Annotated in this window: 50 protein-coding genes, 1 tRNA gene, 4 pseudogenes and 1 riboswitch (2 of these 56 running past the window's edge); of the genes and pseudogenes, 16 read left to right on the forward strand and 39 right to left on the reverse strand. The window is 59.0% G+C overall.

Annotation, left to right across the window (positions count from 1 at the left end):
- The 7 genes from FYJ43_RS06865 to FYJ43_RS06895 form a co-directional block, all read right to left on the reverse strand.
- Nucleotides 1-1151, reverse strand: partial view of a phosphoglycerate kinase gene (locus tag FYJ43_RS06865; RefSeq protein ID WP_154563136.1) — the 5' portion only. The gene continues 58 nt to the left of window position 1, outside the view; only the first 1151 of its 1209 coding nucleotides appear in the window; it begins with the start codon at nucleotides 1149-1151; its stop codon lies beyond the left edge, outside the window.
- A gap of 122 nt (nucleotides 1152-1273) precedes the next feature.
- On the reverse strand, nucleotides 1274-2281 hold the full coding sequence (gene gap, locus FYJ43_RS06870) for a type I glyceraldehyde-3-phosphate dehydrogenase (RefSeq protein ID WP_154563138.1): 1008 nt from the start codon (nucleotides 2279-2281) through the stop codon (nucleotides 1274-1276).
- A gap of 233 nt (nucleotides 2282-2514) precedes the next feature.
- Nucleotides 2515-3504 (reverse strand): DNA-binding protein WhiA, encoded by a 990-nt coding sequence (whiA, locus tag FYJ43_RS06875; protein WP_154563140.1) that lies wholly within the window; start codon nucleotides 3502-3504, stop codon nucleotides 2515-2517.
- Nucleotides 3505-3560: 56 nt separating this feature from the next.
- A complete protein-coding gene (locus FYJ43_RS06880; protein ID WP_154563142.1) occupies nucleotides 3561-4529 on the reverse strand; it encodes a gluconeogenesis factor YvcK family protein in 969 nt (322 codons plus the stop codon).
- Nucleotides 4526-5401: an RNase adapter RapZ gene (gene rapZ, locus FYJ43_RS06885; protein WP_326833413.1), complete on the reverse strand. Its 876-nt coding sequence runs from the start codon at nucleotides 5399-5401 to the stop codon at nucleotides 4526-4528. Before rapZ ends, FYJ43_RS06880 begins: the two co-directional genes overlap by 4 nt.
- 21 nt (nucleotides 5402-5422) lie before the next feature.
- Nucleotides 5423-7438, reverse strand: coding sequence for an excinuclease ABC subunit UvrC (uvrC, locus tag FYJ43_RS06890; RefSeq protein WP_154563144.1), 2016 nt, complete (start codon nucleotides 7436-7438; stop codon nucleotides 5423-5425).
- A gap of 72 nt (nucleotides 7439-7510) precedes the next feature.
- Nucleotides 7511-8428, reverse strand: a complete 918-nt coding sequence (locus tag FYJ43_RS06895; protein ID WP_154563146.1) for a pirin family protein — start codon at nucleotides 8426-8428, stop codon at nucleotides 7511-7513.
- Between the two features lie 483 nt (nucleotides 8429-8911).
- Between FYJ43_RS06895 and FYJ43_RS06900 the strand changes: the two genes are divergently transcribed.
- Nucleotides 8912-9658: a histidine phosphatase family protein gene (locus FYJ43_RS06900; protein WP_326833414.1), complete on the forward strand. Its 747-nt coding sequence runs from the start codon at nucleotides 8912-8914 to the stop codon at nucleotides 9656-9658.
- Between the two features lie 15 nt (nucleotides 9659-9673).
- Entirely contained in the window at nucleotides 9674-10078 is a 405-nt protein-coding gene (locus FYJ43_RS06905; RefSeq protein ID WP_154563148.1) for a Rieske (2Fe-2S) protein, read from the forward strand.
- Between the two features lie 18 nt (nucleotides 10079-10096).
- On the opposite strand, the gene uvrA is transcribed toward FYJ43_RS06905, so the two are convergent.
- The gene (gene uvrA / locus FYJ43_RS06910; RefSeq protein WP_154563150.1) at nucleotides 10097-13063 is read right to left on the reverse strand and encodes an excinuclease ABC subunit UvrA; all 2967 of its coding nucleotides are present in this window, start codon (nucleotides 13061-13063) and stop codon (nucleotides 10097-10099) included.
- Between the two features lie 242 nt (nucleotides 13064-13305).
- Between uvrA and FYJ43_RS06915 the strand changes: the two genes are divergently transcribed.
- Both FYJ43_RS06915 and FYJ43_RS06920 read left to right on the forward strand, forming a co-directional pair.
- Nucleotides 13306-13947, forward strand: coding sequence for a maleylpyruvate isomerase family mycothiol-dependent enzyme (locus FYJ43_RS06915; RefSeq protein ID WP_229771673.1), 642 nt, complete (start codon nucleotides 13306-13308; stop codon nucleotides 13945-13947).
- 35 nt (nucleotides 13948-13982) lie between these two features.
- Complete coding sequence (locus FYJ43_RS06920) at nucleotides 13983-14639, forward strand: MBL fold metallo-hydrolase (protein ID WP_154563154.1); 657 nt, start codon at nucleotides 13983-13985, stop codon at nucleotides 14637-14639.
- A 3-nt stretch (nucleotides 14640-14642) separates the two neighbouring features.
- On the opposite strand, the gene FYJ43_RS06925 is transcribed toward FYJ43_RS06920, so the two are convergent.
- Both FYJ43_RS06925 and uvrB read right to left on the reverse strand, forming a co-directional pair.
- Entirely contained in the window at nucleotides 14643-15626 is a 984-nt protein-coding gene (locus tag FYJ43_RS06925; protein WP_154563156.1) for a TerC family protein, read from the reverse strand.
- 185 nt (nucleotides 15627-15811) lie between these two features.
- Nucleotides 15812-17917: an excinuclease ABC subunit UvrB gene (gene uvrB / locus FYJ43_RS06930; protein WP_154563158.1), complete on the reverse strand. Its 2106-nt coding sequence runs from the start codon at nucleotides 17915-17917 to the stop codon at nucleotides 15812-15814.
- Between the two features lie 142 nt (nucleotides 17918-18059).
- Here uvrB and FYJ43_RS06935 point away from each other — a divergent pair.
- From FYJ43_RS06935 to FYJ43_RS12580, 5 genes and pseudogenes are all read left to right on the forward strand, one after another.
- A pseudogene (locus FYJ43_RS06935) lies at nucleotides 18060-18218 on the forward strand (lactococcin 972 family bacteriocin); the annotation flags it as partial.
- Nucleotides 18219-18302: 84 nt separating this feature from the next.
- Nucleotides 18303-18802: pseudogene (locus tag FYJ43_RS12470) on the forward strand (hypothetical protein).
- Between the two features lie 55 nt (nucleotides 18803-18857).
- Nucleotides 18858-19300: pseudogene (locus FYJ43_RS12040) on the forward strand (hypothetical protein); the annotation flags it as partial.
- Nucleotides 19248-19643: a hypothetical protein gene (locus FYJ43_RS12575; RefSeq protein ID WP_407643732.1), complete on the forward strand. Its 396-nt coding sequence runs from the start codon at nucleotides 19248-19250 to the stop codon at nucleotides 19641-19643. The pseudogene FYJ43_RS12040 and the gene FYJ43_RS12575, both read left to right, overlap by 53 nt.
- Nucleotides 19582-19830: pseudogene (locus FYJ43_RS12580) on the forward strand (ATP-binding cassette domain-containing protein); the annotation flags it as partial. The gene FYJ43_RS12575 and the pseudogene FYJ43_RS12580, both read left to right, overlap by 62 nt.
- 143 nt (nucleotides 19831-19973) lie before the next feature.
- Here the strand turns inward: FYJ43_RS12580 and FYJ43_RS12585 are convergent.
- The 3 genes from FYJ43_RS12585 to rpsA all read right to left on the reverse strand — a co-directional run bounded on the left by FYJ43_RS12585 (nucleotide 19974) and on the right by rpsA (nucleotide 22352).
- Nucleotides 19974-20048 carry a hypothetical protein gene (locus FYJ43_RS12585; protein WP_407643731.1) on the reverse strand — a complete coding sequence of 25 codons (75 nt, stop codon included), beginning with the start codon at nucleotides 20046-20048 and terminating at the stop codon, nucleotides 19974-19976.
- On the reverse strand, nucleotides 20045-20737 hold the full coding sequence (gene coaE / locus FYJ43_RS06955) for a dephospho-CoA kinase (protein WP_407643727.1): 693 nt from the start codon (nucleotides 20735-20737) through the stop codon (nucleotides 20045-20047). Before coaE ends, FYJ43_RS12585 begins: the two co-directional genes overlap by 4 nt.
- A gap of 118 nt (nucleotides 20738-20855) precedes the next feature.
- Nucleotides 20856-22352, reverse strand: coding sequence for a 30S ribosomal protein S1 (gene rpsA, locus FYJ43_RS06960; RefSeq protein WP_154563162.1), 1497 nt, complete (start codon nucleotides 22350-22352; stop codon nucleotides 20856-20858).
- A gap of 447 nt (nucleotides 22353-22799) precedes the next feature.
- Here rpsA and FYJ43_RS06965 point away from each other — a divergent pair, with 447 nt between their 5' ends.
- The 4 genes from FYJ43_RS06965 (at nucleotide 22800) to FYJ43_RS06985 (ending at nucleotide 29001) form a co-directional block, all read left to right on the forward strand.
- A complete protein-coding gene (locus FYJ43_RS06965) occupies nucleotides 22800-23444 on the forward strand; it encodes a class F sortase (RefSeq protein ID WP_326833456.1) in 645 nt (214 codons plus the stop codon).
- A gap of 79 nt (nucleotides 23445-23523) precedes the next feature.
- Entirely contained in the window at nucleotides 23524-26367 is a 2844-nt protein-coding gene (locus FYJ43_RS06970) for an FAD-binding and (Fe-S)-binding domain-containing protein (RefSeq protein WP_229771638.1), read from the forward strand.
- A 211-nt stretch (nucleotides 26368-26578) separates the two neighbouring features.
- On the forward strand, nucleotides 26579-27430 hold the full coding sequence (locus tag FYJ43_RS06980; RefSeq protein ID WP_195839920.1) for an alpha/beta fold hydrolase: 852 nt from the start codon (nucleotides 26579-26581) through the stop codon (nucleotides 27428-27430).
- A gap of 11 nt (nucleotides 27431-27441) precedes the next feature.
- Complete coding sequence (locus FYJ43_RS06985) at nucleotides 27442-29001, forward strand: flavin-containing monooxygenase (RefSeq protein ID WP_154563170.1); 1560 nt, start codon at nucleotides 27442-27444, stop codon at nucleotides 28999-29001.
- 53 nt (nucleotides 29002-29054) lie between these two features.
- On the opposite strand, the gene polA is transcribed toward FYJ43_RS06985, so the two are convergent.
- Nucleotides 29055-31730: a DNA polymerase I gene (polA, locus tag FYJ43_RS06990; protein ID WP_154563173.1), complete on the reverse strand. Its 2676-nt coding sequence runs from the start codon at nucleotides 31728-31730 to the stop codon at nucleotides 29055-29057.
- A gap of 72 nt (nucleotides 31731-31802) precedes the next feature.
- Here polA and FYJ43_RS06995 point away from each other — a divergent pair, with 72 nt between their 5' ends.
- Entirely contained in the window at nucleotides 31803-32216 is a 414-nt protein-coding gene (locus FYJ43_RS06995) for a PaaI family thioesterase (RefSeq protein ID WP_326833416.1), read from the forward strand.
- A 19-nt stretch (nucleotides 32217-32235) separates the two neighbouring features.
- Here FYJ43_RS06995 and FYJ43_RS07000 read toward each other — a convergent pair whose 3' ends face one another.
- On the reverse strand, nucleotides 32236-32883 hold the full coding sequence (locus FYJ43_RS07000; protein ID WP_154563548.1) for an ANTAR domain-containing response regulator: 648 nt from the start codon (nucleotides 32881-32883) through the stop codon (nucleotides 32236-32238).
- Between the two features lie 163 nt (nucleotides 32884-33046).
- On the opposite strand from FYJ43_RS07000, the gene FYJ43_RS07005 reads away from it, so the two are divergent.
- Nucleotides 33047-33129: transfer RNA gene (locus FYJ43_RS07005), tRNA-Leu, on the forward strand.
- A gap of 8 nt (nucleotides 33130-33137) precedes the next feature.
- Here the strand turns inward: FYJ43_RS07005 and FYJ43_RS07010 are convergent.
- The 24 genes from FYJ43_RS07010 to mraZ all read right to left on the reverse strand — a co-directional run bounded on the left by FYJ43_RS07010 (nucleotide 33138) and on the right by mraZ (nucleotide 56820).
- Nucleotides 33138-33509: a fluoride efflux transporter FluC gene (locus tag FYJ43_RS07010; RefSeq protein ID WP_154563175.1), complete on the reverse strand. Its 372-nt coding sequence runs from the start codon at nucleotides 33507-33509 to the stop codon at nucleotides 33138-33140.
- Nucleotides 33506-33937, reverse strand: coding sequence for a fluoride efflux transporter FluC (locus FYJ43_RS07015; protein WP_326833417.1), 432 nt, complete (start codon nucleotides 33935-33937; stop codon nucleotides 33506-33508). Before FYJ43_RS07015 ends, FYJ43_RS07010 begins: the two co-directional genes overlap by 4 nt.
- Complete coding sequence (locus FYJ43_RS07020) at nucleotides 33928-34428, reverse strand: universal stress protein (RefSeq protein WP_154563553.1); 501 nt, start codon at nucleotides 34426-34428, stop codon at nucleotides 33928-33930. The genes FYJ43_RS07015 and FYJ43_RS07020 overlap by 10 nt, the downstream gene beginning before the upstream one ends.
- A 124-nt stretch (nucleotides 34429-34552) precedes the next feature.
- Nucleotides 34553-34628: riboswitch (Fluoride riboswitch) on the reverse strand.
- Nucleotides 34629-34730: 102 nt separating this feature from the next.
- A complete protein-coding gene (pyk, locus tag FYJ43_RS07025) occupies nucleotides 34731-36107 on the reverse strand; it encodes a pyruvate kinase (RefSeq protein ID WP_154563555.1) in 1377 nt (458 codons plus the stop codon).
- A 174-nt stretch (nucleotides 36108-36281) separates the two neighbouring features.
- Entirely contained in the window at nucleotides 36282-37202 is a 921-nt protein-coding gene (locus FYJ43_RS07030; RefSeq protein WP_326833418.1) for an RluA family pseudouridine synthase, read from the reverse strand.
- A 24-nt stretch (nucleotides 37203-37226) separates the two neighbouring features.
- Nucleotides 37227-37775, reverse strand: a complete 549-nt coding sequence (locus FYJ43_RS07035) for a signal peptidase II (protein WP_154563177.1) — start codon at nucleotides 37773-37775, stop codon at nucleotides 37227-37229.
- On the reverse strand, nucleotides 37748-38227 hold the full coding sequence (locus tag FYJ43_RS07040) for a TraR/DksA family transcriptional regulator (protein ID WP_154563179.1): 480 nt from the start codon (nucleotides 38225-38227) through the stop codon (nucleotides 37748-37750). The genes FYJ43_RS07035 and FYJ43_RS07040 overlap by 28 nt, the downstream gene beginning before the upstream one ends.
- Before the next feature lie 162 nt (nucleotides 38228-38389).
- Nucleotides 38390-39475, reverse strand: a complete 1086-nt coding sequence (locus FYJ43_RS07045; RefSeq protein WP_154563181.1) for a DivIVA domain-containing protein — start codon at nucleotides 39473-39475, stop codon at nucleotides 38390-38392.
- A 148-nt stretch (nucleotides 39476-39623) separates the two neighbouring features.
- Nucleotides 39624-39917, reverse strand: a complete 294-nt coding sequence (locus tag FYJ43_RS07050; RefSeq protein WP_154563183.1) for a YggT family protein — start codon at nucleotides 39915-39917, stop codon at nucleotides 39624-39626.
- A 9-nt stretch (nucleotides 39918-39926) separates the two neighbouring features.
- Entirely contained in the window at nucleotides 39927-40442 is a 516-nt protein-coding gene (locus FYJ43_RS07055; RefSeq protein ID WP_154563559.1) for a cell division protein SepF, read from the reverse strand.
- Nucleotides 40443-40572: 130 nt separating this feature from the next.
- Nucleotides 40573-41355, reverse strand: a complete 783-nt coding sequence (locus FYJ43_RS07060) for a polyphenol oxidase family protein (RefSeq protein WP_326833419.1) — start codon at nucleotides 41353-41355, stop codon at nucleotides 40573-40575.
- A 1-nt stretch (nucleotide 41356) separates the two neighbouring features.
- On the reverse strand, nucleotides 41357-42607 hold the full coding sequence (gene ftsZ, locus FYJ43_RS07065) for a cell division protein FtsZ (RefSeq protein WP_326833420.1): 1251 nt from the start codon (nucleotides 42605-42607) through the stop codon (nucleotides 41357-41359).
- A gap of 122 nt (nucleotides 42608-42729) precedes the next feature.
- A complete protein-coding gene (locus FYJ43_RS07070) occupies nucleotides 42730-43443 on the reverse strand; it encodes a cell division protein FtsQ/DivIB (RefSeq protein WP_154563185.1) in 714 nt (237 codons plus the stop codon).
- Nucleotides 43443-44858, reverse strand: a complete 1416-nt coding sequence (gene murC / locus FYJ43_RS07075; protein ID WP_154563187.1) for a UDP-N-acetylmuramate--L-alanine ligase — start codon at nucleotides 44856-44858, stop codon at nucleotides 43443-43445. Before murC ends, FYJ43_RS07070 begins: the two co-directional genes overlap by 1 nt.
- A gap of 11 nt (nucleotides 44859-44869) precedes the next feature.
- Nucleotides 44870-45988, reverse strand: coding sequence for an undecaprenyldiphospho-muramoylpentapeptide beta-N-acetylglucosaminyltransferase (gene murG / locus FYJ43_RS07080; RefSeq protein WP_154563189.1), 1119 nt, complete (start codon nucleotides 45986-45988; stop codon nucleotides 44870-44872).
- 42 nt (nucleotides 45989-46030) lie between these two features.
- A complete protein-coding gene (gene ftsW / locus FYJ43_RS07085; protein WP_154563191.1) occupies nucleotides 46031-47326 on the reverse strand; it encodes a putative lipid II flippase FtsW in 1296 nt (431 codons plus the stop codon).
- Entirely contained in the window at nucleotides 47286-48782 is a 1497-nt protein-coding gene (gene murD / locus FYJ43_RS07090) for a UDP-N-acetylmuramoyl-L-alanine--D-glutamate ligase (RefSeq protein WP_154563193.1), read from the reverse strand. Before murD ends, ftsW begins: the two co-directional genes overlap by 41 nt.
- Nucleotides 48764-49834: a phospho-N-acetylmuramoyl-pentapeptide-transferase gene (gene mraY / locus FYJ43_RS07095; RefSeq protein WP_326833421.1), complete on the reverse strand. Its 1071-nt coding sequence runs from the start codon at nucleotides 49832-49834 to the stop codon at nucleotides 48764-48766. Before mraY ends, murD begins: the two co-directional genes overlap by 19 nt.
- Entirely contained in the window at nucleotides 49831-51288 is a 1458-nt protein-coding gene (locus FYJ43_RS07100) for a UDP-N-acetylmuramoyl-tripeptide--D-alanyl-D-alanine ligase (RefSeq protein WP_154563195.1), read from the reverse strand. Before FYJ43_RS07100 ends, mraY begins: the two co-directional genes overlap by 4 nt.
- Nucleotides 51285-52874 carry a UDP-N-acetylmuramoyl-L-alanyl-D-glutamate--2,6-diaminopimelate ligase gene (locus FYJ43_RS07105; RefSeq protein ID WP_456064350.1) on the reverse strand — a complete coding sequence of 530 codons (1590 nt, stop codon included), beginning with the start codon at nucleotides 52872-52874 and terminating at the stop codon, nucleotides 51285-51287. The genes FYJ43_RS07100 and FYJ43_RS07105 overlap by 4 nt, the downstream gene beginning before the upstream one ends.
- Nucleotides 52871-54658 (reverse strand): peptidoglycan D,D-transpeptidase FtsI family protein, encoded by a 1788-nt coding sequence (locus tag FYJ43_RS07110; protein ID WP_154563568.1) that lies wholly within the window; start codon nucleotides 54656-54658, stop codon nucleotides 52871-52873. The genes FYJ43_RS07105 and FYJ43_RS07110 overlap by 4 nt, the downstream gene beginning before the upstream one ends.
- A 122-nt stretch (nucleotides 54659-54780) precedes the next feature.
- Nucleotides 54781-55134, reverse strand: a complete 354-nt coding sequence (locus FYJ43_RS07115; protein WP_154563570.1) for a cell division protein FtsL — start codon at nucleotides 55132-55134, stop codon at nucleotides 54781-54783.
- A 101-nt stretch (nucleotides 55135-55235) separates the two neighbouring features.
- Nucleotides 55236-56249 carry a 16S rRNA (cytosine(1402)-N(4))-methyltransferase RsmH gene (gene rsmH / locus FYJ43_RS07120; RefSeq protein WP_326833458.1) on the reverse strand — a complete coding sequence of 338 codons (1014 nt, stop codon included), beginning with the start codon at nucleotides 56247-56249 and terminating at the stop codon, nucleotides 55236-55238.
- 142 nt (nucleotides 56250-56391) lie between these two features.
- Nucleotides 56392-56820, reverse strand: coding sequence for a division/cell wall cluster transcriptional repressor MraZ (gene mraZ / locus FYJ43_RS07125; RefSeq protein ID WP_326833422.1), 429 nt, complete (start codon nucleotides 56818-56820; stop codon nucleotides 56392-56394).
- A 305-nt stretch (nucleotides 56821-57125) separates the two neighbouring features.
- On the opposite strand from mraZ, the gene FYJ43_RS07130 reads away from it, so the two are divergent.
- A protein-coding gene (locus FYJ43_RS07130; RefSeq protein ID WP_154563572.1) for an AAA family ATPase crosses the window boundary here: on the forward strand, nucleotides 57126-57671 show its 5' portion. Its footprint extends 462 nt past the window's final position; only the first 546 of its 1008 coding nucleotides appear in the window; the start codon lies at nucleotides 57126-57128; the stop codon falls past the right edge of the window.

Below are 57671 nucleotides of genomic sequence, written 5' to 3' on the forward strand. Positions count from 1 at the left end.
AGAGAGGCGCCGCCACCAGTAGAAATGTGACCAAACTGGTCGTCAGCGAAGCCGAGGGCGCGCACAGCGGAGGCGGAGTCTCCACCGCCGACTACTGAGAGGCCTTCGACCTCGGTGAGGGCCTGGGCAACGGCCTTAGTACCGAGCTCAAGACCCTTGATCTCAAAGACGCCCATCGGACCGTTCCAGAACACCGACTTGGCACCCTTGATCGCCTCGGCGTAAGCCTTCTCCGTCTCCGGGCCAATGTCGAGGCCCATCTTGTCGGCCGGGATAGCGTCGACAGGGACGACGTCGACCTCACCGACAGTGTGAGCATCGAAGTCAACGTCGGAAGCGACGCGGACGTCGGTTGGCAGCAGGATCTGCTTGCCGGCGGCCTTGGCAGCCTCAAGGTACTTCTTGCACGCATCAATGGACTCGTCGTCGACCAGCGACGTGCCAACCTCCAGGCCCTGGGCCTTGAGGAAGGTGAAGAGCATGCCTCCACCAACTACCAGGGTGTCGGCGACCTTGAGCAGGTTATCAATGACGGCGAGTTTATCGGCAACCTTGGCCCCACCGAGGACAACGACGAACGGACGCTTCGGATCGGCCGTCAGGCCCTCAAGGACCTCGACCTCCTTGGCAACGAGAGAACCGGCAGCACTCGGCAGCAACCTGGCGACGTCATAGACGGACGCCTGCTTGCGGTGCACGACACCGAAACCATTGGAGACGTAATAGTCGCCAAACGAGGCGTACTTCTTGGCAAGCTCAGTGCGCTCGGCTTCGTCCTTGCTGGTCTCGCCCTTCTCGAAGCGAACGTTTTCAACCAAGGCGATGTCGCCGTCAGCCAGCGACTCAGACGTCTTCGTGGCAGAGGGGCCGACGACGTCCTCGGCAAGCTTGACGTCAAGGTTCATGAGTTCACCGAGGCGCTTGGCCACTGGAGCCAGCGAGTACTTGGGATCGACGGCCCCCTTCGGGCGACCAAGGTGAGCAAGCACGGTGATACGAGCGCCAGCCTCGTGCAACTGAGTCAAGGTAGGCAGGGCGGCCTTGATGCGGCCGTCATCGGTGATCTTGTCGCCGTCGAGCGGGACGTTGAAGTCGCAACGGATAACAACGCGCTTACCGCGCAGATCTCCGAGATCCTCAACAGATTTCATGTAGAAGCCCTTTCGTGAAGTAGTAGTCGTGAACGATATTTCGCAGCCATCACGGCCCGGGTATAGGTGACGGCCCCGCGCCCGCATGGGCACGGGGCCGTCATCAGCTCACGATGGTGAGATCAGGCAAGCTTGCTGGCGACGAGCTTGGTGAGGTCAACCAGACGGTTGGAGTAGCCCCACTCGTTGTCGTACCAGGAGAGAACCTTGACGAGGTTTCCGATGACCTTGGTCTCGGTGGCGTCGAAGATCGAAGAGTGCGGGTCACCCTCGATGTCCTTCGACACAATCGGATCCTCGGTGTAAGCCAGGATGCCCTTGAGCGGGCCCTCAGCAGCCTTCTTGACAGCAGCCTGGACCTCCTCGACGGTGGTTTCCTTGGAGGTCTGGAAGGTCAGGTCGGTCAGGGACCCGGTCGGGGTCGGGACGCGAACGGCGAGGCCATCGAACTTGCCCTTGAGCTCAGGAAGAACCAGAGCCACAGCCTGGGCAGCACCAGTCTTGGTGGGGATCATGTTGAGGGCAGCAGCGCGGGCACGACGCAGATCCTTGTGAGGAGCGTCCTGCAGGCGCTGGTCGCCGGTGTAGGCGTGAACGGTGGTCATGATGCCGCGCTCGATGCCGAAAGCGTCATTGAGGACCTTGGCCAGCGGGGCGAGGCAGTTAGTGGTGCAAGAAGCGTTCGAAATGATGTTGTGCTTCTCGTTGTCGTAGTCGCCATCATTGACGCCCATGACGAAGGTGCCGTCGACATTCTTGCCGGGGGCGGAGATGATGATCTTCTTGGCGCCAGCCTCAAAGTGGGCCTTGGCCTTCTCGCCATCGGTGAAGAGTCCGGTGGACTCGACGACGATCTCAGCGCCGAGGTCCTTCCAGGGCAGGTCAGCGGGATTGCGCTCGGCCAGGACCTTGATGGTCTTGCCGTCAACGGTGATGGAGTCATCGTCGTAGCTGACCTCACCGGGGAAACGGCCCATGATGGAGTCGTACTTCAGGAGGTGGGCCAGGGTCTTGGTGTCGGTGAGGTCGTTAACTGCGACGACCTCGAGGTCAGCACCCTGCTCAGCGAGGGCGCGGAAGAAGTTGCGGCCAATACGGCCAAAACCGTTGATACCAACCTTGACGGTCATTAAGGAATCTCCTCCAGACGAGGGTTGTGCGTTTAGCACTCGGACGCTTCTAAGCATAGCGACCGAGAGCAATGAACAAACCGGAGGGTGCGTTTTACGGCAATGCCACGGGCGAACGATCACCAACACCGATCAGGTCGACGCACAAATGACCAGAAGGTTGCGCTGATGACTTCCCAAGTGGGAATGGAATCGGTCTTAAATTGCACGGCACAACTGCGCTGTAACGCCTTTCAGGCGCGATCATCACGCATCTCTGGTGGAAGGCTCTCCAGAGTCGTCGGCTCCCCATTGCTTCGCGCCGTCTTGTCGGCAAGGGCCAACAAGCGGCGAATCCGCCCAGCAATCGCATCTTTCGTCAACGGAGGCTGGTGAACTTTACCCAATTCCTCCAAACTGGCATTTCGGTGCTCAAGTCGAAGTCGACCCGCCTCTCGCAGATGGTCTGGAACAGAATCCCCCAGAATTTCTAGCGCCCGTTCCACCCGCGCACTCGCAGTAACGGCGGCTCGCGCAGAGCGACGGAGATTAGCGTCGTCGAAATTAGCCAACCGATTAGCAGACGCCCGTACCTCTCGACGCAACCGACGGTCTTCCCAAGCCAGTACGGATTCGTGAGCCCCCATCTGGGTGAGCATCGCCGAGATAGCGTCCCCATCGCGGATCGTCACCCGGTAGACGTGGCGAGACTCACGCTGCTTCGCGACAATGTCCAGACGCCGAGCAGCTCCAGTGAGGGCCATAGCGGCTTCCTCACCGGGAGCGGTGATTTCCATCGCCATCGAACGTCCGGGTTCGGTGAGCGATCCGCGGGCTAAGAACGCTCCGCGCCATGCTGCCGCCTGACAGCATCGTCCGCCACCGACGACGGACACTGGAAGACCCCGCACCGGGCGCCCACGACGGTCAAGCAGCCCGGTGAGACGAGCCAAATCGGCGCCACCACGCACCATTCTCACGAGGTAGCGGGTGTTGTTGTGCAAGCCGGCACCATTGACGACCACGAGGTCAGTGTCGAGTCCGAAAACCTCCTGAATGGATTGACGCAATCGACGTGCGGCTCCTCCGGTATCGACCTCCGCCTCGATCGTGAGGTGGCGATGCTGCACCAGGTGAATGCCACCTGCGAATCGCAGGGTAGCCGCGATCTCCGCCCGACGGCAGCACAGTTTCTGTACCGGCACCGTCGCGAGTTCGTTCTTCACCTGCAGGGTGAGCGCCATGTGGGTCTAGCCTCCGGAAGGGTAAACGGGAATAACAAGGTGATCTTAGGCGACAATCAGCGGGGCTGAACTCCCATGATGTTGGCATACGCTGACGCCAACCTCAGCGGATCATGCCGAGCCGAACCATCACGCATAGCGAGATCGTCAACGACGATGTCTGCGCCGAGATTGCGCGCATACGCTTCCAGATGAGGGTCCTGTCCGGCAAACCCGCGATCGACGAGAATGACATCGAAACGCATCCGCGGCTCATGCTCCGCGATGACCTCCAAATGACGTGCTGGGCTAAACCCATCAGTTTCGTCAGCACCGGAGACGTTGAGAGTGAGGATCTTCCGTGCCTTCGATTCAAGAATTGCGTCGACGATCTGCGGGACGAGCAGGTGAGGCATGACAGATGTGAACCATGAGCCTGGACCAAGTACGAGGTTGTCAGACGCACGAATCGCCTCCAGTGCCTGCGGACACGCATCCGGTTCAGACGGTGCTAGCGCCACTTTCAGGACCTCTGCCCGGGTCTTCGCGACGGTGGCCTGACCAGTCAAGGTGTATTCCTCATCCGGCCGGTTCGGATCAAGACCGACGACCTGAGCGCTGATGTCCAGCGGTGTGAGGGACATCGGCAAGACGCGCCCACGAACGTCGAGGAGCTGACCCACCATGTCAAGACCGGAGACCGGGTCACCAAGTTCTTGCCACAATCCGGCAATCAGTAGGTTGCCAATGGCGTGACCGGCGAGTTCGCCGGTGCCATTAAATCGAGCCTGCAGAACTTCAGCCCATGTGCGACCTAACCGGTCGTCGGCACACAAGGCGGCGAGAGCCCGGCGCAGATCCCCGGGGGGCAAAATGTCGAACTCTTCGCGTAACCGGCCTGAAGACCCGCCGTTATCAGCGACGGTGACAACAGCGGTCAGATTGTCAGTAAGTCGGCGCAGTGCTCGCAGCGAAACGGCCAGCCCGTGTCCGCCGCCGAATGCAGTGACGACCGGCAGCGTGGAGGGGGTTGACACCATCGTCATTCCTTCCCGAGATCTCGATGCAGGACGGTGGTGCGGTGCCCGCGAGCCGCTAGTCGAGCGGACAACTCTTCGGACATGGCGGTACTGCGATGCTTTCCGCCCGTGCAACCAACGGCCACCGTGACCTGCTTCTTGCCTTCCCGAAGATACCCCGGAGCCATACCAATCAGGAGCTCTTCAACTCGGTCGATGAATTCTCTAGCGCCAGCTTGGGCCATGACATACGACGCAACGTCAGAGGACAGGCCCGTCTTAGGACGCAGCTCAGGAACCCAATACGGGTTCGGCAAAAAACGAACGTCAAAGACGAGGTCGGCGTCAATCGGGACACCGCGCTTGAACCCGAAAGACATCACCTGGAATGCCAGCCCTTCGTCAGTCCCCTCAGCGAAGGCGTGGTCGATGCGTTGGGCTAGCTGGCGGGCGGTAATCGAGGTGGTGTCGATGACGAGATCAGCTTCGGCCCGCAGGTCGGACAGCATTCTCCGTTCCAGGGCAACGGCGTCGAGTAGATGGCCACCTTGCTGTAGCGGCAATGGGCGACGACTGGACTCCTGACGGCGCACAATCGTTTCATCAGAGGCCTCCAAGAAGACAATGGCAGGCTCTATTTCGCGCTCGTCAAGGGCATCGACGGCCACTGTCAAGGTGTCGAACATGGTGCGGCTGCGCACATCGAGGACTACCGCCAGACGATCAATGTCATTGGCGGAGATTTCGTCAACAAGGGCACCCAGCATGGCGGGCGGAAGATTGTCGACGACGTACCAGCCGAGGTCCTCCATGGCGTGGGCCGCCGTACGACGACCAGCACCGGAAATACCGGTGATGATGACAACTCGTGGGGTCTTCGTCGTCTGCTCGGTGCTCACGGCTCAAGGGTAGTGCCGTTATCACCCCTCATCCGGGCCGTCAGCGTCAACAATTTCACCAGTAGCGGTATTAATGGCCTCAGCTGGCGTGTTCTGTGAGAGGGCCGCAATAACCTCGCCGGCTAATTTCGGCCCGAAGCCTGGCACTTCCGCGATGTCATCAACGGTGGCCTTTCGTAGCGCCCGCACCGATCCAAAGTGAGAGATAAGCGATTTGCGTCGAACCTCCCCTAACCCGGGCACGCCGTCGAGGACGGACTCCACCATGGCCTTAGACCGCTTCGAGCGGTGAAAGGTAATAGCAAAACGGTGCGCCTCGTCGCGTAAACGCTGTAACAGATAAAGCCCTTCGGAGGTTCGCGGCAAAATAACCGGCCATTCCTCACCAGGAAGCCACACTTCCTCCAGACGTTTAGCCAGGCCACATAACGCGATTTCATCGTCCAATCCGAACTCCTCAAGCACCTGTTGGGCAGCATGTACCTGAGGTTCACCACCATCGACAACGATGAGGTGCGGTGCGTAGGCGAATTTCCGAGGGGCGCCGGTGGTTGGATCAATGAGGGACCCGACGTCACCGTCAGGTGTTTGGGCAGCAGCCATAGCATCGCGATCCTCAACGAGACGACGCAACCGACGGGACAGCACCTCGTGCATTGCGGCGAAATCGTCAGACCCTTCAAAGCCCTTGATGATGAAACGACGGTATTCAGACTTGCGGGGCATGCCGTCTTCGAAAACGACCATGGACCCGACGACGTGCGTGCCCTGAATATGGGAGATGTCGTATGACTCCATCCGCAATGGGGCACGGTCCAAACCGAGTGCTTCCTGGATGTCCTCAAGAGCGCGGGTACGAGTGGCGAGGTCAGAGGCCCTCTTAAGCTTATGCTGAGCAAGGGTTTCCTGGGCATTGCGGGTGACGGTGTCCATGAGGGTCGCTTTGTCGCCGCGACGCGGGACGCGAATCTCGACGTGGGAGCCCCGCTCAGAGCTGAGGATCGTCGCCATGACGTCAGTGTTCGTGGGGGTGACCGAGACAAGCACCAGCGGCGGAATCGCATTTCCGCGCCCGTCGTCGCGGATCTGGCCGTCGCTGGCATTGACGCCGTACAACTGGGTAAGGAACGTCTCCATGAGTTCGGCCTCGCCGGCGTCATCGGCGCGATCGGCGACCCAACCACGTTCGCCACGAATGCGGCCACCTCGAACATGGAAGATTTTGACGCCGACCTCCAGCGGATCAAGGGCCATCGAGATCACGTCAGCGTCGGTGCCGTCACCAAGGACCACAGCATTGCGCTCTAAAGTTTTCGATAGCGCACCCAGGGAATCTCGGATGACCGCAGCGCGTTCGAATTCGAGATTTTCAGCCGCCTCCGCCATCTCAGATTCGAGCCGCTTGACGATTTTCGTCGTGCGCCCGGCCATAAAATCACAGAACTCATCAGCGATAGTGCGATGATCCTCGGGTGAAATCCGCCCCACACAGGGGGCCGAACACTTACCGATATATCCAAGCAGGCAGGGGCGACCCTGGTTTTTCGCACGATTGAAAACCCCCGTCGAGCATGACCGCATCGGAAACACCCGCAGCAAAGTCTCGACGGTGTCACGAATCGCCCAAGCCTGACCGAAGGGTCCAAAATAACGCCACCCTTTGTGGTGTGCACCACGTCCGACAAAGACACGCGGGTACTCATCGGTCCAGGTGAAGCACAACCACGGATACGACTTGTCGTCGCGGTACATGACATTGAACCGCGGATCGAACTCCTTGATCCAGGTGTACTCCAGCTGGAGCGACTCAACTTCATTCTGAACGACAGTCCACTGGACGTGGGCTGCGGTCGTCACCATCCGCTGTGTTCGAGGATGAAGAGCCGAAATATCCTGAAAATACGAGTTCAGCCGGTTACGCAAGTTCTTAGCCTTGCCAACATAAATCACCTGGCCATGCTCATCACTAAAGCGGTACACACCCGGCTGGGTAGGAATCGTTCCCGGGGCGGGGCGGTAACTCGACGGATCAGCCATAGGGTGAACTCTAGGCGCGGGCTGACGCCGAGGACGTACGCTTGAAGACGGCGCATGGTGATAGAGGTTGCCCTACCGACGATGGCGGGGGCGTAACCGACCGGGCGGCAGAGGCGGGGCGGGCAGGCGTTGCCCCGTTCCCTCGTACCCCACAACCTCGCCAAAGCGCTCATGCCCGGCCTCATACTGTCCGCGCGCCAGGGCTACATATTCATGATCGGGGCCAATGAAGTTCCACCACATCACAATCTCGTCATCGAAAGGTTCCCCGCCTAGCAGAATTGCTCGTGCTGGGTCGGGCCCAGCAACCATTGCAAGAGCCGTCATGCCGGTGTCGACGTACCCAAGCTCACCACGGTTCAAGTGCTGGCCCTCGAAAGTAATCTCCCCCGTGTCAACAAGGACGGCATGCTCGAAATCCTCCCTCACGTTCAGGGAAAGACGTTGACCCGGATCGATATTCAGCTCGACGCCTAGCAGCGGACTGTGGGTGACAATGGGGGAAGCATCAATTCCAAGCAACTCCCCGACGAATACCAAGGCGCTACCCCCATCAAGACGTTTGGGCGCCGGAACGTAATGCTGGAACGCACGGGCGGTGTCCCGGAAACGTTCCGGCAGCGCAATCCAAAGCTGGACTCCGTGCAGCACCTTTGAATCGGCAGTAGAGACCTCTGAGTGCATGATGCCGTGCCCAGAGGTCATGAGATTGATCTCACCAGGATGAATGGTGGAACTCACTCCCGCGGAATCGTGGTGGCTAATGTGCCCCTGAAACAACCAACTGACGGTCTGCAACCCCGTATGGGGATGGGGCGGTACATCCATCCTCGCCTCCGCTGAGGTCATGACGTCAGGGCCGTAATGATCAACGAAACACCACGCGCCAACGAAGGGGCGCCGCCGATGAGGAAGAGTACGACGCACTCGCGTACCCGTCTGCCTGCTGAGTTCTACAACACGTGGTGTGATTATCTGGACCTCAGTCATAGGAACATCGTGTCACCACAAACCATCGGTGTGTAATGTACCGCGAAAATCATGACGTCCAGCTACTGTGGTTGACCGAGCATCGGCGGAGCGCGTCACGGATTATCGTGGCCGTCTTCCTTACTCGCCGCTGTCCACACATCATCGAGTTGAAGATGGAGACATAGTACCCACACCGGTTACAGAGGTGAGACTTTCATCGCATTCTCAATACCCAGACCCCGCGTATTGAAGATTTGAGGGAATGTCGTATCTCTTGCCAGATCAAACCGACGCCCTCTTCGTTGCTGCATGTAATGTCGCTCCTCTCGGCGTCATAAAAAGCATGGCTGTCGCGTCTCGAATTCTCTTTAAATTAATATTTTGGCGTTCGTACGTTCGGTTCCAGGAAGATATCAGGACGCCGTCAATCCCAGAGACGAAAAAATGAGTATCTCCACCGATGCGTCGGCCTTCGTCAGACCCCGCCGGTAGGCTGGCGTCGTGCATCTTCTCCTCATTCGTCACGGCCAGTCAGAGAACAATGCCAACGCGGCAAAATCCGTCGAAGCCTACCGCGCAGGGCGCAAACCTGACCCCGAGCTAACCGACCTCGGGCGGCGTCAGGCAGAGGCTCTCGGGACATGGATCGGATCGGTCTCCCCACGGCCAACCACGCTGTATTCCTCCCCCATGATGCGCACTATCCAGACGGCCGCCCCAGTCGCGGATGCTCTCGACCTTCCTGTCATCGTCAATGACCTCATCTTCGAGCGGCCTGGACCAGTTCAGATCGTTGACGGCGTCGAAACCGGCCATCCCGGGTCGCCACTGTCGGCCCTGTCGGCCATCACCGACCGCGCCGTCTTCCCAGAGACGGTCACTGAGGAGGGCTGGCACGAGGCTCGGATCGAAACCGCAGCTGAGGCGGCGGATCGCGCCGGTCGTATCGCCACCTGGCTACGGGAAGCACACGACGACAATGAGTGCATCGCTCTGGTGGCCCACGGTGCCATCGGATCACTGCTCCTGTTGCATCTCATCGCCCCGCAGCTTGCCGCTGATCTGCGCAACTACCCGATCGGCAGCGAGCCACACTGGATCGGGCTTCACAACACCGCGACGTCCATGATCGAACTGCACCCACATGGATACGAGGTGCATTGGATCAATCGGGTGGACCACCTGATTGAGGCGGGAATGGTTCACGGCGCCGTCGCCACGTCTACCGGCAACCCCGGTACCCGCTGAGCCCAGAGGAGAAAAATGTCCCCCACTCGACGCGAGGTCCTGCGCACTGTTGGAAGTATCGCAGCCCTGGCCATGACCGGAACGGTCACCGGGTGCAACACGTTCCAGAACTCCAATGACGTTCACACCGGGCCGGCAACCGTGAGGACCGCAGACGTCCCGGTCGGCGGAGGACTCGTCATCGACAAGTCCAACTTCGTCGTCACCCAACCCACTAAGGGAACCTTTAAGGGATTTGTGCGGGTGTGCCCGCACGCTGGATGCCAAGTCGATGGCGTCCGTGACGGAGCGATCCTCTGCCCCTGTCACGGATCAAAGTTCGCCATCACTGATGGTCACGTCACCCAGGGCCCGGCTACTGCCGGTCTGGGTGAGGCCACGGTCACCGTGAAGGGTGACACCCTCACCATTAGCGGTTAGTGGTCATCCAGGCCCTTCTCAACGCGACCTCTTACCCGAGGCCTTTTTCTTGGTCTTCCTCTTGGCGGTGGTTTTCGTCGTCCCAGTGGTTGTTGGCTCCTCGATGAGTGCGGGCTCGTCTCGAACTGGCACCTCATGCCCGTCCAAGATTTCTGACAAGTACTGCCCCGTATAGGAACCCTCCACCGCGGCGACCTGCTCGGGAGACCCTTCGGCAACGACCGTACCGCCTCCGTTGCCCCCCTCAGGTCCCATATCAATGATCCAATCGGCAGTCTTAATGACATCCAGATTGTGCTCGATAACAAAGACCGAGTTGCCTTGGTCGACGAGACGTTGCAGCACTAAGAGCAGTTTGCGAATATCCTCGAAATGCAAACCAGTGGTCGGCTCGTCGAGGACGTAGAGCGTCCTACCCGTGGAACGTTTCTGCAGCTCGGAGGCCAACTTGATGCGCTGCGCCTCACCACCGGAAAGAGTCGTCGCAGGCTGGCCCAGCCTGACATACCCTAGACCGACCTCGACGAGGGTCTGGAAATGTCGATGGATCGAGGAAATCGGTTCGAAAAAGGTACAGGCCTCCTCGATAGGCATGTCGAGAACGTCAGCGATTGTCTTACCCTTGTAATGAACTTCCAAAGTCTCGCGGTTGTACCGGGCGCCATGACACACTTCACAAGGAACATAGACGTCAGGAAGGAAGTTCATCTCGATCTTGATGGTGCCGTCACCCTGACAGTTCTCACAGCGGCCACCTTTAATATTGAAAGAAAACCGCCCCTGCTGGTAACCGCGCACCTTAGCTTCGGGAGTCTGGGCAAAGAGGGCACGAATTTTGTCAAAGACACCGGTATAGGTAGCTGGATTTGACCTCGGCGTCCGCCCGATGGGCGACTGATCCACATGAATCACCTTGTCGATTTCCTCGACACCGGTGATCGTCTCATGCTTTCCCGGTATGGCCCTGGCGCCATGGATACGGTGCGCTAACGACGTGTAAAGGATCTGGTTGACCAATGTCGACTTGCCTGAACCACTCACCCCAGTGACGACGACGAGTTGCCCCAGCGGGAAAGTGACGTCCACTCCTTTGAGATTGTTCTCACGAGCCCCCTTGACGACGAGCTCGCGCCCAGTGCGGGGCCGTCGAGTCGCCGGCAACGGGATCGACCTCTTGCCCGACAAGTAGGCACCAGTGACGGACCTCTCGCTAGCCAGTAGGTCATCAACAGTGCCCGACACGACGACCTCGCCGCCATGTTCGCCGGCACCAGGGCCAACGTCGACAACCCAATCTGCGGTGCGAATAGTGTCCTCATCATGCTCAACAACGATGAGGGTGTTACCGAGATCTCGCAGTCTCACCAAGGTGTCAATGAGGCGTCGGTTATCGCGCTGATGCAACCCAATGGATGGCTCGTCAAGCACATACAGCACCCCGACTAGCCCCGAGCCGATTTGGGTGGCAAGCCGGATGCGTTGAGCCTCCCCACCTGACAACGACCCCGCAGACCGAGACAGGGTGAGGTAGTCCAGACCGACGTCGACAAGGAATCGCAGCCGGGCGCGGACCTCCTTGATAACCCGCTCTGCGATGGTGGCTTCCCGCTCGGTAAGGGACAATGCGTTGAGAAATTCCGATGCCTCCCCAATAGACATGTCCGAGACTTCGGCGATATTTCGTCCGCCGACCGTTACTGCCAGACTCGTCGGCTTGAGACGCTTACCGTGGCAATCCCGACACGGGACTTCACGCAGGTACTGGCCCCAGCGGGAGCGTGCGGCATCTGTCTCGGCCTCGTCGTAGCGTCGACGTACATAGTGCAGCACCCCCTCATAATTCTGAGAGTACGTGCGCACCCGCCCGAATCGGTTGCGGTACGAGACCATGACTGGATCGCCGTCCCCGTGCAACACCAATTTGCGTGCCTTAGCCGGCAGTTCGGACCACGGAAGAGCCGCGTCGAACCCATGATTCTCGCCCAACCCAGCAAAAACATGTTGATAGTGGTTAGCCACTCGCGGCCCAGACCACGGCGCAATGGCACCCTCGAGCAAACTAAGCCCAGAGTCGGGAACGACCAACTCCGGGTCGACCTCAAGGGTTGCGCCCAAACCAGAACACGTCGGGCAAGCGCCCCACGGTCCATTAAAGGAGAATTGACGCGGCTCCAGCTCCTCAATGTCGATGTCGTGCTGGTTAGGGCAGGCCATTGTTTCGGAGAAGCGGCGCTCTCGGTGCGGGTCTGACGGATCACGATCAACGAAATCGATTCCGACGATGCCGTGGGCTAGCCCCAGCGCTGTCTCCACTGACTCGGTAAGGCGCTGCTTGGCCGACGGTTTGATTGCGATTCGATCGACGACGACGTCGACGTCATGCTTGCGCTTCTTATCCAGCGGCGGCACTTGTCCAAGTCGATGAACGTCGCCATCAACGCGTACCCGGGTGAAACCGTCAGTTGTTAATTGTCGAAATAGCTCAACGTACTCGCCTTTACGTCCGCGAATGACCGGGGCGAGGACCTGAAACTTGGTGCCTTCATCGAGAGCCATGAGACGATCGACGATCTGTTGTGGAGTCTGACGACTGATGAGTTCACCACACACTGGACAATGCGGCTTGCCGATACGAGCCCACAGTAGACGCAAATAATCATGAATTTCTGTGATAGTACCGACGGTCGACCTCGGATTACGAGACGTTGACTTTTGGTCGATGGAAACTGCTGGACTGAGACCTTCAATGAAATCGACGTCGGGCTTATCCATCTGGCCAAGAAATTGGCGTGCATACGACGAAAGAGACTCGACGTATCGACGCTGCCCTTCAGCGAAGATCGTGTCAAACGCAAGAGAGGACTTACCCGATCCTGACAGACCGGTAAACACAATCATGGCGTCTCGGGGAAGGTCCAGATTGACATTGCGCAGGTTGTGTTCCCGGGCACCCCGGACGATGATGTGGTCACTCACAGAAGCCATCGTAGAGGCCAGCAAAGACAGATCCCGCCGTCTGCGCAGTTGGCAAAACGGAACACCCTGGCCTCTCCCACTGCTGTGAAACTGACTCTCTTGCGTCGCTCATCTGGCGTGTTCCATCCCATAGCATTAGGTTGGGTAGCATGAGCGCTGCCCCACGACCACCCGGTCTGTGCCCCAGCGCCTCCCTACACGAGATCCGAGCGGCCAAGAAAGAGGCCACTCAACGCCTTCTCGGCGCAACTATGGGGCTATCAGACGAGGAATGGCAAGCACCAAGTCGGCTTGCCGGATGGACTCGTGCTCACATCGCCACCCACCTGGCTCGCAATGCCGAAGCCTTCGAAGCCGTCACGAAAGCGGTCGTTGCCCACCTAGCAGTCCCTCCTCTCTATCCTTCTGACGACATCCGTGACCGTGATATCGAACGTGGTTCAGAGCGCACCGGATTGCAGTTGCAAATTGACCTCGACACCACGGCAGGATCTCTCAATACCGCTTTCGACGCACTCGACGACATGACGCCAGGCACTGTGGTGTCGCTGACCCATGACATCCGCGTCGACGTCACGGACCTCCCAGCGCTACGACTCGCAGAGATTGCCCTTCACCACGTCGATCTCGATCTTGGGATGACCGTCGATGACCTGCCCGATGTCGTTGCGCGAACACTCTTAGAGTGGGTCTGCTTCCGCCTTCGGGATCGCCCTGAAGTCCCGGCTATGCGTATTGTCTCTGATTCTGGCTTGACAGATCGCATTGGCGGGGTCGGATTCGCGACCACGATCCATGGGCCTGATGGCGCACTGGCAGGATGGCTATCGGGCAGGGGGGGAACTGAGCGGATCGCCGGAGCTGACCAACTCGCCGTCCCTATGCTCATCTGAGCATCGCCGGCTCACCGTCCTAGGAAGGAATCGTCATGCCGCTCTACCACGTTGATCCCGGTTCCGAAGCTGCCCTGGTGAGGGTCAACGATGACGTTGACCTCATCAAGATCTCGGTAGGAACTATGGATAATAACGCCTACCTCATCCACCCAGGAGCTGGGCCTGCCATCCTGGTAGATGCAGCTGCCGAGCCCGGTCGGCTCAAGGCCCTGATCGGTAACGACGAGGTAGGAGCCGTTATTACTACCCATCGACATCAGGACCATACTAGGGCTCTCGCGGACATCATCACCATAACGGGAGCCCAGCCATGGTGCGGAGAACCCGACGCCGAAGCTATTGAGGCCACCACAGGAGTAACCTGCCGCACTGTCTGGGACGGTGACCTCTTCCGTCTGGGCGATATCGAACTCGACGTCATCGGCCTAGTAGGCCACACCCGCGGATCTATTGCCTTGCGTCTGCATGGAAACCCGAGCGACCACGTCCTCACCGGTGACTCTCTGTTCCCCGGCGGGGTTGGCAAGACCAATGGAAGCCGCGAATTCGACAGCCTCTACAACGACGTATGCATGAAGATCTTCGCGCCCATGTCCGACATGACAGTCATTCATCCCGGGCATGGCGATGCCACAACAGTTGGTGAGGAGCGTCCCAACCTTCCGTTGTGGCGCGCCCGCGGCTGGTGAGCGTCAGACTTTAGCGTCATCTTTGCGACTCTTGATGAGGCTCGCGACTGTGGTGAGAACGAGGGTTGCAACAATGACGCCCAATGACCAACCAATCGGGACCTCCGTGCTGAAGCCGAGGTGGGCGTCAAGCCCGTAATGGTGCATCGCGTGGCCAATGAGTTTGAGGGCAATAAAACCTAAAATTACGGCAAGCCCCAGCGACAAGTACACCAAGCGTTCTAGCAGACTTCCGATCAAGAAATACAACTGGCGCAGGCCCATGAGGGCAAAGACGTTAGCGGTGAAGATGAGATACCCCTCGCTCGTAAGCCCATAGGACGCAGGAATCGAGTCGAGGGCGAAAAGCAGGTCCGTGACACCCAAAGCAACGCAGACCATGAACATTGAGGTTGCAAGAGTCTTGCCGTTCTCGCGAACGAAAAACTTTGTGCCGCGATAATCGCCAGTTGTCGGAACCGTGTTCTTGAACCATGTCATGAAACGGCCATCGACACCAGGCGTGTCATCCTCGTCTGCATCGTCGCGGTGACGATACTCGCGCACCTGGTCAACAGCCGAGTACAGCAGGAAGGCACCGAAGATGAAGAACACCCACGCCCACGCCTCAAGAATGGCTTGCCCCAAGGCAATGAAGACGCCACGGAAAACGAGCGCGACGATAATGCCCACTAGCAAGGCAAACTGCTGAAGTTTCCGTGGAACGCGGAACCTCTCCATCAAAATGAGAAAGATGAACAGGTTGTCGATCGACAAGCTGTACTCAGTTAGCCAGACTGCAAAGAACTGTCCACCTGCAGCATGGCCTTGCAGGGTCCACACTCCCAGGCCGAACAACACCGCAAGGCCAACGAAGACGCCGACAAAAGTGACGCATTCCTTCGTGGAAGGAACATGGGGTTTTCGTCCCAGAATGAGAACGTCAAATAAGAGCAGGGCTCCCATCACAAGGATGGTGATGATCCAAACATAGGCGTGAACGTGCAAACCCGGGCCTCCAAAGGGATAGAACGAAGGTCCGGAGGTCTCGTCCGTCCCGGTGCATCGCTTTACCGGAACTGTGCAGCCGGATCGTGATGGCACGATCGTGATGACGACCACACTTTTCTCAGGAGTACTCCCCTCCAAGGACTTCTATACTGGCACATCGGTAACCGCGACCGCGACTCTGCTTACCGGTTCGCCTCCACCATTTGACGCAGTTCCTTTTTCAGATCAGCAATTTCGTCACGCAGTCGGGCAGCAACCTCAAACTTGAGTTCGCCTGCGGCAGAACGCATGTCGTTGGTGAGATCGACGATAAGATTGCCCAGATCCTCTTCGGCCATCTTGGATGCGTCGAGTCGTTTACCTTGAGCTGCGCGCTGCTCGTCAGTAATCATCGAGTTGTAACCGCGGTGGCCCTTGCCATAGTTGAATTTCTCGACGAGCTCATCAGTATCGGCACCTTCGCGGGCCAGCATTTCAGTGATGTCACCGATCTTCTTACGTAGTGGCTGCGGATCGATCCCGTGCTCCTTGTTATAAGCCATCTGGATGTCACGACGGCGGTTTGTCTCGTCAATCGCGACGCGCATGGAGTCGGTGATCTGGTCGGCGTACATGATGACTTGTCCGTTGACATTTCGGGCAGCACGGCCCACGGTCTGGATCAGCGAACGTTCAGAACGCAAGAAGCCCTCCTTGTCGGCGTCGAGAATCGCCACCAGGGAGACTTCAGGGAGGTCAAGCCCCTCTCGTAGCAAGTTGATACCGACAAGCACATCGAACTCGCCGATGCGCAACTCTTTGAGTAGCTCAATGCGTTTGAGGGTGTCGATCTCCGAATGCAGGTAGCGGGTCCGAATCCCGTGCTCCATGAGATAATCAGTGAGATCTTCAGCCATTTTCTTCGTCAGGGTCGTCACTAGGACACGATCACCACGGTCGACTCGTGCGCGAATTTCTCCCATGAGGTCGTCAATCTGGCGACGCGTGGGCTTGACAATAATCTCCGGATCCACCAAGCCCGTCGGACGGATGATCTGCTCGACGACACCGTCGGCTCGCTCAGTCTCGTAGGAGCCAGGGGTAGCGGACAGGTAGACGGTTTGACCTATCCGCTGGGTGAACTCGTCGAACTTGAGCGGACGGTTATCCATCGCGCTGGGCAGCCGAAAACCATGCTCAACTAACGTCCGCTTACGGCTCATGTCCCCCTCATACATGCCACCAATCTGTGGCACCGTCACATGGGACTCATCAATGACAAGCACAAAATCTTCAGGGAAATAGTCAAGTAGACAGTTCGGAGCCGAGCCGGGTGCGCGACCGTCAATGTGGCGCGAGTAATTCTCGATACCAGCGCACGCGCCAACTTGCTGCATCATCTCGATGTCGTAGGTTGTGCGCATTCGTAGCCGCTGGGCTTCCAACAGTTTCCCGTCACGCTCTAGAACGGCTAGGCGCTCTTCCAGTTCCTGCTGGATAGAGGCGATAGCCCGCTCCATACGTTCCGGGCCGGCAACATAGTGAGTGGCCGGGAACACGTAGACCTGCTCGTCCTCACTGATGACCTCTCCCGTGAGCGGATGCATCGTTGTGAGGGCCTCAATTTCGTCGCCGAAGAACTCGACGCGCAGCGCGTTCTCCTCGTAGACCGGAAAAATCTCGAGGGTGTCACCACGTACCCGGAAGGTGCCGCGCTCTCCTGACATGTCGTTACGGACGTACTGGTTGGTGACGAGGTCGCGCAGCAACTCATCGCGATCCCACTCTTGGCCGACCTCCAGCGGAATCATCCGATCTACGTATTCCTGAGGCGTGCCCAGACCATAAATGGCCGAGACGGTTCCCACCACAATGACGTCGCGCCGGGTGAGCAGCGAGTTCGTCGCAGAGTGACGTAACCTTTCAACTTCCTCGTTGAGGCTGGAATCTTTCTCGATATAGGTATCCGTCTGGGGAATATACGCCTCAGGTTGGTAGTAATCGTAGTAAGAAACGAAGTACTCGACGGCATTGTCCGGAAAGAACGTACGTAATTCCTGGGCAAACTGGGCAGCCAGCGTCTTGTTGGGTTGCATGACGAGCATCGGGCGCTGCAGCTTCTCCGCCAGCCACGCCACGGTGGCCGTCTTGCCAGTACCGGTGGCGCCGAGCAGAACGACGTCCTGTTCGCCGCTGTTGACCCTCTTCTCTAACTCCGCGATGGCCTGCGGCTGGTCACCAGAAGGCTGAAACTCACTGACGACGTGAAACGGGGCAACGCGGCGAGTGATGTCAGTGACAGGGCGCATAGCTCCACCCTAGTTCAAGCCACCCGCGATGGGATCAGCTGAAAGCGTGCGACCGGGTTCGAGACCTCAGATCCGCAAGCCTGCATCTCCGGTCCCGATGAGCCTGGCTGGATGAGCCTCCCACCCGTATTGTGGAATCATCCGTGGATACTCGGACTATCTTCATGGCTCGAAGAAACATGGCAGTTCAGTTCAAGGGGTCAACTTTGTGCGCTCGCCATGCGTCAAGGCCGGCAGTTGGTCCTATGCTCGCACCGATGCAGCATGGTTCGGGAACAAGGCTTGGTACCGCACCTGCTGACAACCCCATCACAGGCGGCACGCCCTACGGTGGGACGTGCCGCCTGGTACCCCTCCACGGTCCGATCAGAAGGAAGCCGCCACAATGATAAGACGACCCTCACCGGTATCCCTCCCCTACTTTCTGACGGCAGTTGTCGCCGTTCTTATGGCATCATTCTGTTGGGCGCGGTAGAAACGGTGCTCCCCTCAGCTAGGCACCCCGTCATCGTTCTCGTCGAGGGAACACCAGCCCGAAACGTCTCGGCGGTCGACTCGTGGATGTCCACGTATTCGCAACGACAACATGTGGCGGTCGGGCGTTGGCAGGCCGATCTGAACAATCTGGAATCCTCTCGGGGGCTCTATGTAGTTTCCGCAGCCGGCCGCACTCTCAATCCGTTTCCTAAGGGTTACCCGAATCTGTCATCGCACATGGTCACCCATATCGCCCACATGGATCAAGATCAATCCACCGATCGCAGCGGCGAGTACCTCGTCTGGCAACGCCGCCGATGCCACCACATTCGCCTCCGGAATGAGTGCATTGGGGTTTCGCTCCTCGGGACAAGGCCAGGTGAACCTGGGACTCGTTGCCAGCCATAATCCTGGCATCATCAAGGCGTACGGCGGGATGATGGGGGCATTGGCCGCCCTGGTCATGGCGGCGGTGTTCGCCCGGACTCGGCGTTACGGTATTCTCCGTTTGCACGGTCACTCGTGGCTACACCATGCCAGCCGAGAAACTCTTCATGCGGTATCCGTCGCAGCGTGTAACGGCTTTGATCAGTGTGCCGATCCTCGGCTTTTACAACGGTTTAACTCAATGGATGCGATGGTTTCGCTGGTCAATCCAGATATGGCCGTCGCAGTACTCCTCACAGTCGAGATCGTGACGTTGGGTCAAGCGCAGAAATCCTGGCTCAGGTCAAGGGTCGAATGACCAGTCTCCCGGTCTTCTCCGCCTCGTATCTGCTTCGCTTTCCGGTGGCCATGTTGGCGATACTGCTGATAGTTTCAGTCACCTCTGCCACACGGGAACTGTGGCGCTATGAAGACCAACAAGCCCAATGGGCCACGGTCGATCGCCACGTGGGGCGGATCACATCGGCTCGGCTCTCACGACTATTTCACCTTCGGGCAGCAGTTCCCCGAACAGGGTCTGTCAGCAACGACGACCGATCCCGCAATGATCCGCGTCCCCTCAGGACTATTGCCGGGTGATGACCTCACCACAGCATTGACTACCGGTGGAATTCTCCTGCTCGATCCCAATTCCGAGTCCCGACGCGTCACGTCCAGCCCCTCGCTTGCCAGGGCAGTTGCCAGCATCTCCCCTACAGGGGCATCCACAGCCCAGAACGCTTCCCGACAGCGGCCACATCGTGATCGACGGCACGGACATCCTTGCCATCCCGCGTCGACGGCACAAGCGTGTCCGCCGTGAGACCATTGGCTACCTCTTCCACGCTCTGCTCGAGAGCGCTACGGTACGCGAAAACCTAGACATCGCAGCGCACCCAAGACCCTTACTACCCAAACCCTCCTTCGCATCCGCCTTGGAACGCGTTGGACTGCCCGGGCAGGAACAAACTCCCGTACACACCCTTAGCGGAGGCGAACAGCAGCGTGTCGCCTTGGCTCGATTGCTCCTCAAGCCGAGCCGGATCATCCTGGCCGACGAACCCACGGCCTCACTTGACCGCGACAACGAGGACATGATCCTAAATCTTCTACAAGGCCTCGCCAATGAAGGCAAAGTGATACTTCTCGCCACTCACAGCGACCGAGTCGCGAGTCGTTGTTCGCAGGTGCTGTCACTGCACCATCGCTGATTGTCCGATCGCTTCACGTCGAGAAACGAGACGACTCGCTCTCAATGATTGTCGACCATGCACGGTTAACTTTTCCCGGAAGATCCCTCAACGGCCCACTGGTGTCGATGACGATGTCGGCAGCCGCCAGACGCTCCTTGCGAGAAGCTTGAGCACGAATCCTCGCCCATGCATCGTCCTGGCTAGCCCCATCCCTCTCGACGACTCGACGAACCTGTTCGGCAGGGTCGATATCCGTAACCACCACGACGTCGAACTCGTCGGCCCGCCCAGTCTCGACAAGCAAGGGAATATCGTGGACGACGACCATGACTCCTTTGGCGATGCGGGCCTGGTCATCGACTCGACGGGCAGCCTCCTCCACCAGTGGATGGATGATGGATTCGAGGCGATGTCGGGCCCGTGAATCAGAAAACACGATGGACCCCAAGGCGGCCCGATTCAGGGAACCATCGGCAGCAAGAATCTGTGGTCCAAAGGCCTCGACGACCTGGGCGAGGCCTTGCGTCCCAGTAGCGACGACGTCGCGAGATAGCTGATCGTAGTCGATAATGGTGGCCCCGTGGGCGGCCAGCAGCCGAGACACCGTCGATTTTCCACTGGCAATACCACCGGTCAGACCGACGCGAACCACACCATCTGGCTCAACGCCACGAATAGCCCGTTCCGGCATCGTCACCTTGTCACCTGTCCCCGTGTACGTCACACCCTCAGCATAAATTGGCTGGGGCAGCCATTGTCATCACATGAGTACAGCGATAGGCTGACGCACAACGAGGGTCCCACCTACCGGCGGGACCCTCGAAGAATGGTCAACGAACCACTCAGTTGTGCGTCAGCTTGTCACGCAGGGCCTGCAAAGCCTCATCAGAGGCCAGCGAACCTTCAGTCGGGCCGCTGGTGTAAGACGACTGAGCACCTCCATCGGCCAGAGCGGCCTCCTGATCAGCCTGCTCGGCCTCGATGACCTGCTTGCGGTGAGCTTCCCAACGAGCTTGAGCCTCGGCGTACTGCTGCTCCCAAGCGATACGCTGCTCGTCGTAGCCCGGCTTCCACTCGTTAGTCTCGGGATCGAAGCCCTCCGGGTAGATGTAGTTGCCATCCTCGTCGTAAGAAGCAGTCATGCCGTACAGCGACGGATCGAACTCGTCAGACTCGACGTCGATACCCTCGTTGGCCTGCTTGAGAGACAGCGAGATACGACGACGATCAAGGTCGATATCAATGATCTTGACCATGACATCGTCATTGACGCTCACAACCTGCTCAGGGATCTCAACGTGGCGCTCGGCCAGCTCGGAGACGTGAACCAGACCCTCGATGCCATCCTCGACGCGAACGAAGGCACCGAACGGAACGAGCTTGGTGACCTTGCCGGGGACGATCTGGCCGATCTGGTGCAGACGGGCGAATGCCTGCCACGGATCTTCCTGAGTCGCCTTGAGGGACAGCGAAACGCGCTCGCGATCCATATCGACGTCCAGCACCTCGACGGTGACAGGCTGTCCAACCTCGACGACCTCACTCGGATGGTCAATGTGCTTCCAGGACAGCTCGGAGACGTGAACCAGACCGTCTACGCCGCCCAGATCCACGAAGGCACCGAAGTTGACGATCGAGGAGACGACACCCTTGCGGATCTGCCCCTTCTGCAGCTGGTGCAAGAAGTTCTGGCGAACCTCGGACTGGGTCTGCTCCAGCCATGCGCGACGCGACAGCACAACATTGTTGCGGTTCTTGTCGAGCTCAATGATCTTGGCCTCGATCTCTTGACCCACATACGGCTGAAGATCGCGAACCCGACGCATCTCGACCAGAGAAGCGGGAAGGAAGCCTCGCAGGCCGATGTCAACGATAAGTCCGCCCTTAACAACCTCGATGACGGTGCCGGTAACGACGCCGTCCTCTTCCTTGAGCTGCTCGATCGTGCCCCAAGCCCGCTCATACTGCGCGCGCTTCTTGGACAGGATCAAGCGACCCTCCTTGTCCTCCTTCTGCTGGACAAGGGCCTCGATCTCATCACCGACGTTAACGACCTCGAAGGGGTCCACATCGTGCTTGATCGACAACTCTTTGGACGGGATGACACCCTCGGTCTTGTAGCCAATGTCAAGGAGGACCTCATCACGGTCCACCTTGACGACGGTTCCAGAGACGATATCGCCGTCGTTGAAGTACTTGATGGTGGCGTCCACAGCGGCCAAAAAGGCCTCCGGGCTGCCAAGGTCGTCAACCGCTACGGATTCATGGGCGGTGTTGGCGGCATTCTGCTGGTCGGTGTCGACCGGGTTCGAGGTGGAGGCCTCAGTGGAGGAGGTCATGTAGTAGGACTCCGATTGATGTCATGTGGCTTGAAACACGCCGCAGCCCCGACCCTGGGGATCGAGCACGATCTACTCCCGTCCGAGATCGCACAGACCACAACGCAGAAGCAAGCGTAATACCATGACCCCAATGGGTCAACCGACCTTCCCTTCACCAACGGCGACGGCTACGCACGTCATTACCCATGAGATGAATTAAATGGGAATCCTCCATCTAAGAGGGTACCCTGCATCTGGATCCGCTCCTCGGACTCGCATCCACTTTCGGGAAAATCAACCCCGAGACTGAACCCCTCTCAAGCCTTGGAGGACATCACAGTTATGGCTGACCAGTCTCCCCGACACGAAGGACCTTTCGCCGAACCAGCCCCATCGACCAGTTCAGCAGCCCATGCCGACAACAGCGCGCGGCCGGGCGGCCCGAAGTGGCGAATCGTCTCTCTCGTGGTCGTCATCGCTCTTGTCGTCGCCGCGGTCGCCACCATCTTCATCCAGCGCGACAACAACAGTTCTGCCTCTGCCAGTGGACCGGCATCATCGGCGGCCACGGCTACGGCCCCAGATGCCTCTGGCACTTCCTCAGCCGTCAAAGCGCCGGTCCCCGCCGGCTGTATGAAGCAACCTCAACCGATCATCCCGGTGAAGTATTCGATCGACCATATGAACGTCTCGGCGAAAGTACTCTCACGCGGCGTTGATAGCACGGGAGCAGCTGGCGCCCCACCACGGGACGATCCGTCGTCGATGGCATGGTTCAACCAAGGCCCGAAGGTCGGTTCTAACAAGGGCAACGTCGTCCTCACCTCCCATACCTTCCACATTGGGGAAGCACTGGGAAACAAGTTGTACAGCAAGGATGACGGCCTCAAGCCAGGAGACATCATTCGGTTGTCCGACAAGTCCGGCAACACCGTCTGCTACCGCTACAGCCACAACACCAAGGTGTGGGTCAAGGACTACGATCCGAATTCGACGATCCTGTACAACGATAACGGCCCGGCCCAAGCCGTGATCGTGGTCTGCTGGGATTACGTCAAAGGCAAGGGACACGAGTCCAGGATCCTGTTCTACGCCGATCCAGTCGCCTGATCGCCGCACACTCACACCGCGTCATCCCAGGCAACCCTAAGATGAGCGTGCACGTTCAGCCACTTCTAATGTGGCATCTATGAACCGTGGTGCACGCTCATCTTTTCCGTCCTCCCTCCTCGACCACCTTCTGGGCAGACTTGGGAAAAGCAAGGTCAGCCAGGATCCGCTTGACCTTGCCGCAATAGCCCCTGATGCCTCTCACTATTTACTCACCCCCGGCGTTCTCGTCCGTGCGCGATCTACCTCCGACGTGGCCGCGGCGATGGCAGCCGCCACGCGCTATAACGTGGACGTCATTTTCCGCTCTGGCGGAACAAGCCTCTCTGGTCAGGCGCTGACGAGCGGGGTCATGGTCGACACTCGGCGATCCTTCCGTGGCATCGAGGTACTCGACGACGGGCACAAAGTTCGCATCCAACCTGGCACAACCATCGCCGCCGCTAATTCCGTTCTTGCCCGGTACGGACGAAAACTCGGCCCCGACCCGGCGTCGTCGGTGGCATGCACCCTCGGCGGAGTGCTGGCCGACAATTCCTCGGGGATGAGCTGCGGAACCGTCGCTAACTCATATCACACCCTCGACTCCATGGTTTTCGTGCTAGCCTCGGGCACCGTCATCGACACCGCAGACCCACAGTGTGAGGACAAACTAGCCGACGACGAACCCCAGCTCGTCGAGACACTCATGGCACTGCGAGACCAATGCCGCGAACCGGCACGTGCCGACGAAATCGCTTTCCAATTCTCGCGCAAGAACACCATGGGCTACGGCCTCAATGCCTTCCTCGACTACGACACTCCAGCGCAGATCCTCTCCCACCTTATGATCGGCTCAGAGGGAACTCTCGGATTCATCTCTTCGGCCGTCATGAACACCGTGAAGATCATGCCGAACCTGGCTACTGCCTTACTCCACTTCCCCACTCTTGATGCTGCCACGAAAGCACTTCCAGCTTTGGTGGAATCCGGAGTAGCCGTGACCGAGCTCATGGATTCCTCGTCACTCCAGCTATGTCGTGACGACCCAGCTAACGGTCACATCATCCCGCCCGCACCCGGAAGCGCAGATGCTGCCCTTCTCGTCGAATACCATTGCCCAGATCAACGCTCACGCGACGACGCTGTCGAAGCCGGTAATGCCGTCATCGCCAATTTGGACTTGGTTAACGAGCCGACATTCACTGACGATCCTGCTGTACGTGGCCCAATCTGGACTCTACGCAATGGCCTTTATGCCAAGGTCGCTGGTACCCGGCAGTCTGGCCAGACGGCTCTGTTGGAGGACATCGCCGTTCCCGTCGAGACCCTCGCAGGGGTATGTAGCGACCTGCAACAGCTCTTTGATGAACACAACTACCCAGAGTCGATCATCTTTGGCCACGCCAAGGACGGAAATATCCACTTCCTCGTCGTCGAAGACTTCCGTGACGAAACTGGCCTGAATCGCTACGAAAAATTCACCGAAGACATGGTTACCCTCGTCCTCAACGCCCACGGCACCCTCAAGGCTGAGCATGGCACAGGACGCATCATGGCCCCCTTCGTCGCACGCCAATACGGTCCTGATCTGTACCGGATCATGCGTCAGATCAAAGAGGCGGTAGATCCAGCGGGGGTGCTCAACCGTGACACCATCATTACCGAGGATCCGAGGCTGCACCTGAAGGAGGTCAAACTCACTCCAACCATCCAGGAGGAGGTCGATCGGTGCGTTGAGTGTGGATACTGCGAACCTGTCTGCCCGTCACGGGATCTCACATTGACCCCTCGCCAGCGAATCGTCTTGCAGCGTGCCATCGCTCAGGCACGAGTCGACGGAGATGAGGAACGTGCCATCGATCTTGAGAAGCGTGCGACTTATCCGGCAGTGCAAACCTGTGCGGTTGACGGCATGTGCCAGACGAACTGTCCTCTACACATCAATACGGGCGATCTGGTGCGACGGCTCCGGGCGGAGCACAATCCAGCTACTTGGCAGACCGCCTGGGACCTCGCCGCCAAGGGATGGAACCCCTTCGTCACCGCTGCGAGTGCCGGGATGTCTGTCATCAAACCCGTCCCCGCGACAGCGACCAATGCCCTCGCCGGTGCGGCACGTGCTGTGCTGGGAGATGACCGCATCCCGCTAGTTTCCGATGAGCTTCCTGGTGGTGGTAGCCGACGCAGTTCTGGTCACCGCAGTGCCCCACATGGACGCCCCGAAGTGTTCTACCTGCCAGCCTGCGTCAATACCATGTTCGGGAGCGCCGTACCGGGTGAGAAATCGACTGAGTTTGCGATCATCTCTCTACTTACTGCGGCCGGGATCGGGGTGACCGTCCCCGAAGGAATTAATTCGCTGTGCTGTGGCACCCCATGGAAATCCAAAGGGATGACGAAGGGATACGCGACGATGCGTCGTCGCGTCGTCGACGTCATGCGCCGAGCCACTCAAGGCGGAGAACTGACGATCATCTCCGACGCTGTCAGCTGCTCGGAAGGATTCGTCCACGAGCTCGAGTACGAGGCAGTGACGGGGATCCGAGTCGTTGACGCCGTCCAGTACGTTGCCGACGAGGTCCTGCCCATCATGCCAGCACTACCAAAGGTCGCATCAGCGGCACTTCATCCGACGTGCTCGTCCACCAGAATGGGCTGGAATAACGCCCTCAAACGCTGCGCCGAAGCGGTCGCTGACGAGGTGGTCGTCGCCGACACCTGGGGCTGCTGCGGATTCGCCGGAGACCGTGGGATGCTTCATCCTGAGCTCACCGAGTCGGCTACCCGACGCGAGGCAGCCGAATTGTCGTCACACGAGTTCGACCTCTACCTATCAGCCAATCGCACCTGTGAGCTTGGCATGGAACGAGCTACCGGGAAGCCGTGGCGTCACGTGCTCTCGGTGCTATCCGAACGAATGGTGGAGTACGCCCCGGCATGACGAGTGATGCGTAAAATCTGCTGGCCCGGCCGATATTGGCCGGGCCAGGTGCGTATGGAGCCCGTCCGATTCTCGGACACTGACATCCGCGGAGCTCGCCAACAACCAATAAATGAGAGAAATCTCTCATTTTTACCTGATAATTGGTCTCCAGGCAGGTACAGTCCACTCCACCGCGTACCACATCGCCGTTGCAACGCCGGGAGTTCAGATGCTTCTCACCTCTACTACCGAAACCCGAACCGTCACCGTCGATGGTGCCGAAGTCACCTATTTCGACTCAGTCGAGACTACCGACGGGCACCGTCCGCTCGTCCTCGTCCACGGCACCTCAGGATCAACTGCCTCCCACTACGGCCAGATCTTCCCCATCCTGGCCACCCGAACCCGTGTCATATCGGCCGACTGGTCTCCGTTGGCCGACTCCTCCGCTCCTCTCACCGTCGAAGCGCTGGCAGGCCAGGTCATGGCTACCGTCAATGACGCCATCGGCGACGAGCCCTTCGATCTCGTCGGATATTCACTCGGTGCCGCAGTAGCCGAGTACATCGCGGCGACTCAGGGCGAGCGCGTCGCCTCCCTCGTCCTACTGGCCGGCTGGATCACCACGGATGGTCATCAGAAACTCCGTAACGGTATCTGGCGCAAGCTGTACGAGGAGAAATCTGAGGCCATTCGTCATTACATGGCTTTCTGCGCTTTCTCCCCCAACTTCGTGCGCAAAGCCGACCCCAATATGGTCGAGGCTGCTATCGCCGCCCTACCGATCAACGAGTTCGTCGCCGCGCAGATGGACCTCAACGGTCGCGTCGACATTTCCGACGTCATCAGCAACATCTCGGCAACCACCCTCGTCGTAGCCGGGGCCGAGGACATGATGGTGCCCAAGCACCACTCCCGGGCCCTCTTCGGCGTCATCCCCGACGCCCGCTACACCGAGACCTCCACCGGCCACGGAATTCCGATGGAGCGCCCGACCGAGGTCGTCCAACTCATCGACTTGTTCATCCGTGATCCACACCGCTACCCGGCCGGGACGATCATTCCCGAGACCCACGCCTGAGAGGAACGATCATGATTACTCCGATCAAGGTCCCCAACCTGTCGGGAGTCGACTCGCTTACTCCTGACCCGAAGTTCATCACCGAGGTTGATTTCGGTGAATCAGTACCCACCGGCAACCACGCCGACGTCATCATCACTGGTGGCGGATTCTCCGGCATCTGCCTGGGTAGTCTGCTGCGCCGCCGCGGTCACCACGATTTCCTCATCATTGATCGCAATGAGGATTGGGGCGGCTGCTGGCTCGACAACAAGTACCCCGGCGTCGCCTGTGACGTCCCCAGCCACCTGTACTCCCTGTCCTTCGAGCTCAATCCCGATTGGTCCCACGCCTACGGAAGCGGCGCGGAGATCTGTGAATACCTCAAGGCCGCCGCCCACAACGAGGGCCTCGACGAGCATTACCGCCCCTCGACTGCCATGGAAGAGGCCACCTGGGATCCCAAGAACGACCTATGGCACATCGAGACTCCCCGGGGCGAGTACACCTGTCACTTCCTTATCACCGGTTCAGGCCATCTCGTCGATCCCAAGATCCCCGATATCCCCGGTATCGACGGTTTTCCTGGAACGATCCTGCACTCTGCCCGCTGGGACACCTCGGCGGACCTCACCGGGAAGAGGGTTGCCGTCGTCGGTACTGGTGCGTCCTCGATCCAGGTGACACCCGCCGTCGCCCCAATGGCTGACCAGCTCGTCGTCTTCCAGCGCACTCCGGCCTACGTCATGCCGCGCATCGATCCGCCCTACACCGACATCGAGAAAAAGACCTATCGTCGTCATCCCGACGAGATGCAGCGCGAGCGCGACGACCACTTCTGGCAGGCCGAGACACTCTACGGCGCGATGCGTCTCATTCCTGCGATGCAAGACCACGTTAAGAAGCTCACCCTCAGCCACCTGGAATCCCTCGTCGAGGACCCTAAGATCCGACAGCTCCTCACCCCGACGTACACCCCTGGGTGCAAGCGAATCCTTGTCAGCAATGAGTACTTCAAAGCATTCAACCGTGCCAACGTCACCCTTGAGCCCTCGGCCCTTGCCTCGGTGGAGGGATCAACCCTCATCTCGGCCAACGGGGAGCGCTACGAGGCCGACGCCATCATCCTGTGTACCGGTTTCACGGTGAGTCAACCGATCTATGCCGCCCACGTCCGCAACGAGAAGAACGAAACCCTGGCAGACGTGTGGGGCAAGGGCGGAGCTCCCACCCACACGCTGGCCCAGCGTGGATTCCCGAACCTGTTCACCGTCAATGCCCGCAACACCGGATTAGGCCACAACTCCTCGGTACACATCATTGAGTCTCAGGCAGCGGCTGTGGTGCAAGCCCTCGATTACTGCCATGACACCGGGCAGACCACCTTGGAGCCGACGGCTGAGGCCGACAAAGCGTGGAATGACTGGCTGCGTAAGTGGTCCCGCAACACGGTGTGGACCTCCGACGGTGGCTGCTCGGCCTGGTACGTCGACGACCGCACCGGCCAGTTGACGGCTATCTGGCCCGACTACGCCTACGACTTCCGCGTCCAGAACGGACACTTCGACCCAGTCTGGTTCGACATGGAGTGATCGCTGACGGGATGAGGGGCGTCCTGCGATGCCCCTCATGTCGTTAGCCGGGCTCAGTGCGCAGCGTCGAACCACGATCGTCCGACCCCAATCGACACTGTCAGCGGGACCGACAGCTCCATAGCATGTCCCATGGCATCAGTGACGATGTCGCGAACCTTGCTCTCCTCGCCTTCGGCAACCTCAAGGATGAGTTCATCATGCACCTGTAGCAGCACTCGGCTCGTCAAACCTGCCTCAGCAATTTTCTCATCAGTGGCAAGCATGGCTAGTTTGATAAGGTCGGCTGCCGATCCTTGAATGGGGGCGTTGAGCGCGGCGCGCTCGGCCATATCTCGACGCTGACGATTCGTCGAGGTGAGGTCAGGTAAATAGCGACGGCGTCCCAGCAGAGTCTCGGTGTATCCCTGCCGACGCGCCTGATCGACGACCTCCTCGAGGTACTCGTGTACCTTTCCGAACCGGCTGAAATAATCGGCCATGAGTTCCTTAGCCTCACCCACACTGACCTTGAGCTGGTTCGATAGCCCATAGGCGCTCAACCCATAGGCCAGTCCGTAGTTCATGGCTTTGATCTTCGAGCGTTGAGCCACGCTGACGTCCTCGGGGGCAACTCCAAAGACGTGAGACGCCGTCACGGTATGGAAATCCTGACCGGATCGGAACGCGTCGATGAGAGATTGATCGCCAGACACGTGCGCCATGATCCGCATCTCAATCTGGGAGTAGTCCGCGCTCAGCAGTGACTCATACCCCTCACCGACAACGAATCCTTCCCGAATGCGTCGCCCCTCGTCGGTACGCATCGGAATGTTCTGGAGGTTCGGGTCCTTACTCGACAACCGTCCGGTCGCGGCGATCGTCTGCATATACGTGGTGTGAACCCGACCGTCGTCACGGACCTCTTTGAGCAATCCATCGACAGTTTGGCGCAGCTTGATGGCGTCACGGTGCTCGAGAAGATGCGCTAGAAGGGGATGCTCTGTCTTCTCATACAAGCCGGCCAAAGCGTCCGCATCAGTCGTGTACCCGGACTTGGTGCGCCGAGTCTTGGGCATGTCGAGCTTGTCGAAGAGCACTCCTTGCAGCTGCTTTGGCGAGGACAGATTGATCTGCTCACCAGCTGCTTCCCACGCAGCCTCCTGGGCCCGCATGACCCGTTCGTCGAACTCGGAACGCAGCTTTTCAAGGATATCTGTATCGACGGCGATGCCGGCGCGCTCCATCGAGATGAGGCACCGCTGCACCCCCATCTCGACATCGCTCAGCAGCTCAGACCCGCCGTGCGCCTCGACTTCCTTCTCCAGGACGTCGGCCAGCATAGTGACGGCAACTGCTCTCTCCATCGACTCGGCAGACGAGTCATTGCCGAAGTCCAGCATCGCCTGGTCAGAATCGTTTTCTGCGCTGCCCAGAGTGATATTGAGGTGGATGCGCACCGCATCATCAAACTTGTGAGCACGGCGATCTGGATGCAGTAAGTAGGACGCCAGCTCGGTGTCACACGTCAAGCCCGCGACCTGCCAACCGCGCTCGGTGAGAGCCTCAATCGGGCCTTTCGCCGAATGCATCGCCTTAGGTTGTTCCTCGTCAGCCAGCCAGGCAGCGAAAGACCTCTCATCTTCCGGGCTCAACTCAGCGGCGTCAAACCACGTTGCACTCCCGTCAACGCATCCCAGCGCGATAGCCTCGACATCGCCAGATCCGCTCCCCCAATGACCAGTGACGTCGACGCCGACGCGACCTTCAGCCGCAGATAGCCAGGTGCTCAATGTCCCCGGTTCCAGGACCGTCCCTGAAATATCGAGGGTGTTATCGACCTCCATGACCTCGGCATCAGATTCGGAGGCGAGTGCACGAACGCGGTCCCACAGGGTACGAAATTCCAGGGTGTCGAACACCGCGCGAGTCGCCTTGGGGTCCCAAGGCTGACGGGCCAAGTCGCTCAGCGTGACGTCAAGGTCGAGGTCGCGGATCAAAGCATTGAGTTTGCGATTACGGACGACGTCGTCGAGGTGATCGCGCAAGGACTGCCCCGCCTTCCCTTTTACAGTGTCAGCCTGACGGATAAGGTTTTCCAAACCGTCATAGACCGTCAGCCACTTCACAGCCGTCTTAGGGCCAACACCAGGAACCCCAGGTAAATGATCGGCGCTCTCCCCCACCAAAGCTGCCAACTCCGGATACCGAGCTGGCGGCACCAGGTACTTTTCCTCGACGGTCTGCGGCGTCATGCGAGCGAGGTCGGAAACACCCTTGCGTGGGTACAACACCGTGACCTGATCGTTCACCAACTGCATGGCGTCCCGGTCCCCGGAAACGAGCAGAGACTTGAATCCCTCCGCAGTCGCACGGGTAGACAGCGTCGCGAGGATGTCGTCAGCCTCGTAGTTCTCCTTCGACAGATGCACGATATGCAGCGCATCAAGGACCTCTTTGATGAGGTCGATCTGACCGGGAAATTCCGCCGGAGTGGCGGCCCGGCCAGCCTTGTACTCGGAATACTCAGTAGTACGAAACGTGCCTCCCGGAAGATCCCATGCCACCGCAACGTGAGTGGGCTTTTCGTTGCGCAGCAGGTTGATGAGCATCGCGACAAAGCCGTGTACCGCATTGGTGTGCTGCCCCGTCGACGTGATGAAATTCTCGACCGGCAGGGCGTAAAATGCCCGGAAAGCCATGGAATGCCCGTCAAGGACCATGAGGGTGGGCTGCGTCGTCTCGCTCATATCGCCGACTCTAGAGGACGCCACGGACAACCACGTCGTGATCACCGCAGCACATAGTGGCATGCTTCAGCTGTGACATATTCCATTCCTGAGCATCCACTTCCCGACTGGCTTGCAGAACTCGTCAGCCCCCTTGACGACAAGCTCGGCGTCAAGGTTCGAGACATTTCACCCAACCGCTGTGTCGTCACAGCGCCGTTAGAGGGCAACACCCAACCTATGGGCCTGTGGCATGGCGGCGGTTCCGGCGTCCTCGTGGAGACCGCCGGGTCGCTAGCAGCAATGGCTCACGCCCGGACCTTCGAGCACTCGGCGGTCGGGACTGAGCTGTCGGTATCGCATGTACGGCCCCCTCATGGTCATCAGGTCATCGCTACTGCGACCGCTGTACATCTCGGTAAACGCACAACGACCCACACCGTCGAGATCGTCGACGACGAGGGCCGTATCTGTGCCATCGGGAGAATGACCTGTCAGGTCATATAAGAGGGGCCAACCACCACGATTACTTCTCGTTCTCGGCGTGATCGATAACCCCCTGAGCGACCTCTCGCATTGACTTACGCAGATCCATGGCGGTCTTCTGGATCCACCGGAAGGCCTCCGGCTCAGTGAGGTCGAGGCTAGTCTGCAAAATACCTTTAGCCTGGTCGACAATCTTGCGCGACTCAAGGCGCTCCTCCAGGTCCATGACCTCGTCCTCAACACCGCGGATCTCAGCGAATCGGGCCATGGCAATTTCGATAGCCGGAATGACGTCTGAGGCGTCAAAAGGCTTGACGACGTAGGCCATCGCGCCTGCCTCTTTAGCGCGTTTAATGAGATCGCGCTGCGAGAACGCGGTCAGCATGACGACGGCGCAAATGCGATCTTCGGCGATCTTGTCAGCCGCGGTGATGCCGTCCATCTTTGGCATCTTGACGTCCATAACGATCAGGTCGGGCTCGAGTTCGTTAGCCAAGCGGACGGCCTCCTCGCCGTCGCTAGCTTGACCGACAATCTCGTAGCCATGCTCTTCGAGCAACTCGACGAGATCGAGACGGATAAGAGCCTCGTCCTCGGCGACAACGACACGTGGATGTTCCGCCTCCGCCCCCGAGTCAGAGGTTGACCGAGTGGGGTCCTGTGGCTTGCTCACGGTGATTCCTTGCATGTCGAACGTTGACAACTCGGTTTAATCTTAGTGGTTGTAACGACTTGCCGCACATGCACGTGTCCCTGACTAGCAGATTTTCTGGTCTAAGGGACTCATCTACCCGGTGGTTGCCTGTGCCGAATCGGCATCTGGGCGCAACTGTGGCACAATAGGCAAGCCGGCCCGAGTGGCGGAATGGTAGACGCGGCGCACTCAAAATGCGCTGTCCTTGCGGGCGTAGGGGTTCGACTCCCCTCTCGGGCACCGCCGGCTTACACCTGTGACCCCAGAAATAGCCCCAGTATTGCTGCTAGTACTCCCGCAATCGCCATCCCGATGCAGTGCAACATTCCTACGAATATCCCATGCTCGGATGAGGTGCGCACTGTCTCGACAGACGCTGTGCTGAAGGTTGTGAATCCGCCACAAAATCCCGTTGCCAGCGGACCCTTGAGGTGCTGCGAAAATCCCATGTGCTGAAGCGCCACCGCAGTAATAAAACCTAATAACAATGATCCAGCCACATTAATAACAACGGTCCCTACCGGAATTGGTGCAGGAAACCGCGAGTTAAGGCGCGAGTCGAGCAGAAACCTCGTAACCGCCCCAAGACCACCGGCTAAACATATCCACACCATCGTCATGATGACCTCCGGCGAACCGCCATGCGCACCGCAGCAATCATGGACCATGCCAGCAATGCACCCACTACGACACTCGTCAAGAGGTACAAAATCCCTAATAACCATTGCCCGGACATGATGCGCTGACCGGTTTCTACCGCGAGGGTGGAATAGGTCGTAAAACCGCCCAGTACTCCGGTACCAACACAAAGCCGGACTGCGCGCCGAATACCTTCATCGGGACCAGCATGGACGAATATCTCGAGCAGCGTCGCCAATACAAAAGCGCCAACAAGATTAATAGCCATTGTTGACCAAGGAACGCCATCTTTCGGCGCCGGCCAGACATGGGAAATTCCAGCACGCATGAGAGTGCCGAGGCAGCCACCCAGGAATACTAATCCCACCAGCACAGGACGACGATCGAGGAATCCCGATCTCATTGCCACGGGGAGGAATCCTTCCAGTCGACGACGGATGTTGGCACCACAAGAACCGGTCGATGCTGATGGTGGGAGAGGTTGGTGGCGATAGATCCACTCACGAATTCTTGAACCCTCCGCCGCCTATGGGTCCTTGCCCCGACAACAAAGGCTGCGGCATCAATAGCGCGAGCCAAGTGAGTCAGCGCACGGTCGGGGCGTCCTGCAAGATACTCCAGCCGCCATGGAACCTCATTATCGCCGAGGACTGCGGCAATCTCATCGGTCAGCTGACGGATCCGACCAGTGTCATCTCCCACATAATCAGGGTCAATGGGGGCTGATATGACCGACCCGTCACCTCTTTCTTTCACGACGTAGCGCTGCTGATCGACATGGGCGAAAACAATTTCGGATGCCCCAGTAGCTTTTGCTAATAGCGCAGCGGTTAAGGCCACGAGGCTCGATTGACCTGGAATGGCAGCAACAACAATGGGATGCCCATCAAAGTCGATCATCCGGGAAGGGTCCGGTTGAGGTACTGCGCAATCGTTCATGACCGCCCTCCAGGATCGCGTTGCGCAACATTCATGACAACCCCGCTCATTCTTTACCGGCGAGGGCAGACTCCCACCCACGCACTTCTGGGTAGGAACCATCAGCCAGATCGGCAGTTTGGCATCCACGATGCCCGGTGGGATCCATCACCGTCGAAAACGTTACCAGCACGATCTGGTCACCAACGCACTATCCACGCACCGAAAACAACGACGTCCCTCACAGCATGAGGGACGTCGCGATAATCGAGGTTCAGTTACAGTCAGTCATCTTCCTTGATACGAAGGATGCGCAGATCGTTGGTCTTGCCCGGAATGTCCATTGGGGAACCAGACAGCACGACGACGCGATCACCCACCGGAACGAAGCCCTTGTCACGCAAGTAGGCATTGACCCAGCGGTACAGCTCTTCGGCATTCTTAAACACTGGCGTGACGACGGCGTGAGCGCCCCACACCCAGGCGAGGGTCTTGGTGGTCGTCTCATCAGGGGTGAAGACGATGAGCGGCGTGCTCGGACGCAGACGCGCGATACGACGCGCAGTGTCACCGGACTTGGTAAAGGCCACGATGAACTTGGCCTCGGCGCGCTCTGCAATCTCGGCAGCCGCCTTCGACATGATGCCGCCGGTGGTGTGCGGATCCCAGTCGATCTTGGCAATCTTGTCCAGGCCGTGAGCCTCGGTGGACTCGACGATCTTGGCCATGGTACGGACGGTCTCACCCGGGAAGTCACCCACGCTGGTCTCAGCCGAGGTCATGACGCCATCGGCACCGTCAAGGATGGCATTGGCGACGTCGGCAGCCTCAGCACGGGTCGGACGGGGAGCGTGGATCATCGACTCGAGCATCTGAGTAGCCACGATGACGGGCTTAGCCTGCAAACGAGCCTTCTCGATGATCTGCTTCTGGATCAGCGGGACCTCTTCGAGCGGGCACTCAACGGCCATGTCACCACGAGCAACCATGACGGCGTCAAAGGCGTCGATGATGTCATCGAGGTTCTCGATGGCCTGAGGCTTCTCGAGCTTGGCGATAACGGGAACAGTACGCCCCTCCTCGGCCATGATCTCGTGAACGCGATTGATGTCAGAACCATGACGGACGAACGACAGCGCAATGAGATCAATACCGGCCTTGAGAGCCCAGCGCAGGTTATCCTCGTCCTTCTCGGTGAGAGCCGGAATAGACACGGCAACACCGGGGAGGTTAATGCCCTTGTGGTCACCAACCGGCCCAGCGACAGTGCAGTGACAATTGACGTCATTACCGCTCACAGAGTCAACTTGGAGGACGGTCTTGCCGTCGTCGATGAGGATGACGTCGCCCGGCTTGCAGTCCTGGGGCAGGCCCTTGAACGTAGTGGAGACGCGCTCCTGATTACCCACAATGTCGTCAGTCGTGATAGTGAACTTGTCACCAATCTTGAGGTCGATCTTACCGTTCGACTCTCCCTCAGCCTTCTCAAACAGGCCGGTACGGATCTTCGGGCCCTGCAAGTCAGCCAGGGCAGCTACGTTGAGACCAAGCTCCTTCGAAACCGAACGGACCAGGTCAAGACGCTCCTGGTGCTCGGAGTAGTCGCCGTGGCTCATATTGAGACGGGCGATATTCATGCCAGCCTCCATGAGCTCCTTCATGGCGTCGTGGCTGGCCACAGCGGGCCCAAGGGTGTTCACAATTTTAGCTCTACGCACACTGATACGATACCGCCCGAGACAACGCGGACCCGAGCCAGGAGGCCAGTCACCGTCGGATGTACATCAGACGTTCATCCCGAGTGCACAGATGACCACCGCACATGGAGCGACTGTTCACTCCTGCCTCACCACATCGAGAGCATGCTGGAGATCAGCTGGAAGATCAGCATGAAACGTCACCCACTCGCCACTTCCTGGATGGGTGAACGACAGCTCAGCGGCGTGCAACCACTGCCGCTCCAAGCCAAGTTCCTTCGCGAAGGCAGGATCACAGCCGTACAGCGGGTCACCACAACAGGGATGCTTGACCGCCGCCATATGTACGCGAATCTGGTGAGTTCGGCCGGTTTCCAGGTGCACCTTGAGCAAGGTCGCATGGCGGAAGGCCTCCACCGTCTCATAGTGGGTCACTGAGTGGCGGCCACCGTCGACGATGGCCATCTTCCAATCGTGACGATGGTCGCGACCTATCGGGGCATCAATAGTGCCGCTGAAAGGGTCAGGATGGCCCTGTACTAGGGCGAAGTAGATTTTTTCAACCGTGCGATCACGAAATGCCTGCTTCAACAAGGTGTAGGCGTGCTCGCTCTTGGCCACGACCATGAGCCCCGATGTTCCGACGTCAAGACGCTGAACAATTCCTTGACGCTCCGGTGCGCCACTGGTGGAAATCGCGAATCCAGCTGCCGCGAGATGCTCAACAACGCTTGGCCCCTCCCAGCCCAGGGATGGGTGGGCAGCGACCCCGGCCGGTTTATCGACGACGACAATGTCTGAGTCGTCGTGGACGATCCGCATCCCTGCGACGATGCGCGGAGTGAAAGATGGCGTCGCAACAGGATCAGAGAGATCGACGTCGAGCATCTGGCCGGCAGCGATTCGCATCGACGCTCGGCGCACCTGCTGACCATCCAGGAAAACCCCGCCCTCGTCAATAAGGGTGGCGATCCGGGAACGGGACACGCCACTCATGCGAGCAGCGGCGACATCGACTCTTTCCCCGTCAAGGCCATCAGGTACCAACAGGACGCTCACGTCTCCTCCTTCTCTCACACCTCTTTAATTGTCCACCCCAGTATCTATCTCGTGGCGCCCGAAAATAGCCACCACCACGACGAGCACAGCCGTGCTAGTGATGAATATGTCGGCAACATTAAACACCGCGAAGTGCGGCAAACTAATGAAGTCGACGACGTGGCCACGCAGCGGGCCGGGAGCCCGGAAAATCCGATCAGTGAGATTGCCGCAGATACCGGCAAGGAGCATGCCGCAGGCAATTATCGACCAGCGGTGGCGCGCGCGGGGCACCCCCCATACGCATACGGCAACGAGCATTGCGATGGCGAAAAGGCTAATCACGACAGTAGCCGTCGAACCCATTGAAAAGGCCGCACCCGGATTGCGTAACAGGCGCAACGTCACCAAACCGCCGAGCACGCGTGGCGGATCGACAGGATCGAGATGGGCAACGGCCTCGGCCTTCGTCCATTGGTCGAGCCCATACCCGAGCACGGCTATCACAACCATACTGAGACGCCAGCGCCTCAGTCGCCTTCCTGCCAGCACCGCTTGGTCAAAGCTTACCGACGCTCTTGACGCTGCTTGCATTTGACACACATAGTCGCTCGCGGAAAGGCCTGCAACCGAGCCTTCCCAATAGGCTCGCCGCAGGATTCGCACGTTCCCCAGGTGCCCTCATCGAGAAGCTGGAGGGCCAGTTTGGACTGATCGTACACGGCGCGAGCATTACGGGTAACGGAAATCTCCTGGTCACGCTCGAACTGTGAAGACCCCACATCGATAGTGTCCATTCCGGCACCGTCATTGCCTTGCTTCATGAGGTCAGCAAGGTCATTCTCTGCTTTGGCAAGGGCGGCGCCCATCCTCTGAACGTCGGATTCAAGGGTGTCAATAATCTCGCTGACCTCGTCCGCCGTCCACGGCTCATCGCCGTCGCGCACCGGCAGGGATGCGGCAATCGCTTCGACATCGTGGTCTGACATGGAACTCTCCATCGTCATGCGGGGATTGGCCCCGGCTTCATCGTGTGTGCCCTTCATGCCATCGCCTATCCGGGGTGGCATGAACTGTGGGCAGACATTACACCCATGGAACTCACTCGTCATCCCCCAAAGGCGTCGGCAGTGTCAAACGCCATAACAAAAGCTCCGTGCTCCCGGTTCCTCAACCGAAAGCACGGAGCCTTAGGACGTATGGTGGCGTCAGCCCTGCTGCTGGCCGCGTCCGATCAGGGCATCCAAACGTGGGGTCGAAGAGCCGCCAGGAGCAACACGATTCTCAGACTTGAGAAGCTCAGGAAGCTCGGCAGGCTCGAACACGCCCTTATCAAGATTGTCTGCTTGAGCACGCAGGTGAGAGGTGAGGGCGTCACGGTAACTCGCCTCGAAGGAACGCAGGCGATCAACACTATCGGCAAGGTGATCACGCTCGGCCTCGAGCTCACGGAAAAGCTCGGTGCGACGAGTCTGAGCGTCGGCGTTAACTTTGTCAGCGTTGTTCTTGGCGTCAGAGGTCAACTTCTCGGCGTTCACGCGAGCGCCGGACTCGATACGCTCAGCGCGGGTCTGCGCATCAACGGTGAGCTCGTGGGCCTTGGTCTCAGCTGCATGGATCTTGCGATCAGCCTCATCCTCAGCTTCGCGAACGACGCGCTCAGCATCAGCAAGAGCAAGCTCAACCATCCGAACGACAGCTGGAGAGGCCTCAGCGCTCGTAGTGACGACGAGCTTCTTGACGCCGTCATCAGTGATCGCAGGCTGCTGGGCAACAGAGGAGGTCCGGCTACGGGACGCAAGGGCCTGAGCGTCACGAAGCTGTGCGCCCAGACGCTCATTCTCGCTGCGAAGGCGAGCGACCTCAGCTGGGTCAATATCCTGGCCAGGACGCTGCGCAGCCTGACGCAATTGTTCTACCTGAGACTGCAACGCAGCTTTCTCCTGCTCCAGCTGGTGGGCACGATTCTCGGCCTCCTGCTGAGCGGCCTTGGCGCGATCAACCTCACCAGAATCAACACGGCGATCGTTCTGCTGAGCACGGAGCTCCTCAACCTGAGCACGCAGGTGTTGATTCTCGTTGACGAGATCATGATCGGGCTTCTGGTCTCCTGGTTCGCCTGATTTGAGAGCCTCGACCTGGGCTTTGAGACGCTCATTCTCATCAGTGAGGGTCATGAACGCCGCTTCAACCTTGTCGACGAAGTCGTCGACCTCAATGGCGCGGTAGCCCTCTCCGGGGCGTTTGACCATCGGGAAACGAACCTTACGCACCTCTTCGAGGGTCAGCGTCATTGTGCACTCCAAGATGTCGGGAACAGTCAAGACCCGTGAGGCGGACCACAATGGTCCGGGGTGGACACGAGATGCCGTCAAGGCTACTCCACCAAGGCCATCTCGTCACTTAAGAGGCTCAACCTCACCTTCGGGGTATGGGCACGTCTCAGCGCCAAAAAATGACAGCAACGACTCGCTGGAGTATCGCCAGGAGCACGAAGACGATGATGAATCCCACCGAAAATCCGACATTGCCAAATCTCACCGGCGGCACAAGGCGATCGAAGAACCTGATGGGAGGATCGGTTACGGTATACACCACCTCAAACACCACTGCGACAACACCGCGAGGCTCAAAACCCGGTATCAGCAATGGCACCCACGACATCAGCATCCGCACGATGAGCAGCACCGTGTAGATCGAGATGATCCAGGTGAGGATTGTCCCGGCCAAAATCATGACAACACGTCAGGATTGGTTAAAGAACCCGCCGCTAGCGATACGGGCCTTATCTTCTGGAGTGACGTTGACGTTGCGCGGGCACAGCAGGAAGACCTTGTTCGTCACCCTCTCGATAGTTCCGCGCAGGCCAAAAATAAGGCCAGCGGCGAAATCGACGAGGCGCTTAGCGTCCGCATCGTCCATCTCGGTGAGGTTCATAATGACCGGAATGCCTTCGCGGAACTGCTCACCGATGGTTCGCGCCTCATTGTAATTGCGCGGATGAACGGTCAGGATGCGGTTAATGTCAGCGATGCTTGGCTCCTCAAGTTCCGGACGGCGACGATGCTGGACCGACTTATGCTCCCGAACGTGCTGCTCATTGGAATCGTGATGCAACTGGGTCACCTCCGAAGATGGCTCATATCCGTCATCGGAGTAGACCTCCGTAGTGAGCTCCTCGTCCGGAAGATCCTCCTCGTCATACCGGCGATCATCAACGATCCCGACGAACGAGGCAATCTTCCTGCCGATTCCTGCCATCTGGAGCTCCTTCTCGTGGGCTTGCCCCCGGACGGGGGTTCTCACCATTCAAGCCTGCCACTGATATTGCCATGGTTTAACGGGACACGCGAATGGCTGACACATCATAAACCAGACGATTCCGTCGTCACTAGACATCGCTCGCGCGCCACACCAGGCCAGCTAGCCGACCAGCACCATGATCCCGGCGATGGGAAAACAAATCCTGTCCCTCAAAGGTGCAGGGGTCCAGCCCCACAGCGGTCACACCAAGTGACTCAAGCTGGGCTAACGCCCCCGCTCCTAGATCAAGGGCCGGTGTGCCCTGCCGAGTGAAGGAGCGAGTGGCTGGATACTCCGCCCACGCCTGCTCAGCCATCTCGGCGGGAACCTCGTAGCAGCGGCCACAGATATGCGGGCCTATCCACGCATATAACTGCGTGGCTCCCATCTCGCGCATGGCCTTGACAGTGGCCGGCAGCACACCCGCCAAGAAACCCACTCGTCCGGCGTGTGCAGCACCGATAACTCCAGCCTTCGGGTCCGCCAGCATCACCGGCATACAGTCGGCCACTCGAATAGCCAGCGCAACTCCTGGCAGGTCAGTAACCATCGCGTCGGCAATAGGGAGCCGCGACTGTCCCTCGACACGGTCTCCAAGGTATCGCTGCGCAGTCCATCCTTCGACGTCGTCGGGGCCGACCCGCCAAACGTCGGTGCCATGCACCTGGTGGCACACCAACACCGGCCCCAAACCTAGCCGAGATCGAAGGGCTTCAACATGCTCAAGGACAGCGGGGTCCTCATCGGTGCGACCGAGATTAAACCCCTCGAAACCAGTACCTCCAAGTCCCTGCCCGGAAGCGTCAATACGATCAGTAAAGGCGACCCCGACACCATGATTAGCGCCGGGGTCGATAACGAATCTCAGCACGTCACTTCAGGAAGTCGGGAATGTCGAGGTCATCATCTGGCTCCTCGGATGGGTTAACAGGCTCCACCGGCTGAGCTGCGTGCTGCGGCTGGCCGTTACCAAACGGGCTGCCCTGAGTCTGCGGGCGAATCGGCGTCGGGCGCTGGTCGTCGGCAAATTGGCGGCCGTTAGACGACGCCCCAGCCGAGGTTGACCCGGCAGAACTCGTTCCAGCACCAAAGACTCCCGCAGACGACCGGTTGCTCATGGCCGGGCGAGAGGCAGGACGCTGACTGATTCCAGGTTGCTTGGCACCCGTAACCTGGCCGTTCTCGAACCCAGCTGCGATGACCGTCACGCGTACTTCGTCGCCAAGAGCGTCGTCGATGATTGTGCCGAAAATGATGTTGGCCTCGTCATGGGCAGCAGCTTCAATGAGGTTAGCCGCGCTAGCGACCTCAAACAGACCCAAGTCGGAGCCACCCGCGATCGACAGCAAGACGCCACGAGCACCGTCGATGGACACCTCGAGCAGAGGAGACGAGATAGCCATCTCTGCAGCAGCCCTCGCGCGGTCCTCTCCGGATGCACGACCAATACCCATGAGGGCAGATCCAGCGTTCGACATGACCGATTTGACGTCAGCGAAGTCAAGGTTGATCTGGCCAGGAGTGGTGATGAGGTCAGTAATGCCCGAAACACCTTGCATCAGCACTTGATCGGCCTGTTTGAAGGCGTCAAGGATGGCAATCTGCTGGTCGGTCATATCTAGCAGCTTGTCGTTCGGGATGACGATGAGGGTATCGACCTCGTCGCGTAGATTGCCGATGCCCTGTTCAGCCTGGGAGGACCGACGGTGCCCCTCAAAGGAGAACGGACGGGTAACAACACCAATTGTCAAAGCGCCAAGGGACCGGGCAATCTTGGCGACGACGGGAGCAGCTCCGGTACCAGTCCCACCGCCCTCACCAGCGGTGACGAACACCATATCGGCACCCTTGAGAGACTCTTCGATCTCATCGGCATGGTCCTCGGCGGCTTGCCGTCCCTTATCCGGGTCGGCTCCGGCGCCCAGCCCTCGGGTAAGGTCCCTGCCGATGTCGAGCTTCACGTCGGCATCGCTCGTGAGGAGGGCCTGGGCATCGGTGTTGACGGCGAGGAACTCGACTCCTTTGAGTCCCGCCTCGATCATGCGGTTCACGGCATTGCAGCCGCCACCGCCTACCCCCACGACCTTGATCACGGCGAGGTAGTTCTGGGATGGAATAGCCACTGGAGTTCTGCCTCACTCTTGTCTGACGGACCGGTCTACCGGAAAGGTTATGAGTAGGTCACAAGGGTGTCCAACGCTATAGCCAACCTTGGCCTCGACCCTCAACCGCAGCTTGAGACTGCTCACCGTGAGGTCGGATGCTCAGGCGACGAGACGTCGTAACGAGTTGCCTTAACATGAACCATCGCCGCGGTGACCTTGGCCTTGAGAAGAGATTGATCCGCCGATCCCCACACCACTGTTCGCTTGCCAGACAGCACCACGACGATGGCATCACGAGATGTAGCTTCGATGTGATCGACGTGCTGTCTCAACTGATTAGGGAAAGAATCAGCGACAGTTGCGACGTCTCGAAGTAAGTCACGATTCCCCGATGACGTCGTCGCCCACATCACATGTGGAGTGGGTTTTGCAGCACGGTTAAAGATCGTCCCATTGGGATCAACCCACAGGTAGCCCCCGGGGGTCTTTACCTGATACGAGATCTTCAGCTCCGTAACATCAATGACGACAGTATGCGGCCATTTTCGGTGCACGTCAGCCTGCCCGACGACATCCATGGCCGTCACGCGTGCGGCCACGTCATCGGTGTTAATCCTGGCGAGCGGCTGGCCCACGGGCACCTTGGCGGCCTGCTTGACTTGGGATGGGGTCACAAGATGAGCGCCGTGAACCTCAACAGTGTCGACGGTCAACAACGACGAACTCCGAACAATCCAGATCGCTCCGAGCGCGAGCACCACCACAGCGGCAACGACACCCGCAACGATCCGGTAACGCTTGTTGCGGCGTCGACGTCGCAGCTCCATCGCGACGCTGATGTCGGAAACCGGCATCAAGCCTTCCCCTCCAGCAAGCCAACCAAAACCGGGCCAACTAAAGTGACATCTCCGGCACCAAGGGTGATGACAAGATCGCCGGGACGCACCTCTTCGGCGAGGGCCTCCGGAAGATCTTGTTTATCGGGGACATAACGGGAATCCCCTCCTGCAGCGAGAACGGCGTCATGCACCATCTTGCCAGTTACACCGGCGATAGGGTCCTCGCGAGCCGGATAAATATCAGAGACGATGACCCGGTCTGCGAGGGTCAACGCGGATCCAAATTCACCGGCGAAATCCCTAGTACGAGAAAACAGGTGGGGCTGGAAGCAGGCGATGACTCTCCCCTGCCCGGTCACGGCGCGGCGTGCTGCACCGAGAGTGGCGCGCAACTCGGTCGGGTGGTGGGCGTAATCGTCAAAAACTGAGACGTCGTTGACCCGTCCAACGAGCTGGAACCGTCGCAACGTCCCGGTAAAGGATGCAATTCCTGCCAATAGATCTTGGTGGCGAATCCCCAGCAGGGAGCCCACGCAGTAAGCGGCGGCGGCATTGGATAGGTTGTAGCGACCGGGCACCTGCAGCTCCAGACGCCCCTGGGTAGGTCCATGAACGAGTGTCGCAGAGGCCGTCGTGCCCTCAAGGTCCAGGTCGACGAGCCTGACCTCAGCTTGCTCAGATTCCCCGTAGGTAACGACTCGTACTGTGCCCGTGCTTTCTAACCGGCACGCCAAGTCGGCCGCACCCGGATCATCGACATTCGTCACGACGTAGCGAACCTCGGGGCGCGTCGCCATCGCCACGAAGCCGTCGAAGTACGCCTGACGAGTGCCCCAATTATCAAGATGATCGGCTTCCACATTGGTGACGACAACGATCTGGCTTGGGTACTGCAAGAACGACCCATCTGACTCATCAGCCTCCACCACGAAAGCTCCTCCCCCACCGAGGTGGGACGACTTGCCCGTGGCGGCCAACGGGGAGCCAATGACGTAGGACGGATCCGTACCAGCATGGTCCAGCATGATCGCAACCATGCCGGTTGTTGTCGTCTTGCCATGGGTTCCAGCGATCGAGATGCCCTCCCGGCCTAGCATGAGGGCTGCCAATGCTGCGGAACGATGCCAGATCCGTAACCCTAACCGGTGTGCCTCAACCAACTCCGGGTTGTCGGAACGAATAGCCGAGGAGACAACAACGGTGCGAGCTCCCGCCAGGTGGGACGGATCATGACCTACCCAGGTCTGAACACCCAAATTCGCAAGATCACGTAAATTAGCTGAGTCCACCTGATCGGAGCCGCGCACATCGACTCCCATGTCGTGGTAAATCCGTGCCACACCGCTCATCCCGGCTCCACCAATAGCGATGAAGTGGACCGGTCCAATGGTCCTAGGATCAAGTAGCTCGACAGGTTCCCGCAATGACATGAGATATCTCCTCAACCAATCGTCGGGTCAATCGACGTCGCGGCCGAGATCACCCGTGCCGCCATCTCCTCCGCAGCATGAGCGGGCATGAGCCCTCGTCCCGCCGCTGACATCCGAGAAAGAACATCAGGGTTATGGATGCGAGCCGTCTCGTGAAGGAGACGCTCAGCATCGAGATCGGCATTGGCAACGACGACGCCAGCACCGGCCGCCACCACTGATGTCGCATTGCGTGCCTGCTCGCCATTGCCGTGCGGTAACGGTACATAGATCGTCGGCACACCGACTGTCGCCGTCTCTACCACTGTTCCAGCACCGGAACGGGCCACCATAAGGTCGGCGGCCGCATAAGCACTCGCCATATCGTCAACGTATCCCACTGGTAGCCAAGAAGCTCCAGTTGACTCGTCATTCACCGCCTCGGCACCTCGGATATTCTTTGGCCCAAGCACGTGAAGAATTTGCACGCCGTCTGCAAGAAGCCGCTGTCGGGCCGCAATAACAGCGTCGTTGATGGCTACCGCCCCCTGAGAACCTCCCGATACCAGCAAGGTTGCCCGGTCAGTGTCAAGGCCAAAATCAGCACGGGCGCGAGCACGACGCTCGGCTCGAACCTGCGAACTAGCGTCAGCTAAGTCAGTAATGTGGGGCCGTAACGGCATGCCGACGAACTGCGCCTTGGGCAAGGGCGTATCGGGGAAAGCGGTACCGACGAAGACGGCGAAGCGCGCAGCAACCTTGTTCGCCAGTCCGGGAACGGCATTCTGCTCATGGATGACGACCGGAATCTTGGCTCGCTTAGCCGCTAAGTACGCCGGCAGCGACACATAGCCACCAAACCCGACGACGACGTCAGCCTGGCGCCGCTTGAGCACGTCACCAGCCTTTCGCACCGCACCAGCCAACCGGGCAGGAACCTTAAATAGCTCTGCGCTGACGGTGCGAGGCAACGGCACTGGCGGAATCATGTCAAGGTCCAGCCCCGCTTCCGGGATGACCCGTCCTTCGAGACCTTTGGGGGTGCCGATGCACGATACCGTCGCACCACGGTTTTGTAGTGCCATTGCAGTCGCTATGAGCGGTGATGTGTGGCCAGCCGTTCCTCCGCCAACCAAGACAGCGGTCACCATGAATACTCCTCAGGGACAGACGGATGAGACAGGGGATGTAGATCAGACACGGGTGCCACCATCGACGACGCTCGTCACTCGACTCGGCTCAGTGCGTTGTATGGACGCGCGTCGAGCATCGGGCTCGGTACGGGCACAGGCCAGCAACACTCCTACGGCCAGCAGCTCCGACACCAGCGCAGATCCACCAATAGAAATGAATGGCAGAGGAACGCCCACAACCGGCAGAAGGTTTAGCGATACGGACATATTGATGAGAGCCTGAGCTGCAATCCAGGCGACGGCCGCCGACGCAGCCGAACGCCGGAACAGCGAATCGTGCCGCATCGCAGTACGCACACCGGCCCATATCAACAACACAAACAGCACAATGACGCCAAGGGTGCCCAACAACCCCATTTCCTCACCAATAACAGCGAAAACGAAGTCGTTTTGAGCGCCGTCATATAGGCCGCCCCATTTTTGCCGAGAGGCACCAATGCCCACTCCCCACCAACCGCCGGTCGCCAGAGCATAAATCGCCGATAGCGGCTGCTGAGAGGTGGTGGCACCATTATCTGGGTGAAAGAAAGACACCACGCGTTGGGCGCGATACGGGGTGATAGCAACAAACATCAGCACCGCTACCAGTCCCAAGCCGATAAGGAGGCCTAAATAACGCTTGGGCACTCCAAAATTCCACATCTGGGCCAGCATGATAAGCCCAATAATCATTGTGGTACCGAGGTCTCCTTGAACCATAACAAACAGACCGACGACCGCGTAGAGACCAAGGTAATACCCCACGCCCTTCCACGTCGCCATCTCCTCGCGACGCGACGACATGTAACTTGCCCCGATGAGCACCAGAGCGAACTTTGCGAATTCTGAGGGTTGTAAACTCACCGACCCCACAGACAGCCACGACTGGTTCCCTTTCCCAGCATCTGAACCCAGCGCGGTGAGCACCAGCACGAGCATAAGGCACACTGCGGCATAGGCAATGCCGCCAAGCTTCCTCAGGTGAGCCTCCGATAGCCGCGACACCACGACGGCGCCAATGGCACCTATTACCAGAAACAGTGCCTGACGAAACGCAAAATGATAGGGCCCGTACCCCAGAGATTGTGAATACACCGACGACGACGACAACCCCATCAGCACGCCGATACCACACAGCAGCACAGTAGAAGCGAGGATGACGTAATAGTCCAAAAACGGCTGAGCCAGTAGGTGCGATGAACTGTCACCACTATCGAGCCGCAGCAGGTGCGTCAACCACCGTCCGGAACGTCGAGTGGCGGGATTCACAGATCTTTCAGCCATCGACATCTGGCCCGTCAACCTGTCGAGCAGCATTGGCGAAGTCATCACCGCGTGCGGCATAGCCCGGCCATATATCCAGACTGGCGCAGCCGGGAGCCATCAAGACGGTGTCACCGGGGCGAGCCATCCGGGCGGCCTCGTGGACCGCACGCGCCATCGATTCGCGGGACATATCGTCAATGACGACGACCGGAACCTCTGGAGCGTGCTTAGCCAACGACGTCGCGACGATGTTGCGGTCAGTTCCCAGCACTATTGCCCCACGCAGCTTGCTGGCATGAGTAGTCACGAGATCATCGAAGCTCGTGCCTTTGGCCTGACCACCAGCGATCCACACAATGTGCTCAAAAGCGCGCATCGACGAATTCGCAGCGTGGGGATTCGTCGCCTTGGAATCATCGACCCAGGTAATACCCCCAGCCTGATGTACCGTCTCGATGCGGTGCCCGCCAAGATGCAAGTCACGCAACCCCTGTCCAACAGCGGTCGCGGGAACCCCGAAAGAACGAGTTAACGCCGCAGCAGCCAACGCATTTTCGACGTTGTGAGGAGCAAAGGGATGCACGTCCTCAAGACGAGCCAACTCCAGAGCCGAGGTCGCGCGCTGTTTAACGAAAGCGCGATCCACAATAAGGTCGTCCACGACTCCGATCATGGAAGGCCCGGGAGTTCCAGTCGTGAACCCGATCGCCCGCGCTCCTTCAACGACGTCAGCCTCCTCCACCATATGCTCGGTAGCGGGGTCAGCAACGTTATATATGCAGGAATTGGTCACTTGATGGTAAATGCGAGCCTTATCGGCAGCATAGGAACCAAACGGATCTGACTCGTGGGCGTACCACTCCAGATGGTCTTGTTGAAGGTTGAGCACGGCCGCGGAATGTAGGGATAACGAGTTCGACCAATGCAGCTGGAAGCTGGACAGCTCCACAGCAAAAACGTCGTAATCAATCTCGTCAGCCATGGCCTCTAGGATGGGGCGGCCAATGTTGCCCACAGCGCAGGCCCTCAAACCGGCGGCACGAAGAATTGACTCAGTCATCTGAGTGGTCGTCGTCTTACCGTTGGTGCCCGTAATCGCTAGCCATGGAACAATGCGATCAGGGTGCATAAGGCGCCAAGCCAACTCGGGCTCGCCCCATACTGGGATGCCGTGGGCGAGGGCCTGGGCTACCAGCGGTTGGGTAGGACGCCAACCAGGCGAGACGATGACAAGGTCGGTCTGCTCTGGGAGCGCGGATGCTGATCCGGGGCCCAGACGCACGTCAGCACCGAGGACCTCCAATAGCCCACCCTTGTCACGGTGGGAGTCGTCGTCGGAATCGTCGAGGACGAGAACCTTGGCGTCAAGCTCAAGCAATGCGTCAGCAGCGGCATAGCCAGACGTACCTAAACCAGCGACGACGACATGCACACCAGACCAGTCGAAAAGCCGGTCGGCCGTACTCAGATCAACGGTGTTGGAAAACCTCACTGCCCTGCCACCCATTCTGCATAGAAGATTCCTAAACCAGCTGCAACAGCCAGACCGCAAATAATCCAGAACCTGATAACAACCGTGACCTCAGCCCACCCCTTCAACTCGAAATGATGGTGCAAGGGAGCCATCTTAAAGACTCGTTTGCCACCAGTAATCTTAAACACGCTGACCTGCAACATTACTGAGACTGTCTCAATGACGAAGAGAGCACCGATAATCACTAGAAGAAGCTCTGTACGGCTGACGATAGCCATACCGGCAACAGCACCACCGAGAGCCAGCGATCCGGTATCACCGAGGAAGATTTGAGCAGGCTTGGCGTTCCACCATAGGAATCCGAAACATGCGCCAGCGATGGCGACGGCAACCACCGCAATGTCGTGGGGATCACGCACCGCATAGCAGTGGCTGCCCGCAGTGGCTGGCCGAGAACACCACTGGTTGAACTGCCAGATACTTAGAAGGGTATAGGCCCCAAAAACCATCGTGGAAGCACCAGTAGCTAAACCATCAAGACCGTCGGTCAGGTTGACAGCATTTGAACTGCCAGCAATGAGAAGTATCACCCAAATGACGCCCAGCCAGATTGGCAAGTGGAGCCAGGAAATATCGCGCAGGAAAGAAATAGCCGGCGACGCTGGCGTCACCCCGTGAGTATCAGGGAAATACATCACTCCGATAGCAAATGTAATGGCGACAAAAGCCTGGCCAAGGAGTTTTCCCTTGGGTTTAAGACCCAAGGAACGCTGTTTGGATATCTTCGTCCAGTCATCGAGAAAACCGATGAATCCCAATCCGGCAAATAGCCACAACACTAGCAGTGCCGACACGGAAGGATGGGTCCACGTGACCAGGTGTGCCACGAGATAGGCCAACAATACGGAGACAATAATGACGACACCCCCCATCGTTGGAGTGCCCTTCTTTGTCTTGTGAGTCGTCGGGCCGTCGTCACGGATGAACTGGCCATACCCCCTGGCAGCAAGCCAGTGGATGAACCACCGCGTGCCGACAAGGGTGCCGACCATGGACACCGCGCCAGCGAGCAGGATGTTCTTCACGCCTGGGCCTCCCCTTCCTCAAACACGTCGCGTCCTACTCGTTCCAAGGCCAGACCTCTCGAGGCCTTAAGTAAGACGACATCGTGCGAGGTCCAACCTATCGACTCGGCAGCCTCTTCCACCGTGGTGACGATCACACGTGCGCCTTCAGCTCGAGCACCATCGGCAATGTTCTCGGCCTCATCGCCAACGGCGATAATGACGTCGAATCCGGCCTGGGCCGCATGCCGGCCAGCCTGTGCATTAAGGCGGGCGGAGTCTGCCCCAAGCTCGAGCATGTCACCTAAGACGGCGACTCCCCTAGTCTGAGGGTCTCGCGCCCGGCGCGTCGCCAACACATGCCCCATCGCTGTCAACGACGCCGTCATCGAGTCTGGATTGGCGTTGTAGCAGTCCTCAACCAGCACCAGGCCGTCGGCACGTTCGCGCAGTTGCATTCTCATAGCTGACCGGGACACGGCGTCACTCAGCGCCTCGGAAATACGGGTGACAGCTTGGCCATCAGCCCCGTCATTCATGGTGAGTGCCGCCAACACAGCAGCAGTGGCGGCCACAGCATTCGCGACCTGGTGAGCGCCCATGGTCTTTAGGTGAACACGACGCCGCCACGTCGACTCGCCGCAGCGCGCGACAAGGGTGAAAGCGTGACGATCGAGGTCGTCAGCATGGATTGATTCGGCCCACACCTCAATCTCGGCATCTGGGCGACGATGGTCAGCGTCAGGGCTGAACCATGCGATATATCCGCAGGTGCGCGTTGCCATCTCAGCGACGAGGTGGTCGGCGGCGTTAAGTACGGCCCAGCCGTCAACGGTGAGAGCTTCAACAATCTCGCCCTTAGCCTGAGCAATGGCTTTGCGCGAACCAAATTCGCCCAAGTGAGCGGTTCCGACGTTAAGCACCATAGCGACATCGGGAGCAACGATGGACGTCAGCCAAGCGATGTGACCTCGACCGCGTGCGCCCATCTCCGAGACCAAATAGGACGTGTTCTCGTCGATGCGACACGCCGTCAGAGGAACTCCAATTTCGTTGTTGAACGATCCAACCGGCGCCACCGTCGGGCCGAACGCCTCGAGTATCTGGGCCAGCATGTCCTTAGTGCTTGTCTTGCCACTGGACCCAGTTAACGCGATAGTGCGCATTCCGCGGTCTCGCTCCGTTGCCACGACGTGACGCGCCAGACGAGATAGACCGGCTTGGCCGTCGTCGACGATGAGATGCGGAATCTGTGCGCCTGTGCTGCGCGTGGCTATCACGGCAACGGCACCAGCGGCCTGGGCGGCCTGAGTAAAGTCATGACCATCGACCCGGGCTCCGGGAAGAGCAACAAACAGAGCGCCCGGAGTCGCCTGACGAGTATCAATGACGACATCCGGACCCACCTGGACAGAATCATTAACCGGTGCTGCCTCGACCCACTGAGCGAGGGTGGCAATGTCGAGAACTCTCATCGCGCCTGATCCTCCTCGTTCCGCCGCACCACGGCTTTCCATTCAGCCCGGATAACCTCACGATCGTCGAAAGGCAGCACCTCACTACCGATGTGCTGCCCGGTCTCATGCCCCTTGCCGAGGACGCAGACCACATCGCCAACCTTCGCCATCCGGAGGGCTTCATTGATTGCTTCGCGGCGGCGTCCCCCGTCGACCACAATGACGTCGTCGCCAGCGGCATCGTGGGCGCCTTCCAACACAGCTGCGCGAATCACCGCCGGATCTTCAGTACGCGGGTTGTCGTCAGTAACGATGACAATGTCGGCGCGCTCTGCGGCAACCTGACCCATGGGACCACGCTTGGCCACATCGCGATCTCCACCAGCACCGAGCACAGCGAGAAGACGGCCACCATCGACTGACGTGCGAGCAGCATCAAGGGCTGATGCAATCGCCTGCGGGGTATGCGCAAAATCCACCAGGGCCGTTGGCGCCTCAGCCCCAAGGTCGACCCGCTCCATGCGGCCAGGAACCTGAGCGGACGCCAGGCCATCTGCCACATCGTCAAACGTAAGCCCAGCAGCCTCGAGCATCGCCAAAGCCATGGCGGCATTGCGAACGTTGAACTCCCCTGGCAGGGACAACTCAAGGGTGCGCTTGCCCGACGGAGTATTGACGTCGAAAACCGCCCCAGCGGCCGCCGCATGCCACGACGTCACCTGGTAGTCAGAAGCATGGTGGATGGAGGTCGTCACAACGGTAACTCCGCTGGCCTGCATCCGCTCAACTAGTTGACGACCACGCGAGTCATCGACATTGATGACACCAACGCGGGCCAACTCGGGAGTGAATAACCGAGCCTTGGCCTCAAAGTACTCATCAAGAGTCTTATGGAAATCCAGATGGTCACGACCGAGGTTGGTAAACGCCACTACATCAAAACAGGTTCCGTCTACCCGCTGTAAAGCCAGCGCGTGCGACGACACCTCCATAACAACGTCGGAAGCCCCTCGCTCAGCCATCGCCGCGAATAAGCCTTGCAGGTCTGGGGACTCTGGTGTCGTGACAGTTGTGCGAGCACTGGGCAATTCATCACCGTCGAGCCGGAATCCAATCGTGCCAATCGTCCCGACATGACGACCAGCCGCTCGTAACCCGGCCTCCACGAGAAAGGCCGTGGTGGTCTTGCCGTTTGTTCCGGTGATACCAAACATTGTCATCGCATCAGAGGGATGCCCAAAGATCATGGCAGCCGCAACAGCCATGGCAGCACGCGGATCATCCGCGACGATGACTGGTACTCCCGCACCTGCGGCCAAGGTGGCGCCCTCAACGTCAGTCAGCAGCGCTACCGCACCTGACTTGGCAGCAGACGCAGCAAACGTCGCACCGTGAGCGTGCAGCCCGTGCAGGCCGACATAGAGATCGCCTGGATGGACCTGCCGAGAATCCAAGGTGATGCCGGTAATCGTCGGTCCGTGAGCATCAGCTCGACAATCATCGAGACAGGCCACCAGATCAGCCCACGCGACAGGGTCTACCTGGGATGGGCGGAGGGCGGCACCAGCCGGTGGAATAGGGGTGGCAGTAGGTTCAGGGCTCACGGCTGGTACTCCAAAGGTTCCTTGCGCGCTTTGTCGGTGGACGGTTGCACACCGTATCGCGGTAACGCGACGGACATGAGTTGCCGCGCCGCTGGCTGTGCCACCTCTGCGCCAGTATGTCCATTGCTAGGCTGATTGATGACAACGTAGGTGAGGATACGCGGTTTCTCGATCGGAGCGACGGCAACAAACGACGATATGTACCCGCGGTAGCAACCGCACGCAGGATCAATCCGTTGGGCAGTGCCTGTCTTGCCACCCATTCGATAATCCGGGATGGGTCGGTCCTTGACCGTAGACACCACATTTTCCATCATGTCTCGAACCTGTTCAGAGGCTTGTTGTGAAATGACTCTACGGGTCGTCGTTCCTGGTATCTCGACAGACTCACCGTGACCGTCAGTGGCCGACTTAATAATCGTCGGAGAGTGGTAGACCCCACCATTGACAATTCCAGCAACGGCAGCAGCTTCCTGAAGAGCCGTCACTGATAATCCTTGACCGAACGCAATTTGATCTCGCGTGTAGTCGGGCATCTTGGCAGTAGGGATTTGCCCACTGGCCTCACCGGGCAATCCGATCCTGGTTGGAGCTCCTAATCCGAATGCCTTGAGATAGGACACCATCGTCGACTTGTCCATCTTTCGAGCAAGCAATGCCGTCCCGATATTTGACGAATGCACCAGCACGCCGCGAGTAGTAAGGTGCTCGGTGCCGTGGGGCTCGGCGTCGGTAATCTTGCCGCCACCAGATGACAAGGCAGATGGGACGACGACATGGCTATCGGGGGAAATGATTCCTCGATCGACTAACGCGGCCATCGTCAGGACTTTTTGCACCGATCCCGGTTCATACGCATCCTGGATGGCACGATTGCGGGTCTGATTCTCCTTGGCTTTTCCAGGACTATTAGAGTCAAAAGTGGGCATTGACGCCATCGCCAAAACTTCACCATTAGTGACGTCCATCGTGATGACTTCGCCGCTCTTCGCTTTCGCGTTCTTAAGAGCCGCATCGAGCGCCGACTGCGCCATGAGTTGAAGTTGGGAATCAATGGTAAGGGTGTAGCTCGTCCCGTCGACTGCAGGAACGAGGGTATTAGCACCCAAGGGAATACGTCCCCAGGTCGAGGCCTCGTACGATTCCTTACCCGGTATACCAGAAAGCTGCTTATTATGGGAGTATTCAAAACCACCCGCTCCCTTGCCTTCAGCATTTACGAAGCCGACGACGTTGGAAGCGACAGACCCTGACGGATAGTTACGAATGGGATCATTCGAGCTGAATACCCCGTACCATCCACCCTTCTTCATATCTTCTTTGATGAGGTCGAAGGTGTAGCTATCGACGTGGTGTCGCACTACCGAGTAGCGACTTAGGTTCCCCTTAGCATCCGTGGCCGTGACGGCCTTGCGGTAGTCCTCGGGCTTTCCGCCTAGCCGCAGGGCGAAGATCTTTGCGACAGCCTTCGGTGCGGCGGCGGCCTTCTCCCGTTGCTCGGCAGTCATCGTCACCCGTTCGTCAACACCGTTGCGGGAGATCATCCGAGGATCCACAAAGACTAAAACCGCAGGCCGCGTTTGCGCCAGCACAATGCCATTGCGATCGCTGAGTTGACCTCGGTTGGGCTGCAGATCGTAGGTGTATTTCATTCTCGCCGCCGCGGACGCCGCGTAGGCGGGTGCCTTGATGGCTTGCAGTTGCAGAGCACGACTGGCCAAGCCCACAGCTAGCACGAGGAATCCCGCTAAGAAGATCGTCAAGCGGCTGCGCTGGGACCCCAGTCCGAGAGACGAATTGCGACGAGTCTGTCGACCGCGAGAGCCAGATCGCGCTCCTTTGGGGGCACGGCTGGATACGGGCGGCCTAGCGGAACCAGGCCGAGATTGGGGGCGCCGAGAGTCGCTCACCGTTGACCCACCTCAGGCTTAGCCGTCCCTCCAATGACTCCTGGCACCTCCTTGCCATCGACCCTGGTCTGTGTTCCGATGACGTTGCCAGTGCGCAGGTCAATATAAGACCCATAAGGATTAGGCCTCATGCCGAGTTTCTTGGCCTCGTGCTGAAGGTTCTGCGGGCCATGCAGGTGATCGACCTGTGTCGTCAACACAGCCTGCTGATGGCGCAACACGTTCAGATCGCGCGTCTCCTGAGCGATTTGCATGGACTGCGCCTGAATAGTCGTATTAAGAACTAACAGTCCAGCTAATCCGGCAGCCAGCATGGCGACGACGAGAATAGCGAAGCCAAGTCGGCCCATTCGTCGTTGACCGATCGGCAGTGCGCGCAGAGTTGGACGCGTCGAGGTAGGACGCGAGGTAGCCGCTTTGGCCTGCTGTGGACGCGGTGCTGGTTCGGCGCTCATCGGCTCTCCTTGCTCGCATATTGACGGTTACCAGATCGGGGTCGAACCCTCTCAATGACCCGCAACCGTGCCGAGGCGGATCGTGGATTAGTGGACACTTCGTCGGCATCAGGACGCTCAGCTCCCCGAGTAATCGGGCTGAATTGGGCAGCCATCGATTCAGGGACCATCGGTAACCCGGCTGGGGCAGTGTCGGCGCATGCCTGCCGGAAAACCTCTTTGACGAGACGATCTTCTAGGGAGTGGTAAGCCAGCACCGCTATCCGGCCACGAACGTTGAGTCGATCGAGAGCACGTGGCAGCACTGCGGGCAGGGTGTCCATCTCCCGATTGACGGCAATCCGCAGGGCCTGAAACGTCCGCTTCGCGGGGTGACCAGAGCGTTTGTACCGCACTGCGGCAGGAATGGCCTCTGTAATGACCTCAACGAGTCGCCCCGACGTCTCGAAAGGCTGACGATCACGCTCGGTGACGATGGCATGAACAATGCGATCAGCGAACTTTTCCTCGCCATACTCACGAAGTATGCGCACCAGATCGCCAGGATCAGATTCATTAAGGATCTGGGCAGCAGTGCGACCAGTGGACTGGTCCATCCGCATGTCCAGTGGGGAGTCAACGGAGTACGAGAATCCGCGATCGACCTCGTCAATGTGAAGAGAAGACAGTCCAAGGTCAAGGAGCACGGAGTCGGCATACTCCAGCCCGAGATCGTCAAGCACCGCAGGGAGTTCATCATGAACAGCATGGACAAGATGAATGCGGTCCGAGAAAGGCTTTAGCCGCGCTCCGGCCATCGCTAGGGCCTGTTGATCGCGATCGATACCGACGAGCTGAACGTCAGGGAATCGTCTCAAAACGGCCTCAGCATGACCGCCCATACCGAGGGTGCCATCGACGTGGACGCGGCGGCCATTCTCTAGCGCGGGAACGAGAAGCTCAAGAATGCGGTCGCGCATGACGGGGATGTGAATAGCATCGCTGCCGATAGCATCGGTCGCCATGAGTATCCCCTCCCCGGCATGGACTGCCAGCAACGTCTTCGACCGGTGTCGGTAACTCGTGATCCGAGGTTCCGTGCCGGCTGAACCACCTGGCACAGGGGAAGTCGTGTCAGGGGGCCCGGTCGGCACGGAGCCACGGATCACGAGGTCACTGTTCGGAAAAGACCTCCTCATTCATATCGGCGAAGGCCTCCTCCTGGGCTTCGGAGTACTTCTCCCACTCAGCGGCATCCCACACTTCAACTCGGGTAATCGCGCCCACCACGACGATCTCTTTGTTGAGACCGGCGTAGCGCCTCAACATCGGCGGGATCATGACCCGCCCCTGCTTGTCGGGAGCAGTGTCGCTAGCTCCGGCTGCCAACATGCGCTGGTAGTCGCGAACCTTCTTGACGCTCACTGATCCTTTGGCGATTTCCCGGGTCATGTCCACGAAGGTTTCGGTCGGGTAGATCGCCAGACACCTGTCCTGGCCTCTGGTGATGACCAACCCGTCGTCCAATTCGTCGCGGAACTTTGCCGGTAGGAAGAAGCGACCCTTGTCGTCGAGCTTGGGAGTGTGCGTACCCAGGAACACCGGGCACCTCCTTGCTCCACGATCGAGGTCATCTCCTCCACTTGCCTCCACCATACTCCACAACGCTCCACCCCGTCACCTTCCTCATCCTCCCTCACCACTTCTCTCCACCCGCACCGCGTCATGACGCCACCAATGGCACAAAGATTGCCGATATATGACGCGAGCAGATCGCTATGCCCTGTTTCGCACCTGCACGCCACCGATGGACATTTCAGCGTCATCAGGCCCGGATACCATGGGCTGCGGTCACTGCCGCGCACGCCAGGAGGATTCTGTTGAGCCACCACGAACCACGGCTGGTTATGCCAGCGCACGCCCAGCCTCGTGACGACATCGAGCCGCACGCAGTCTCAATTGATGACGTCGTGGCAACCACGAATGCGATCCGATCGACCGTCGCGGGTGCAATTGAGGGCAAGAACGAACGCATTGACACAGCACTCGTCGTCCTTCTCGCCCAGGGGCATCTGCTAGTGGAAGACGTTCCTGGCGTGGGGAAGACAGCACTCGTTCGAGCGCTAGGGCGCGCCATCGACTGCACCGTCCACCGCATTCAGTTCACACCGGACCTACTTCCCTCAGACATCACCGGTGTGAGCATCTATGACCAAGAAAAGCGGGCATTCATTTTTAAACCAGGCGGGATTTTCGCCAACATTGTGGTGGGCGACGAGATTAACCGCGCCTCTCCTAAAACCCAATCAGCCCTACTCGAAGCTATGGGAGAGCGCCAGGTCTCAGCGGACGGCCAGACTCACCCGCTCGAAGCCCCGTTCATGGTGGTTGCCACCCAGAACCCCATCGAAATGGAGGGCACGTACCGCCTGCCAGAGGCACAGCGTGACCGT

Origin of the sequence: Cutibacterium porci (assembly GCF_009696315.1) — a bacterium.
GTDB lineage: Bacteria > Actinomycetota > Actinomycetes > Propionibacteriales > Propionibacteriaceae > Cutibacterium > Cutibacterium porci.

Bases quoted from the DNA above. Each gene is read 5' to 3' on its own strand.
- gap (WP_154563138.1), bottom strand. From the start codon at position 2,281: ATGACCGTCAAGGTTGGTATCAACGGTTTTGGCCGTATTGGCCGCAAC.
- whiA (WP_154563140.1), bottom strand. From the start codon at position 3,504: ATGGCGCTCACCCTGCAGGTGAAGAACGAACTCGCGACGGTGCCGGTA.
- FYJ43_RS06880 (WP_154563142.1), bottom strand. From the start codon at position 4,529: ATGACGATGGTGTCAACCCCCTCCACGCTGCCGGTCGTCACTGCATTC.
- uvrC (WP_154563144.1), bottom strand. From the start codon at position 7,438: ATGGCTGATCCGTCGAGTTACCGCCCCGCCCCGGGAACGATTCCTACC.
- FYJ43_RS06895 (WP_154563146.1), bottom strand. From the start codon at position 8,428: ATGACTGAGGTCCAGATAATCACACCACGTGTTGTAGAACTCAGCAGG.
- FYJ43_RS06905 (WP_154563148.1), top strand. From the start codon at position 9,674: ATGTCCCCCACTCGACGCGAGGTCCTGCGCACTGTTGGAAGTATCGCA.
- uvrA (WP_154563150.1), bottom strand. From the start codon at position 13,063: ATGGCTTCTGTGAGTGACCACATCATCGTCCGGGGTGCCCGGGAACAC.
- FYJ43_RS06915 (WP_229771673.1), top strand. From the start codon at position 13,306: ATGGGGCTATCAGACGAGGAATGGCAAGCACCAAGTCGGCTTGCCGGA.
- FYJ43_RS06920 (WP_154563154.1), top strand. From the start codon at position 13,983: ATGCCGCTCTACCACGTTGATCCCGGTTCCGAAGCTGCCCTGGTGAGG.
- uvrB (WP_154563158.1), bottom strand. From the start codon at position 17,917: ATGCGCCCTGTCACTGACATCACTCGCCGCGTTGCCCCGTTTCACGTC.
- FYJ43_RS12575 (WP_407643732.1), top strand. From the start codon at position 19,248: ATGAAGACCAACAAGCCCAATGGGCCACGGTCGATCGCCACGTGGGGC.
- rpsA (WP_154563162.1), bottom strand. From the start codon at position 22,352: ATGACCTCCTCCACTGAGGCCTCCACCTCGAACCCGGTCGACACCGAC.
- FYJ43_RS06970 (WP_229771638.1), top strand. From the start codon at position 23,524: ATGAACCGTGGTGCACGCTCATCTTTTCCGTCCTCCCTCCTCGACCAC.
- FYJ43_RS06980 (WP_195839920.1), top strand. From the start codon at position 26,579: ATGCTTCTCACCTCTACTACCGAAACCCGAACCGTCACCGTCGATGGT.
- FYJ43_RS06985 (WP_154563170.1), top strand. From the start codon at position 27,442: ATGATTACTCCGATCAAGGTCCCCAACCTGTCGGGAGTCGACTCGCTT.
- polA (WP_154563173.1), bottom strand. From the start codon at position 31,730: ATGAGCGAGACGACGCAGCCCACCCTCATGGTCCTTGACGGGCATTCC.
- FYJ43_RS07000 (WP_154563548.1), bottom strand. From the start codon at position 32,883: ATGCAAGGAATCACCGTGAGCAAGCCACAGGACCCCACTCGGTCAACC.
- FYJ43_RS07010 (WP_154563175.1), bottom strand. From the start codon at position 33,509: ATGACGATGGTGTGGATATGTTTAGCCGGTGGTCTTGGGGCGGTTACG.
- FYJ43_RS07020 (WP_154563553.1), bottom strand. From the start codon at position 34,428: ATGATCGACTTTGATGGGCATCCCATTGTTGTTGCTGCCATTCCAGGT.
- pyk (WP_154563555.1), bottom strand. From the start codon at position 36,107: ATGAAGGAGCTCATGGAGGCTGGCATGAATATCGCCCGTCTCAATATG.
- FYJ43_RS07035 (WP_154563177.1), bottom strand. From the start codon at position 37,775: ATGCAAGCAGCGTCAAGAGCGTCGGTAAGCTTTGACCAAGCGGTGCTG.
- FYJ43_RS07040 (WP_154563179.1), bottom strand. From the start codon at position 38,227: ATGAAGGGCACACACGATGAAGCCGGGGCCAATCCCCGCATGACGATG.
- FYJ43_RS07045 (WP_154563181.1), bottom strand. From the start codon at position 39,475: ATGACGCTGACCCTCGAAGAGGTGCGTAAGGTTCGTTTCCCGATGGTC.
- FYJ43_RS07050 (WP_154563183.1), bottom strand. From the start codon at position 39,917: ATGATTTTGGCCGGGACAATCCTCACCTGGATCATCTCGATCTACACG.
- FYJ43_RS07055 (WP_154563559.1), bottom strand. From the start codon at position 40,442: ATGGCAGGAATCGGCAGGAAGATTGCCTCGTTCGTCGGGATCGTTGAT.
- FYJ43_RS07070 (WP_154563185.1), bottom strand. From the start codon at position 43,443: ATGCCGGTTTCCGACATCAGCGTCGCGATGGAGCTGCGACGTCGACGC.
- murC (WP_154563187.1), bottom strand. From the start codon at position 44,858: ATGTCATTGCGGGAACCTGTCGAGCTACTTGATCCTAGGACCATTGGA.
- murG (WP_154563189.1), bottom strand. From the start codon at position 45,988: ATGGTGACCGCTGTCTTGGTTGGCGGAGGAACGGCTGGCCACACATCA.
- ftsW (WP_154563191.1), bottom strand. From the start codon at position 47,326: ATGCTGCTCGACAGGTTGACGGGCCAGATGTCGATGGCTGAAAGATCT.
- murD (WP_154563193.1), bottom strand. From the start codon at position 48,782: ATGGGTGGCAGGGCAGTGAGGTTTTCCAACACCGTTGATCTGAGTACG.
- FYJ43_RS07100 (WP_154563195.1), bottom strand. From the start codon at position 51,288: ATGAGAGTTCTCGACATTGCCACCCTCGCTCAGTGGGTCGAGGCAGCA.
- FYJ43_RS07115 (WP_154563570.1), bottom strand. From the start codon at position 55,134: ATGGGCCGACTTGGCTTCGCTATTCTCGTCGTCGCCATGCTGGCTGCC.